A 57,129-nucleotide genomic window follows, 5' to 3' on the forward strand; every position below is an offset into this window, starting at 1 on the left:
CTGATGAATAAAGTCTTCCCGGAGGTTATTAACTAAAAACATTGAATAAAAAAATATTCACTTTTTTTAACAATAGTGCTGAATCTAAAAATAAAGATATTATTTTCGCCGAGTAACTCAAAATTTATAATTATGTCAGAAAATTTAGACGCAACAACATCAGCTCCTCAAGGAAAAGGAATGGCAGTAGCAGGATTTATCATTGCATTGGCTGCTTTATTGTTAAACAACGTAATGGCAGGTATTGCTATTCTAGCGATTATCGCTGGTGGAAGCGGATGGTTAATGTACCTTTGGTTGGTAGTTAACATTTTAGGTATGATTTTGTCAATTATGGCAATGTCTAAATTGAAAAAAACGGGAGGTAAAAGAGGTCTTGCTATCGCAGGGATGATTATCGGAATCGTTGGTACGGTTTGGGCTGTTATCCTTGTTATGGGGTTAAGCGTTGCTGCTGCAGCATCAGGAGACTTATCTAACGAAATGCGTGATGCATTCAAAGAAGGTATGCAAAAAGAATTGAATGACATGTAATAACATGTGATTCGGTTTTTTGAAACGAATATGTTTAAATCCCCGTCTCGGCTAATCCGAGACGGGGATTTTTTTTATTTTAGAGAAATTGATTCAGGATGGAAAGTTGGCGAACAGAAGAAGCGGTAGACAGTTTGGAAGTTTCCTTGAAAAACAGGAGGTCTATTGCTTTGACCGTTGTCTGTATATTAACCTGGGTGGGTTGCGGTATTCCTTTCACAATAAATACCCTGGCGTTTTTTAGTACAGACCTTACGAAAGCATTTATAGGTACCGATAAATATTCCGGTATTTGGTTTTTCCTGGATTGGTTCGTTTTTCCGGCAATGTGTGCGTTGGGAGCAATTTTCATGTTCCGTTTAAAGCGATGGGGATTCTGGATTTATTGCCTGGGACAAATACCACCGGTTGTTTATTCCGTGTTTCATATTATCGGAATGACCAAAAGCCTGGGGTCGGGGATGTTTTTCGGATTGCTTTGGAATTGCCTCTCCATTGCTTTTATCGTTGTTTACGCCGTGGAGATGAATAAATTGTCCCGCAAACCGATTTCAACTGATTTTTAATTTCTATTTTAGCTCGCTTAATTATTTAATACTAGTTTACTTATGAATGGAGGTATCATAATCATGATCGTTTTGTTGTATTTACTACTTCTTGGAGGAAGTATTACAGCAAGTATCCTTTATATCAAGAATTTACAGGATTTATTAAAGCAGGTTGATCCTAAAAACCGTTTGGTCCATCCGGGATTTGTCTGGATGCTTTATATTCCTTTTTATGGAGCGGTTATTTTCCCATTTATGCTTTATCCGCGAATCGCAGAAAGTTTGAGAAAAGAATTTGACGAGCGCAATAGTCCGCAGCCTGGAGATTACGGGAAATCATTGGGAATCGTTTTACCGATTTTAATTTGCTGTATGATCATCCCGTTTCTGAATATTCTTGCAATGTTAGGATTTATAGTAATAGGGATTATTTATTGGGTTAAAATGGCACAGTATAAAGGAATGCTGCGTTCGATCCCAAAAACTGACGGAGTTCGTATTTCAAGCAATTCTGATTTATTGGATTAAAAAAAAACAAAAATATGTACGGAGAAGTTCTTGCTGTAGTTATCATCGTCGCTTCAATTGTTCTTGCAGGAGTAATTGTTGTAGCAGTATTTTTTTTCAAAAATCTTCAGGATTTGTTAAAGGAGTGCGACCCTGCAAATCAGCAGCTGCCTCCGGCAAATGTTTGGCTGATGTTTATTCCTTTGTTCAATATCGTTTATCGTTTCATCATGTATCCGAAGGTTTCAGAGACGCTTAAACGTGAATTCGAATCGAGGGGAGCCCCTCAACAGGGCGATTATTTAAAAGGATTGGGGCTGGCTTTGTCGATTGCAAATGCTGTGAATATCCTTCTCCCTCAAAGTATCAGAGGACTTATTGGTCTTGGGTGTATTGCGGTGATGATCGTTTACTGGACGAAAGCTGCGGAAATGAAAAATAAACTGCGTTCGCTTCCTAAAGGGGATGGTGGAGTTAGGTTCTCCGATAACCCGGATTTACTGGATTAAAATTTACACGAATGGATGCTTTAGATCAACACATCGAATTGGATTCTGATCAGCTAAAGATCAATAATTCCATCAAAGAGAATTTAATGACAGCTGCGAAGTGGGCACGTTTCCTGGCGATTATAGGTTTTGTTTTTACCGGTTTCATGGGAATTGCATCCCTGTTTGTATTGGTAACAGCAATGGCCAGTGGAATTGGAATGCTCATGCTTATGGCGGTGGTATATATCGGTTTGACGCTTGTGATGATTTTCCCCGCTTTGTACTTAATCCGTTTTGCCGGCTCTACCGAGAAAGGGTTGAACTCCAACAAACAGGGAGAATTTGATTATGGAATCCAAAACCTCAAATCGCTGTTTAAATTCACAGGTATTTATACCATCGTCGTGATTGTGCTTTACATTGTTTACATTTTTGTACTTGCACAAGTCGGTTTCAACAGGGTTTTTTGAGTGAACTGACTTTATACTTATTGAGAGAGTCCTGATAGAATCGTCAGGACTCTTTTTTGTTGTACAAACTCTGAATTTAACCGCAGTTTTTCCGTCAGAATGTTATCTTTGTTTTCCTAAAAATTCAATATGTCTGACGATAAGAAAATCATATTTTCCATGGTGGGAGTTTCCAAAGTGACTCCACAGGGAAAGCAAATCATTAAAAATATTTACCTCTCGTTTTTCTACGGTGCGAAGATCGGGATCATCGGTTTGAACGGTTCCGGAAAATCCACCGTAATGAAGATTATTGCCGGTTTGGATAAATCTTACCAGGGAGATGTGGTGTTCTCACCGGGATATTCTGTTGGTTATTTGCCGCAGGAACCTGAACTGGACCTGAAAAAGACTGTAAAAGAAGTCGTTATGGAAGGGGTGCAGGATATCGTGGATATTCTAAAAGAGTACGAGGAAATCAATGCCGCTTTCATGGACGAAGAAGTCTTGAATGATCCGGATAAAATGGATAAACTGATTGCCCGTCAGGGAGTGGTACAAGATAAAATTGATGCAGTAGATGCATGGGAACTGGATAATAAGCTTGAACGTGCAATGGACGCTTTGCGCTGTCCGCCGGATGATCAGCTGATCGAAACGCTTTCCGGAGGTGAGAAACGCCGTGTTGCTTTGTGCCGTTTATTGCTTCAAAACCCGGATATCCTTTTACTGGATGAGCCTACCAACCACTTGGATGCAGAGTCTATTGACTGGTTGGAACAGCATTTACAGCAATACAAAGGAACGGTGATCGCTGTAACGCACGACCGTTACTTCCTGGACAATGTTGCGGGATGGATTCTTGAGCTAGATCGTGGAGAAGGTATTCCGTGGAAAGGAAACTACTCTTCCTGGTTAGAGCAAAAAGGAAATCGCCTGAAAGAAGAAGAAAAAACAGAATCCAAACGTCAGAAAATGCTTGCCCGCGAGTTAGAGTGGGTGCGTATGAATCCGAAGGGCCGCCATGCGAAGAATAAAGCGCGTATTCAGAACTACGACAAAATGATGTCGGAAGAAATGAAGGACAAGGAAGTGAAATTGGAAATCCCGATTCCAAATGGTCCGCGTCTTGGTAATAATGTGATCGATGCAGAGCATGTGATGAAAGCATTCGGTGACAAGGTACTTTACGAAGATTTGAACTTCAAATTACCGCCGGCAGGAATTGTTGGGATTATCGGGCCGAATGGTGCCGGTAAAACAACGATTTTCAAGATGATAATGGATGAATTGAAGCCGGACAAAGGAACATTTGCAATTGGTGAAACGGTGAAGATCGGTTACGTAGATCAGACACACAAAGATATCTCTCCTGAAAAGACGGTTTTTGAAGTGATTGGAGGAGGGAATGAGTTTATCGAGATCGGAAACCAGAAATTCAATGCGCGTGCTTATTTGTCGAAATTCAATTTTGCAGGTTCTGACCAAAGCAAGAAAGTAGGAGTGCTTTCCGGTGGTGAACGGAATCGCCTGCATCTGGCAATGACATTGATGACTGAGGCAAACGTGCTTTTGCTGGATGAGCCTACCAACGATATCGATGTGAACACATTGCGCGCTTTGGAAGAAGGAATTGAAAGCTTCGCAGGTTGTGCGGTGGTTATTTCCCACGACCGCTGGTTCCTGGACCGTATTTGTACGCATATCTTGGCTTTTGAAGGAGATTCACAGGTCGTTTGGTTCGAAGGGTCTTATTCGGAGTACGAAGAAAACAAGCGCAAACGCCTGGGAGATGCTGCTCCGAAACGGATTAAATACCGTAAACTGGTTTAAGAAGAGAATTATCAATTATGAATGGAGGAATTATCAAACTTGATAGTTGTAGAATTGATAATTGATAATTTTTTTCAAATTTTAATTTGAAAAAATGGACCCTCTACACGGAATAACATTGGAACGTATAGTAACCGAACTGGTTGAAGAGTTTGGCTTTGAACGTTTGGGAAAACTGATCCCGATCAATTGTTTCATGCATGAGCCGAGTATCAAATCCAGCCTGAAATTCCTGCGTAAAACACCGTGGGCAAGGGCTAAAGTGGAAGATTTATACATCAACAGGATCGTAAATATTCGAAATAGCTAATATGTAATTGTCAATTATGAATGGAGGAATTATCAAGCTTGATAATTGTAGAATTGATAATTCATAATTTTAAAAAATATGGAAGTAAGAGATTTAGAACCGAAAGCATTGTGGAACCATTTTGCTGATTTGAATGCAGTACCACGTCCGTCTAAAAAAGAAGAGCGTGTAATCGGATTCATGATGAACTTTGGAAAGTCGCTGGGTTTGGAGACTATTCAGGATCATATCGGTAACGTGATTATTAAAAAACCGGCAACATCCGGGATGGAAGGCAGACAAACCATTGTGATGCAATCGCATTTGGATATGGTGCACCAAAAAAATTCCGATACGATCTTTGATTTTGATTCCCAGGGAATTGAAATGCTGGTAGACGGAGATTGGGTGCGTGCAAACGGAACAACTCTTGGGGCCGACAATGGGATTGGTGTTGCGGCGATCATGGCGGTACTGAAATCAACAGATATTGCTCACCCGGCCATTGAAGCGTTATTTACCATTGATGAAGAAACGGGAATGACCGGAGCTTTACAGGTTGATGCTTCCAATATTTCCGGAACGGTCTTATTGAACCTGGATACGGAAGATGATGATGAGTTATCTATCGGGTGTGCCGGTGGAATCGATACCAATACAAGTACGGCAATTACCTATGAAGATCTTCCGAGCAACTATGTTTGTTTTGATATCAAGCTTCGGGGATTGCTCGGCGGACACTCCGGAATGGATATTCATTTGGGAAGAGGAAATGCCAATAAATGGATGAACCGCTTGTTTAAACATGTAAGATCAGTTGTGGACCTGAAATTATGCAGCCTTGACGGTGGAAGTCTGAGAAATGCTATTCCGCGCGAAAGCACAGCTGTTGTTGCTGTTGCAAAAGATGAAAGAACAAAATTCCACGAAGCAGTTGACGAAATTATTGCTCAAATCAAAACTGAATACCAGTCGATTGAGAAAGATGCTAGCTGGACTATTTCTGAAAGTGGAGATTTAAACCGGGTTGTAAAAGATTCTGATTTCGAACGGATTATAAATTCAATTTACGCGGTTCATAACGGGGTTTACCGCATGAGTCCGGCGATTGAAGGATTGGTAGAGGCTTCTTCCAGTTTGGCAAAAGTAACTGTCGGAGATGGTGTCTTTACAACGCAGTCTTTACAGCGTAGTTCGGTGGAATCATCCAAGGCAGATGTAGCGAATACGATTCGTGCGGCATTTGAAAGCGTGGGAGTGGAAGTTGTTCAGGGCGGAGAATATCCGGGCTGGGAACCAAATGCAGATTCTGCAATTTTGAAACTGATGGCAGACATGTACCGTCAGAAATTCAATGCGGAACCGAATATTAAAGCGTGTCACGCCGGTTTGGAATGTGGGATCTTAGGAAAACATTTCCCGGGAATGGACATGATCTCTTTCGGACCGAATATTCGCGGAGCGCATTCTCCGGATGAATGTGTACAAATTTCATCCGTTCAGAAATTCTGGGATTATTTGCTAGAGGTGCTAAAACGTATTCCTGAGTAATATATTGATGCAGTTTGTGTTAGTTGAGAGAATTGGAGGGATGACTCATACGGAGTTTTTCTTCTATTATTCTATTCCGATTGTTATTGTTTTGATAGCACTCTTTTTTACTGTAAGGAAATACAGTAAGCGGGATTCAGCTAATTATTCCGATGATTTTATCAGTGCCGCCGTTGTACTCGGGAGTTTGCTTATTTTTCGGGAAAATGAACATTTGGTAAGCCAAAAGTTACACTGGATGAATGCTTATTTAAGAAAGCGTTTCCCTGGTGCGGGCTTCGATATTTCACAGATCTACCAGGATGTAGTCGAAATGGGTGTGGATCTGGTTGAATATACAAATCTTGCAAATGAACGGCTGACGGTTCGTAAGAAGATACATTTAATGGAGTTTCTGGTTCGTTTGGGAAATACAAATGGCGGCATTAATCCGCGCGAATCGGAGCTTATCTTTTATCTTCTGAAGCGTTTAAATTTGCATTTGGGTGATTTAGATGCTGCAATCCGGGATATCTTGATTCCAAAGAAAACCAAATCTGAAGATAGCATTTTGAAAATGCAGTCGTATTATTTGAAGACGCTTGGTGTAGAAGGAAATGCAAGCTTGAAGGAGTTGAAAAGTGCTTACAGAAAATTGGCAAAAATTCATCATCCGGATAATCACCGTCATGCCAGTGAAACAGAGAAGAAAGAACATGTTGCAAAGTTTTTGGAAATTCAGAAAGCTTATGAAATGCTTACTTCTGAAATGAATGGTCAATAAGTTTTTTTGTCATGCAGGCTTAAAATCAAGAATTTGACGTTTATTTGTTATTGAAATCTAAATAATGGACAAACTGAACACGAACTGGTTAGAGTTTCATGAAAAAATGAAATTCCGGCTGGTATTGCATTTATTGTATTTTTTTGCCGGCCTGATGTCCATAGTTACGGTTGTCAATCTTTCTAACGAGCATTTTAGTGCAACCCCCAATTTCTTTGCGGTCGGGATGTGTGTGCTCGGACTTATTGTGATTTATTGGACCAAAAATTACCGCCTGGTCGGAGCTATTTGTTCCATCCTGACTTTTTTCATCGTTTCGGGCGCTTTTCTTTGGCTGCATGCAACGCATTATCTCACGCCGATGTGGATGATTGTCAATATCATGTTTACGTTTTTCGTGCTTGGGAAAAAATGGGGGGTCCCGATCCTGGTGGCGCATTTCCTGGTTTTGTTTTATTACCTGATCTACCTGCATGAAAGAAATATTGTTGCGGTGGAGTCTTTTTCAGGAAATGATGTGACGACCTTTATTTTGGAGTATTCCATCGTTGGATTTGCAATTGCTTATATTTTGAACCTTTACATATTGACAACCAATTACTCCCGGGTTGAGTTGATCGAGAACAATCAAAAGCTTTCCAATCAGAATAAGCTGATCTCCAAACAGAATTCGGAAATGGAGGTAATGCTGCGTGAAATTCATCACCGTGTGAAAAATAACCTGCAGATCATCACCAGCTTGCTTCGCCTGCAGTCAAATAACATGAACGGAGAAAATAGTAGTTCTTACCAGGAGGCTATTGATCGCGTCACGGCTATGGCTATCATTCACGAAAAAATGTACCAATCGGGTTCTTTGTCTAAGTTTGATCTTGAAAAATACCTTAAATCATTGGTAGATAGCCTTTTATTGAATTATTCGATTGATAAGAAGCCGGCTTTATTTATCCGGGTAGAAGTGGTCGATATGAAGTCGAAAAGTATTGTTCCGCTGGCACTTTTGATCAACGAATTGCTTTTGAACTCCTTGAAACATGCCTTTTCAGAACAGGAAAACCCGGAAATTTCGATCAGTCTGCTTGAGAATGAACAATATAAGTCTCACCGTTTTTTTCTGTATTACAGCGATAACGGATCCTGGATGGATAATTCGGTTGCTTCATTCGGAACGGAGATTATTCAGGCTATGTCGGAACAGCTGGAAGGAACGTTTGAACTTGATACGAGCGGTTTAGGGACGAAATATATCTTTGATTTGGCTAATTTGAGCTAAATTTACCTGGTGGAAAATCCGTTTAATCCTAAATCGATCAAAACGACATGAGTTTTTTCTTAATACTAGAAATTTCGTCTGCGGAAGCACAAAGATTAGCAGAGGAAGAATTTTACAGGCAGAAAATGATCGAGACGATTGTTGGTCTGTCAATCACTGCAATCATAGTGGCTGCACCAACATATTGGCTGTTCCGTTATGTGTTTTCCAAATTGCGAAAGGAGTTCCGTTTTAAGACAAAGTTCAATGCCTATAATCACATCGATGCATTGGTGCTCCTGAGCATGAATGTCCTGAGAACGAATCCGGATTGTTTTAAGGAAAAATGCATCTACCTGAAAGAATACATCATTTACCTGTACCCGGAAGAAAACAGTTCATTTCATGAATCCCTCAAAATGGCATATACGGATGTTTATCGCTCGGAATCGATTGTCAGATGGCTCAGTCGTTTTCAACAGGAAGAGCAGCGAAAGGACATCGTTCGTTTTCTGATTCATATGGCAGCCCGGGACGGAGTGATCGGATCTCGTGAAAAAGCCGAGTTGATCCGCATAATTGATGGCTTTGCTTTACTGCACCAGGAATGGCTGGTGTTGATGGAAGACATTAACCATGCTTTTAGAAGAAGGCATGAGCGTAGAAGTGAAACAGCCGGTTCTTCACGTTATCGCGAAAATCTGGTGGAAAGTGCCCTTGAATATTTTGAATTGCAGAAAGACACTTTGGATGAGGAAGAACTTCGTCTGAAGTACCGGAAACTGGTGAAAAAATACCATCCGGACCGACATCCGGAAGCCGATGCTGAAAAGCGAAAAGAATTGGAGGTGAAATTCCAGGAACTGCAATTGCATTACGAGGAATTGCTCAGGCTGTTGTAATGTAATTTCGTTAGGAATATGTTTTTGATCTGGTGAATTTGAACTAAATTCACTGCATGGATGAACATCAGTTAGTGGTACTGGCTAAGACCAAAATGCCTTTTGGGAAATACAAAGACCGGTATTTGATTCATTTGCCTGAAAATTACCTGGTTTGGTTCAAGCAAAACGGTTTTCCTCCCGGAAAATTGGGGCAGCAATTGGAATTGGTCTACGAAATCAAGATGAATGGGCTGGAGCACCTGATCTATCCGTTAATGCCTAAATCCAATTACTAACATGCTGCAGGTTCAATTGTTTCTTTTGTTTCCGAGAGTTCACGTGGGAAATACCCAGATGTCGGACCAGGAGCGTTTGTGGACAGCTGTTTTTGTAATTGCTTTGTTTGTCGGATGCTTTGGTTATGTGATCTATAAGAATCTTACCAATAAAGGTGAAAAAGGAGATTATGAAACCGGAACAGAATGGGATAGGGGCATTATTCCGTTAAACTTTCTTCCGACGACAGAGAATATATACGAAATTTTTATAGCCTCTGCGTGTGCAATCGTTGTTCGGGATTTGGATAATTACTACATGAAGTTTCCGTATATCGATAACTATCTGAAGAAGAATTTCAGACACGAATATTACTATGCAGAAGAATCGTATGCCTATTCCATGAGACATGTGGTGAGGATTAATTCACTTGCTGATTGGTCTAACAGAAACCTTAAGAAAGTTTGGAAAGTGAAATTGATCAACTTTCTGGCGGGAATTGCTTTGTATGACGGAGGCATCAATGATAATGAGCAGCGCTACTTATTAACTTTAATGAATAAGTTGAACCTTGAAATTACAGATTTTGAAACAATTTATCAGGAGAAGCTGACGCAGAAAAATGAACGCAGTTATCAGTCTTCGGCGACTTCTTATGATAGGGATTCACTTTATCGTGTTTTAGGACTTGAAAAAAGCGCTTCAATGGAAGAGGTGAAAGCTAGTTACCGCAGGTTGGTTAAACTGACCCATCCGGACCGCTTTATGAACGAATCTCCCGAAGTTCAAAAGCAGATGAGTGAAAAATTCCGTTCAATTCAGGAGGCATATGAATCTATTGTAAATTTGTGATATGTTAATACTAGGGATCATATTCGCAGTGGTTTTCAGCGTGCTTATTTTGGTGCTGATCAAACGTCAGGTGAAAGATTCCAGCGAGCGGAAAGTTAGTTCGGAATTGGTTCTTAAACGCAGTTTTCAGCCTCCTTCCGGTAAAAAAACAGAAAAAATGATCTTCCAGATCTATGTGCTTCTGGCTGCCTGGATGATGCGGAAGAATGCAATTAAATCTTTTGAAAAACAGTCTTTTATAGTTGTTTATATAAATAAAAAGTTCAATATAGAATCGCTTATAGTTGCGAACGAATTGGAGCTGGTTGAAGAAACATCCATTCACGTGCGGAGTGTAGCAAACTGGGTCGTTCAGAAAATGCACCAAGCCCAGGAACGTGCTGATTTGATTGATTTCCTTGTGGATCTTGTGTTTGTGGATGAAGACATGATTGATCGGGAATTTACAGCCTTGGTTCGATTGGGGGAGTTGATTGGGGTGCAGTCCAGGTATATTGAAAAGAGAGTTATTGAATATCGTAAACGGATTTTTGGTTCTTCGGCCGGAAATGAGCGTCTGCATACGATTGCCAATTCCCGTACCAGGAAGAATATGGCACTTGCAATCCTGGATTTGGGTCCGACAGCAACAGAGGAGGATATTAAAAAGAGTTACCGCAGGCTTGCAAAGAAGTACCATCCGGATAGTAATCCTGAGCTGGATGAGGCGGAAAGGGAAGCGCATGCTCAGCGTTTTTTGGAAATACAGGATGCTTATGAAGAATTAATTTCAAATTAATTTTCAAAAATTAGTACAAATGTGTTTTTGGGGTTAATTTTCTGATTTTAAGTTTTTTATAGAGTATAAATAAAATGCTTTGTTCAATCAATTTTAATTTTTTTTCATTTTTTTTGATTGGATTTGTAACCTAATATACAACTGTGGCGTAAATGGGTCAAAACAGCATCGCATTTAAAGTTTTATATAATATGGAAAGCACAATGATTAATAACGCAGTGAGCCTTGCAAAAACAAAATTAGAACGTCACAAGGCAATGGGAAAAAATAGTAACTTAAGTATTGTTGAAGTTGCTCAATTAATGGACTTGGTTACATTTGGACCGAATCTGCCACAGGTTACAAACAGCATGCTTTTCTTTGGATACGGTATAAATTAATACGTTCAAATATACATTGAAAAAGCCCTGACATTTATCGTCAGGGCTTTTTCTGTTTTTAATTGTTACAAATGTAAACTGATTTGAATTTAATTTTGTAATCATTTAATGGTACATTTGTATCATGGAAATAAAAGATCGTTTAAGAATGATCATGGAATCGCATAAATTGAATGCGGGATCTTTTGCGGATAAGATCGGTGTGCAGCGTTCGAATGTGAGTCATGTGTTGAGCGGACGAAACAAGCCCAGCTTCGACTTTGTAGAGAAGTTGCTACAGGCTTTTCCTCGTGTTTCTGCGGAATGGCTCTTTACTGGCAGGCAGTCGGAGAAGGCTGTTGTTTCCGATTTGCTGATTGATGCTGAACCAATGAAAATGTCGGGTGACGCGGAGAAAGAGCTTAAACCTTCAGGGACGGGTAAGAAAATAGTCAAAACCCTTGTGTTTTATGAGGACTTTACCTTTGATGTTTTTCTTCCTAATGAGAAATAATTCCGGAACCGATCAGTTCTTCCTGTAAGTAGAGTGCTGCAAATTGTCCTGGAGCAATTCCACGCTGTTTTTTATCGAATAGGATGTAGTATCCGTCTTCCAGGCGGGTTAGTATTCCTTTTTGCAATGCCTGACGGTATCTGATGCGGATATCGAATTCTTTGGCGTCTCCGATGTTCATGGCGAAATTCGGATTGATCCAGTGCATCTCTTTGGTTTCGATCTTTAATGCCCATTTATTGAGTCCCGGATGGTCGTCTTTCTGACCGGAGTAAACGGTATTTGTTTCGGTGTCTATGCCGATTACAAACGAAGGGTTGGGTCTCCCGCCGATGTGGAGTCCTTTTCGCTGCCCGATGGTATAGTAATGTGCTCCGATGTGTTTTTCAACTTCCAGTCCCATGGTAGGAGAGTAGATGAATTCTTTACTTAGTTCAACAACGTGTTCCAGGTTTACAGGAATGTTGGAGTATTCGGTAAACTGATTTTCTAATTCGTTGATTTCAATTATTTTACCGTGTTTTACCTGTAGTTTTTGTTGAAGAAATTCAGGCAGGGAGATTTTTCCTACGAAACACAATCCCTGTGAGTCTTTTTTCTCAGCAGTTACCAGTCCGATTTCCTTAGCAATGGCTCTTACTTCTGATTTTTGAAGGTTTCCGATCGGGAAGAGTGCTTTGGAAAGTTGTTCCTGCGATAACTGGCAAAGGAAGTAGGATTGATCTTTGTTCGGATCTAGTCCGGCTAATAAATGGTGAATTCCGTCTTCTGTAGTTGTTTTTCTGCAGTAATGTCCGGTTGCTACATAGTCTGCGCCCAGTTCCATAGCGGCTTTTAAGAATACGTCGAATTTGATTTCGCGGTTGCACAACACGTCCGGATTGGGTGTTCTGCCGGCTTCGTATTCGGCAAACATGTAGTCGACTATGCGTTCTTTGTATTCTTTGCTGAGATCCAATACCTGGAAAGGAATTCCAAGGTGTTCGGCTACTAAGAGGGCGTCGTTGCTGTCGTCGATCCACGGACAGTCGTTGGAAAGTGTAACGGTTTCATCGTGCCAGTTGCGCATGAATAATCCGATTACTTCATAACCTTCTTGTTGCAGTAAATGTGCTGTAACGCTTGAATCTACACCGCCGGACAGTCCGACAACCACTCTTTTCATGTTGCAAATTTACGAACTTTTAAAGAGTGTTTTTGAAATTTTGAGTTCTTTCGAAAAATTAACATGTTACAAAAGTGAATAGATGAATGTTACATTTGTTTCTTTTCCTATCTTCACCGCAAAGAATGGAAGATCGCAAAGTTTTGAATAAATATTCTTCGCGTTCTTTGTCTCTTTGTGGTTAATACTAAGAAAGATTCTTTGTTTGGAAGAATGTAAATATTAGTTAACAGAAAAGAAACCGTAGAAAAAAGCCCTATTTTCGTTTCATGAAACTGATTACTGGAATCTTATTGTTCTTATGTGGGACTGCTCTTGCCCAGGAACCTTGTACGAAGGTTTGGCTAACCGGAAAAGTGGAAGATACTTTGGTTAAACATGCCTTTTTAAATCTGATGGTGGTGAATACTTCCAATGGTAAAGGTGTTTTTGGTCAGCCCGACGGAACTTTCGGGGTTTATGTGAATAATAATGATTCGATCATCTTGTCTATTAAAGGATATGAACGTTATGGGTTTCGTGTAAAAGGCGATTCTTCCTGTCATTTTGAGGTATATGCGGCGGTTGAAAGAAAGGCTCGTCAAATTGATGAAGTGGTCATTAAGCCTCTGAAATCGATCCAGGAGATCAAGGAGGAGCGTGCGGCACTGGCTTTGAGGGAAACACGGACGATTACCGGTCTGGAGGCTTTCCAGAGCCCGATAACGGCTTTGTATCAGCGTTTTTCCAAGAAAGAGCAGTCCAAAGCTATTGTGGCTAAAAAACAATACGAAGATTCGAAAGAGGAAGTTGTGCAGGAGTTGCTGAGATTATACGTTTCTTACGATATCATCAAGTTAAATAATGAGGATTTTATCGATTTTATCCGTTTTATGAATATGGATGATAATTTTCTGAAGACTGCTACGGATATTGAACTGATTACGTTTATAAAGGATAAACTGGAGCATTATTTATTGCTGCACCCGGAGAAAGAGTAATTATAATTATCAATGTCACAATTATAAATTATCAAGAAAGTTTAAAAATGGATTTTCTTGATAATTCACACATTCATAATTGATAATTATTTCCGGTCTAGTCCTCAATAACCTTTGGTTCTTCCATCAATTGTTTGTCGTGTAATTCTCTGTATTGGCTATTGATTTGCAATAGATCGGCCGGTTTTCCTTCCTCTATGATTTTTCCCTCTTCCAGCACCAAAATGTAATCAGCATTCCGAAGACTGGAAATACGATGGCTGACGATAACCGATGTTGTTTGGTTTTCCTGGTTCAGCTGCTTCAGGTTTCGGAGGATAATTTCTTCGGTTTCCGTATCAACGGCTGATAAACAGTCGTCTAAAAGCAAAATATCCGGTTTCCGTATCAATGCACGTGCAATGCTTACGCGTTGTTTTTGTCCGCCTGAAAGGTTCACGCCGCGCTCACCGAGGATGGTTTCAAATTTATCCGGAAATGCTTCGATGTTGTGCAGTACGTGTGAATTCTTTGCTGCATTCGTGATTTCTTCTTTTGTTACGGCTTCAAAATTCAGTGCACCGAAAGCTATGTTGTTATAGATGGTGTCGGAAAATAAGAATACATCCTGGGGGACAACGGAAAGGTGTTTGCGGTATTCGGTGAGGTTGAGCGAATCCAGTTTTTGGTCATTATATCGGATTTCTCCCTGGGTCGGATCCAACTGACGAACAATCATCTGCAGCAAGGTCGATTTCCCGGAGCCTGTTTTCCCGATGATTCCCAGTGTTTCTCCACGTTTTAGCGTGAAATTGATGTCTGAAAGCACATCGGGTAAATCTGGTCTGTAACGAAACGACATGTTTTTGAACTGAAGTTCTTTGAATACTTCCAGTGGAGCTTCCGACTGGTTTTTGATTGCCGGTTCTGTTTTCAGGAATTCGTTGATGCGCTCCTGGGAAGCTGCTGCCCGTTGATTAATACTCGTTACCCAGCCGATGCTCGCAAAAGGCCAGGTTAGGTTGTAGATCAAAAGAATGATTGAAACAATATTCCCTGTTTTGATGCTTCCGTCAAAAGTGAGCAATCCGCCCATGTAAATACTTAACAGGGTGCTTGTCCCGATCAATAAGGAAATAGTCGGCATAAACAATGCATTCGTTCTTACCAGGCGCATGGTTTTCTTCAAATAGGACTTCGAGCTTGTTTCAAAGTTCGTTTTTGCATGTTTTTCCTGGATGTATGCTTTGATCACGCGGATGCCGGAAAAAGTTTCCTGTCCCAAAGTGCTCAGGCGCGATTGTTCCTGCTGCACCTCTTTGCTCAGCTTATTCATCCGGTTTGAAACCAAATAGATCAAAGTTGCCATCAAAGGAAGCGGGGCAAGTGCATAAAGTGCCAGTTCCGGATTAATTTTCAACATTTCATACAAGCTGAAAGGGAATAACGCAAACAGGTTGACGGTATACATGATTCCCGGTCCTAAATATTGTCTGACTTGCGAAACGTCTTCGGAAATGCGGTTCATTAGATCTCCGGTTGATTGTCTTTTGTAAAAGCCGTAATCCAGCTGCTGGTATTTTTCGAAGATTTCGTTTTTCAGGTCGAATTCGATATACCGCGACATCACGATCAGCGTTTGACGTGTCAGGAAGAGGAAGAATCCTTTAATTATGTTAAAAAGTATGATGAGCCCGGCAAGTCCAAGCACTGTCCAGAAAAGAGTCTGACCTTCACTTAATGGATTCTTTCCGGAAAGAAAGTTCATGGATTCACCTACAAAGACAGGGATTTTGGCTCCGAAGTAATTACCGGCAATAATAAACAGGATGCCAAGCAGCAATCGCCAGCGGTATTTGTATAAATATTTGTTTAAATAGCTTAGAGACTTCATTCGATAAATTTCCTATTTTTGCGAGCGCTAATGCGATTTTGTTCGAATTACAAAATTAGCCATTCGCATTGAAATAAAAGATTAAAAGTCGCGTATGTTTGAAGTAAAAGAAGTCAAAGATCTAAATCTGGCTGAAAACCCCGTTATTTCTCAAATGAGTATGTATAACCACGAGCAATTGTTATTCTGTAACGATACTGCAACTGGCCTGAAAGCAATTATTGCTGTACATAACACCGTTTTAGGACCTGCTTTGGGAGGAACCCGCATGTGGATGTACAACAATGAAATGGAGGCTTTGAATGACGTACTGCGTCTTTCAAGAGGGATGACATACAAGAATTCAATTTCAGGATTGAATTTGGGAGGTGGAAAAGCGGTGATCATTGGAGATTCTCGCTCCATGAAATCAGAAGCTTTGTTCCGTCGTTTCGGGAAGTTCGTAAACTCTTTGGCTGGAAAATATATTACTGCAGAAGATGTGGGTATTTCTCCGGTGGATATGGTTTGGGTTTCTATGGAAACAGATCACGTAGTAGGTTTGCCGGGAAAAAGCGGTGATCCTTCGCCTGTAACTGCTTACGGTGTTTACATGGGAATGAAAGCATGTGCAAGCCAGCAGTTCGGTTCTGATTCTTTGGCTGGTAAAAAAGTGGCTGTTCAGGGTGTTGGTCACGTAGGTGAATACCTGGTAAAACACCTGGTTTCTGAAGGTGCAGATGTTACAATCACGGATATTCACCAGGATACTTTGAAACGTGTAGCGAATGAATACGGAGTGAAAGTGGTTGGATTGGATGAAATCTACGACGTACCGATGGATATTTATGCCCCATGTGCTTTGGGAGCAACTATTAACGATGATACGATCAACCGTTTGAAGTGTTCTATCATTGCCGGAGCTGCAAACAACCAGTTGGCAAACGAGAAAATCCACGGTCAGCTGGTGAAAGACAAAGGAATTATTTATGCTCCTGATTTTGCATTAAATGCAGGTGGTGTGATCAATTGTTATTCGGAAGTGGCTGGCTTGACAGCGCAATGGTCGATGGCTAAAGCGGAAGAGATTTACACAACGATCGGAAACATCGTTTCCCGTTCAAGTGCTGAAGGCGTTCCGACTTACCAAATTGCAAACAAGATCGCTGAAGAGCGTATTGAGTCAATCGGTAAAGTAAAATTACCACTATAAAAAGATAGGAGAGTAGTTTATAATGCTGAATAGAAGACATTTACGAATTAAAGTTTTGCAGGCGCTTTACGCTTATTTCCAGGGAGATGAGGAAAGCATCAAGAAAACCGAGAACGAACTCATGCAGGCAGTGGATCGCATTTACGATCTTTACTTGTATTTATTGCTGAGTTTCGGTGAGTTGAAAGACATTGCAGAACATCGTATTGAAGAAAATAAAAAGAAAATCCGTCCTACGGAGGAAGATCTGAATCCGAACCGGAAGTTTGTGGATTCTTTGGTTATCCAGGCATTGCAGGACAGTTATTCCTTGCGGGAAGCTTCGGAAGACCGTTCGGTGAACTGGATTGGTGATGAGCACCACGAAATGTTCCGCAAGATCTATCTTCAAATGAGAGAAGGGGAAACCTGGTTTGCTCATATGAACAACGAGGCAAGGGATTTTGAAGAAGATAAAACCTTCATGATCAACCTGTTTAAAGCAGAGATCGCAAATTCCCCGTTGATTTATCACTTCTTTGAAGAGAAAAGCATTCACTGGCTGGATGATATTGATCTGGCTTGTCAAATGGCGATCAAATCGATCAAAGCGATGGAGGAAGGACAGAAATTCATTGCAATGCCTTTGTATAAAGACAAGGAAGATGAGCAGGAATTCATCCGTACTTTGTTGCGTAAGACCATTTCAATGGATTCGGAGAATTTGTCATTGATCGATGAATTAACGGATAACTGGGAGTTGGAGCGAATTGCCAAAATGGATATTCTCCTGTTGAAAATGGCAATTACGGAGCTTCAGGTTTTCAAAAGTATCCCGAAAAAAGTGACTTTGAACGAGTATATTGAAATCTCGAAATTCTACTCCACTCCAAAAAGTCACGGATTTATCAACGGAATCCTGGATAAGGCCGTTGATAGATTGGTAAAAGATGGAAAAATTTCTAAACTCGGAAGAGGTTTAATGGATTAATGTTATGAGAAAAGTTTTGTTTTTGGGCCTGGCCTTATCGTTTTTGAGTGCTTGTGGATCGGATTCTCCTTCGGAAATCGTTGGTTACAAGACAACGATGAAAGTGGCAAGTGTTTTTAATGCCGGGAAAATTGCAAGAGGTGAGGTAATTCACGCTAACTTTGTAGTTGAGAATACCGGTGAATACCCATTGGTATTGTCTGATGTTTCAGGATCTTGTTCCTGTACGGTTGCTGATTGGAGCAAAGAACCGATCGCACCGGGAGAAAAAGGATTTGTGAAGGCAAACGTTAAAACGGAATCTTTTTCGGAAGGGCCGGTTACCAGAAGTGTAACAATCCTTTCAAATACAACGCCTCCAAATACCAAAGTGGTGGTTGAGGCAACGATAATTAAGTAGGTTCAAAAGTTCAAATGTTGAACAGTTCAAACCATTGAACTTTTTTAACTCTTTGAACACATTGAACAATCAGTTAGTAATAGTTAAAATAAAAAATAGAGTTATGCAAATTATAATGCTCGTGTTGATGTTAGTGGTGTTTTACTTCTTTTTAATTCGACCGCAACAGAAAAAACAAAAAGAGCTTAAAGCGTTTCGTGAGAATTTGAAACAAGGAGATAAAGTGGTGACTATCGGTGGAATTCACGGTAAAATCCTGGAGATCACAGATACAACTGTTTTGATCAATTCCGAAGGTACTAAATTGCGTTTTGAAAAATCTGCAATTTCTACGGCAGTAGCTGATAACTTGGGAGTTCAGGCTTAATCATCCATTACCGGTTAAAAACATCAAAGCATCGTCGATTGGCGATGCTTTTTTGTTTCCCGCAGATTACGCAGAGGAGCGCAGAAGTTTGGATGTTTATTCACAATGTTTAAATTTATTTCCGAAATTAACAGAGTAATACTTAATCACTATAATGAATGCATTCGAAATTTTAAGATTCACAAAAAAGTATTTTCCTTTAGTTAGACCTAGTAATGAGGATTTTGAAGGTTACATAAATAATATTTTAGATGAATATCAAGTTTTAGTTAATGAGTCAATAGAGCTTTTTGATTCTGAAAAATTTATAGATAGTGGATATATTAAATTGGGAAGAGAAAAGTTTATTGATTCATTTAACTTTCTTACAGAAGCAATTTCTGCTGCGATAACACTTTATTTAAATGGTTTTCCGAATCGTGCTTTTGAGAAATTAAATCACGCAATGTCCAAAATTCAATATGAAGATAAAAGCATCGAATATCTCGGTGGAGCTACTATAGTAGGAAATGGGTCTTACAAGTTTTACCGAATAAGAGAAAGTGATTCAAAACATACATTATCTAGATCAGAATTATTTCATGTTCCATTTTCACAAAGACGAAAAATTCATACTAAAAGATATAGTATTCCAGGGTTACCATCGCTCTATTTGTCAGATTCGATATATGTTGCCTGGGAAGAATTGGGACGACCAAAATTTGATCAGATACAAGCTGCTCGTTTTGAACTTGATAAAAATTTTTCAATATTGAGTTTAACCACAGAAATATATTGTAAAGAAGATTTCTTGGATACTATAATTAATTCATCTACGATTAATTATGGTAATGAGAAAACTTTTAGTGCTTATGATAGAGCATTGCAGGCAGTATTCATGTTTCCATTAATTTTAGCATGTTCTATTAAGGTTAATGACAATTCCGATGTTTTTAGGCCGGAATATATAGTTCCACAAATACTGTTGCAATGGATTACAATGAATAGTCGTTATCAAGGAATTTGTTATACGACTTCACATATTAATTTTACCAATAATAATTTTGAAGGTAATTTTAGGAACTATGTTATTCCTTCAACTCAAAGAGATAGTGATTATTGTTCTAAAATTGGGCGACTGTTTAAAATGACAGAGCCTATTTCAGCAGAATTGGTGTCATTAAATGAAAAGACGAATATAATTCAGCATGCATCTTCTCAATATGAAAATGCAAAAGTCAAATCTGTCGAGATAATTAATGGGCAAAAATCAGTTTATACATATACCAAATTTGCCTCATTAGACGAAGCCTTAAGCCATTTACCAGCAACTAATATAGATTTTGTCTAACAATAGTGAATTCTAATAAATAACTTCTGCGCTCCTCTGCGTAATCTGCGGGAAATATGAAAACAAAAAATGCCACCCCGAAAAGGAATGGCATTCATTAGTGTATTTATCTCTTAAATATTCTCGATAATCATCGCAGAAGCACCACCGCCTCCGTTACAGATCCCTGCACCACCAATCTTTCCGCCGTTTTGTTTCAATACGTGGATCAATGTTACAATGACACGGGATCCGGAGTTTCCTAGCGGGTGGCCTAAAGCAACAGCTCCACCGTTCACGTCCACTTTTGCAGGATCCAATCCTAAAATTTGTGTATTTGCCAATCCAACCACAGCGAATGCCTGGTTCAACTCCCAGAAATCAACCTGGTCAGTTTTTAAACCCGCTTTTGCCAATGCTTTCGGAACTGCTTTTGAAGGTGCTGTTGTGAAGAATTCAGGCTCGTGAGCAGCATCTGCATAACTAACGATTTTTGCAATCGGCTTCAATCCGTGTTTTTCAACTGCTTCTTTGGAAGCAAGGATCAATGCGGAAGCTCCGTCGTTCAAAGTAGAAGCATTTGCTGCCGTAATTGTTCCTTCTTTATCGAAAGCTGGTTTCAGGGAAGGAATTTTATCTAAAAATACGTTTTTGTATTCTTCGTCTTCAACTACTAAGATCGGATCGCCTTTACGCTGCGGAACAGAAACTCCAACCACTTCGTCCTTGAATTTTCCGGATTCCCATGCTGCAGCTGCGCGCTTGTATGAAGTAATCGCAAAATTATCCTGGTCTTCACGAGTGATGTTGTATTTTTGAGCTGTTTTCTCAGCACATGTTCCCATAGGAACTTTGCTGTAAACATCCAGTAATCCGTCTTTGGTGATTCCATCCAGCATTTGGATGTTCCCGAACTTCATACCGTTTCTTCCGTCCAAATAATGAGGTGCCTGGCTCATGTTTTCCATTCCACCTGCAACAACGATCTCGTTGTCACCTGCTAAAATCGTTTGAGCACCCAACATGATGGACTTCATTCCGGAAGCACACACTTTATTTACAGTAGTACAAGGAACCGTATTTGGTAATCCTGCACCCAAAGCAGCCTGACGGGCAGGAGCTTGTCCGACACCGGCTTGCAATACATTTCCCATGAAAACTTCATCAACCAATTCAGGCTTCAATCCTGATTTGTCCAATGCACCTTTGATCGCAACTGATCCTAACTGGGTAGCAGGGATAGAGGATAATCCACCCATAAACGCTCCCATCGGAGTGCGGACGGCGGCAATAATGTATACTTCTTTCGACATAGCAATTTTAAATTTCGAACCCAAATTTACTCATTTTCTTGGTTTATTCACTTTCCGAAGTTGGAATCTAAGAGAAGGATTGTTAATTTACGATACGGATTTCACTAATTTTACACCTTAAAAATAAATTGTGTATGAAGATCAGTATTCTTATTGTAACATTATTGGCCGGATCTATTGCTTTTTCTCAAACCGATGCAGAAAAACTACGGGATGATATCAAAAAACTCGACGCACTTCATGATTCGTTGATGCCAAAGAGATGGACAGTAACCAGTTTGTTCGGGTTGTCAGGATCACAAACAGCTTTTGTGAATTGGGCTGCCGGTGGTAGAAATAACGTTGCAGTTCTGGGATTCATTGATTTCTCTGCAATTTATCAACATAGAAGAATCAAATGGTCAAACGATGTGAAACTGGCTTTGGGGGGAATGTATTACACGGATTCACTGGGGAAAGTTCAGGGACTTCAGAAAACCGATGATCGCATTGACCTGGCAACTTCCATAGGTTATGAATTCAAAAAGCATTGGTTTGCAACGGCAATCGGCGGATTCCGGACACAATTCCTGGATGGTTTCAATTTCCCGAATGATTCTGTGCCGATATCGCGTTTTATGGCTCCCGGGTATGCTAGTTTTTCATTGGGTATCGAATATGCGCCGGTAGAATATTTCAATGTTTACTTGTCCCCGATAGCTGCTAAAATGACTTTTGTAAACGATCAGCGCCTTGCCGATGCAGGAGCATTTGGAGTGCAGGCCGCAGAACTGGATACCAGCGGAAATGTGTTGAAAAGAGGTCTGCGTTTCAGAAACGAGATCGGAGCTTATTTCAGACTGCGGTTCCAAAAGGAATTGTTCAAGAATATTGAAATGAAAACGCGTTTGGAATTGTTTAGCAATTATGCTGAAAATCCGCAGAATATTGATGTAAACTTTGAAAACATCTTCACTTTTAAAGTCAATAAGTGGTTCCAGGCATCTTTACAGTGGAACCTGATCTATGATGACGATATTGATATTCGCGATTCAAAAGGCAAGACCGGACCGAGAACCCAGTTTAAATCTGTTTTGGGAATAGGAATTTCGTACACTTTAACGAATACGAAAAAGTAAAAAGCGTATTTTCGTTCCATGAATTATTTTTCCGATCATTCTTTATGGTGGTTGCTGCCTATATCCATACTTGCTGTAGGCTTCTCGTTTTATTATTATTTCCGGACGGAACAAAAATCGATCTGGCAGAAGAACCAGTTGCGCGTATTGTTTTCACTGCGTACTCTGAGCCTTTTCCTAATTGGATTGCTGCTCCTGGGTTTAGTTTGGGAAACGATCACTTACCGTCCTGAAAAACCGTTGATCATTACGATGGTAGATTCGTCTTCTTCCATGATGAATTACAAGGACAGCAGTAATGTAAAGAAGCAGATCGGAAATTTCAGGCAAGAGCTTCCTAAGGTATTGGGCGACGGATATGAGTACCTGGAGCTTGCTGTGGGAACGAATGTCCGCGATTTGGATAAATTGTCCTTGAAAGATAAATCCAGTGACCTGGCAGCCGGGTTCAAACAGATCAAAGATCGTTTCTTCAACCGGAATATCGGAGCTATTATTTTAGTGTCGGATGGAAATTACAATCAGGGTGTTCACCCGATGTATGAAGCGGAACGAATTGAATTGACACCGGTTTTTTCGCTTGCAGTGGGTGATACAACACTAAAACGCGATATTATCGTAAGATCGGTTAATTCCAATGAGGTAGCTTTTTTGAACAATGAATTCCCGATCCAGGCATTGGTTGATTTCCAGCGTGTTCCTCCTGGTTCTTACCAGGTGAATTTACTGCAGAATGGAAAAGTGGTTCAGTCGCAGCGGGCAGTGGTGAGTAATTCCAGCCTGGACCAAAAAGAGTTTTTGTTTACGGTATTGGCTAAATCCAAAGGTTACCAGCGTTTTACGGTTTCTGTTCAAAGCATAAACGGGGAATTTACCAAAGACAACAACCAGCAGACTTGTTTTGTAGAAGTCATTGACTCGAAAAGCAATGTTTTGTTGCTGGCAAGTGCACCGCACCCGGATATCCAGGCTTTGCGCTCGGTTTTTGAACTGGACCAGGAAGCGGTAATTACTTCGGAATTAATAAGCAATTATTCGCTGGGAGCAAAAATTCCGGATTTTGTGGTTTGGTATGAGAATGGTTTACGACCGAATGCTTCTTTGTTCAAACAATTGCAGGAAAAGGGAATCCCGGTTTTAATGATCTTAGGTCCGGGTGTATCGACCAGCTTGCTTCAAACATACGGACTAGCCATGAAATCTCCGAACGGGAACCAGTTTGAGGATGTTTATCCTTCGGTTGCCAAAGGGTTTAATTCATTTGGCTTATCGGCCGATTTTACATCGATTGTTCCTGTTTTGACGCCTTTGCGTACAAAATTCGGGATGTATAAACTTCCTGCAAACAGCGTGGTCATTCTGAATCAGCGTATCGGGAATATTTCGAAAGATAATCCATTGATTGCGGTTTCACAGACACAGAAGTCCAAAATAGGTTTTATCCTGGGAGAAGGTCTTTGGCGCTGGAAAATGAAGGAATTTATGCAGAAGAAAACAACTGCAGGTTTTGAAGAGTTTGTTCAGAAATTGACTCAGTATATTTCGGTGAAGCAAAACCGCGAACCTCTGCGTGTAACACTTCCAAAGCGATTCAACACGATCGAAGATATCATTTTTAAAGCCGAATTTTACAATGAGTCCATGGAGTTAATTACGACTCCAAACCTGGAGATGACCATTACAAAACGTGGCGAAAAACCATTCAGGCAGTTATTTTCACCGACAGCCAATTTTTACCAGTTGAATGTGGGGCAATTAGAGTCCGGGACTTACGATTGGAAAGTGATTGCAGATAACAACGGGAAAAAATATGCGAAATCAGGATCTTTTGCGGTTGATGAAATTTCGCTGGAAGACCAGGATACGCGTGCCAATTTCTCCACTTTAAATCAGTTGGCAGTGCAGTCGAATGGTTCCTACAAGACTTTGAGTCAGTACAAAGCATTGATCAGTGAAATTAAAACCCGCGGAGATATTACAACCATTCAATATGAAGATACCGGTTACCAGGAACTGATTGACTGGAAATGGATCTTTGCACTGATTATAGCGCTGCTTTCAGCAGAGTGGTTCCTGAGAAGGTGGTGGGGATCGTATTAATTAAAAACGTAGGGGCGTCCTGGATAAGCCGGGACGCCCCTACGTTTTTTAACGATTAATTATTTTTTCTGGGGGGTCATATTCGCAGCCATCATCTGCTTTACGGTTTTTTCCATCCCGTCAACAGAACCATCTAAGAAAATGACGTTTCCTTTTCCTTTCTCGGCGAATTCCTTCACGGCTTCTGTCCACATGGAGAACAAGATCAGGGAAGTGTCCAGGTCTGCAGCTTTCATTTTTTCTGCAGCTTCTGTCATACCTTGTGCAACTTCCTCGCGGAATAAGGCAATCCCTTGTCCTTTCAACTGAGCCGCTTCTTTTTCTGCCTGTGCAGCAATTTTGATTGCGTTTCCGTCTGCTTCGGCGGCTTTTGTTTTGGTGATCAATAAAGCCTGACCTTCGTTTTCTGCAGCAGCCTTTAAGTTGTTGGAAGCCACTACTTTTGCCATGGAAGTCGTGATCTCAGCATCAAATGTGATGTCATTCAACTGTAGATCGATCAGGTGGAATCCCCATGTTTCAAGGGTGTGGTCCAGGCTTTCCTTAACATCTGCAACGATTTCACCACGCAGCAACAGGATTTCTGCCTGTTTTTTAGTTGCAACGAATCCGCGCACGGAACCTTCAATGGTGCGGATCAAAGCCTGAATGAAACTTCTTTGATCGACAAATTTAAAGGCTACGTTCTTGATGGTTTCTTCCTGGCTGTCCAGTACCGAATAAACAAGCATTGCTTTGAAGTAAACATTTGCCTGGTCTTGCGTAATTGCCTGGAATTCCATTTCGATAGCGCGGTTTTGGATAGACACGCGGTTATTCAGGCGCTCGAAGAACGGAATGCGGAAGTTTAACCCCGGGTGCATGATTCTGCGGTACTTACCGAACATAGTTACAACAGCAATGGTTCCCTGCTGAACGGTTACAAAGCTGAAGAAGAGAAGGAGCACAGCAACTCCGATTAGAATGTATTTGATTTCTACTACCATAAAAAGTGATTTGAAACAAACATAACTATAATTCAAAAGGTAAAATTCAAAATTTAAAATTTGAACACTTGAACTTTTGAACATTTCTGCTTGTTTCATTTTTTTCGAAAAAAGTTTTTCCTTGTTATAAAATAAACTGAAAAGAAATGCGTTAGAGTAAAAAACGCCCCTTTAATAAGCCTATGGTAAATAAATACTTGACAAACATGCAAACACAGGAAGTTACTGAGATTGCGAATCCATCCGCAGCTGTTATCAGTCAGATTCTGAACTACAGCAAATCATTGGAAGTAAAGAAATTAAAGCGCAAAAAAGTGCTTTTAAATTTAAACTAGAAAAGAAGGGTCCTTAAACGGACCTTTTTTTGTTTACCACCAAGCACACAAGGCACACGAAGATTTATTTGCCCAACCCGTCAATCTCGCAAACAATATTTTTAAAACAACCTCGTGAGCTTTGTGCGCCTCGTGTTAAAACAAAAAGCACCACCCATTTCTGAATGATGCTTCCATTATTTTTTATTCCGGATTACCAGATTTTCGCAACTTTCTCATCCGGGTTACGCATTCTATCTCCCGGTTTTACGTTGAATGCCGCAAAGAATTCGGGGCAGTTCATCAATGGTCCGTTCACGCGGTACATGCCCGGTGAATGCGGATCCGTTGCAATTCTTTTCTTCAATTCCGCTTCCGTGTAATTGATCTTCCACAATTGGGCGTAGGAAATAAAGAAACGCTGAGCCGGAGTGTATCCGTCGATCATCACATTTTTCTTGAAATCATCGGTCATCGTGTAGGCGTAGTAAGCCATTGTCAAACCTCCAAGGTCAGCAATGTTCTCTCCCATGGTCAATTCCGGATTCACACAGTTGTCCGAAATAGGGCAGAACGAACTGAATGTTTTTCCTAAGATTTCTGTTTTGGAAACAAATTTTTGCTTGTCGGTATCCTGCCACCAGTCGTTGAAACTTCCGTCAGCTGCGAATTTGGAACCGTTGTCATCGAATCCGTGTGTGAACTCATGTCCGATTACCATTCCGATCCTTCCGTAGTTTACCGCATCTTCTGCATTTTCATCGAAGAAAGGAGGCTGCATGATTCCGGCTGGGAAAGCAATCTCGTTCAAAAGCGGATGATAATAAGCATTCACTAAGTGTGCGGGCATTTCCCATTCTTTACGGTTGACAGGTTTGTGTAATTTTTCCAGGTTTTCTTTGAAAGCGAAATTTCGGCTGTTATCCGTGTTTGCAACATAATCAACCGGACTGATCACCAATCCTTTGTAGCTTTTCCATTCATCCGGGAAACCTAGTTTTCTTCCGATTGCATTTAATTTTGCCAAAGCTTCCTTTTTGGTATTGTCAGACATCCAGTCTAAACCGTTGATACGCATTCTGAAGCTTGCCAACAGATTATCCACCATCGTGTTTACCCTGTTTTTTGCATTTACGGAAAAACTTTTTTCTACAAATGCTTTTCCAAGTAATTCAGATAAAGTTGAACCTGTGATTTCTTCAATGCATCGCTCTTCGATAGGTTTCATAGTGCCTGTACCGCTCAAAACCCCACTGTAGAACTCAAAGTTGTGTTGTACCCACTCCTCATCCAGTTTGCCCGCGTATGCATTAATCGTACACCAGGACAAGTAATTACTCCAGGATTGGAAAGAGACTTTGTCCATCATGGTATTAATCTGTTTCATGAAGTCAGGCTGTCCAACGATCAGTGAATCAAAATGTTCGCATCCGATTTTTGTGAGGTAAGCTTCAAAGTCGAACTTAGGCATTGCTTTCACAACCTGGTCCAGCGACATTTTGTTGTAAGTCTTTTCCGGAAGGCGGGATTCAGCCGGGGTCATCATGGCAGCAGCCAATTCTTTCTCAAAATTAAAGATGTCGTTTGCTTTCTTTTTCGCAGCCTCTTCCGATTCACCCAATAGTTGAAACGATTTTTGAATGTGCATGATGTAAGCATCACGAATTGCCTGCTTGTTATCCTGGAAATAGTAATCGCGGTTCGGTAGTCCGATTCCGCCTTGTCCCCAGTAAGCAACGTTTTTGTTAACGTCTTTGAGATCTTGTCCGACCCCGAAACCGAAAACGGATTCAATTCCGTACTGGTGCTGCTGAGCTATTACTCCAACAAATTCGTCTTTTGATTTCATTTCGGAGATCTTTGCCAAACGATCTGTCAAAGGTTTTGAACCCGCTGCATTGCGGACAGTCATATTGGTGTAAGAGGTGTAATAATCCCCCAACAACTGGTCCTGGCTTCCGGAAGTTTTTGCAGTGGAAGCTGTAGCAGATTGAAGGATCTCCTTCAGGGTAGCTTTATTTCTCTTGTCCAGTTCGTTGAAGCTTCCCCAACGGGATTCGGTATTTGGTACCGGGTTGTTCTTACACCATGTTCCGTTCGCAAATTGGAAGAAATCATCCTGCGGTTTCACGGAAAGATCCATGTAAGAAACATCAATGCTTGTAGGTTTTGAAGAAACTTCTGTAGCGGTAGCAGCCACTTTTTCAGGAGCTTCGGTATGCGTTTTAGGCGAGCAGGCAACCAGTGAAGTTGCGACAACCGCCAGCGGTAAAATTTTGTTAACCATTGTTTTCAGGATTTAAAAGCATTTCAACATGTGGGATTTCATCTTCAAAGTATTCTTTACCTGTAGATACAAATCCGGATTTATTATAGAACTTTTCCAGGTGTTTTTGGGCCGAGATACGAATCGGAACTTTTCCGAATTCTTCATGGACAAACTGGATACATTTTTCCATCAATTCATATCCGATACCATTTCCACGGCATTCGTTGGTTAGAACCACACGACCGATGGCAACTTCCGGGTAGGAAATTCCGGGGTGGAGGATACGCGCAGTGGCAATCACATCTCCTTTTCCGTCGCGCAGAAGCAGGTGATAGGCTTTCTTATCTTTTCCGTCCAGATCCAGGTAAGAACAGTTTTGTTCCACTACAAAAGCTTTCAGTCTCAAGGCAATAATGTCGTGAAACTCATTCAGTGTTAGTTCTTTGTAAGGTTTGAATTGCCAGTCTAAATGCATACTATTAATTATTAATGGGTTAATTATCAATTATCAAACTTGATAATTCTGAAATTGATAATTGATAATTACGTCTGGATTACTCCAACATTATACGGTTTTTCTGCTTTTTTATGGTTTGCCATTTCAATCCCGATAGACAAGAATTCTCTTGTTTTCGCAGGATCGATGATTGCATCCAACCATAAGCGTGAAGCTGCGTAGTAAGGTGAAATCTGTTCGTCGTAACGCGCTTTGATCGTATTGTAAAGTTCGGATTCTCTTTCCGGTGTAATTTCTTCACCACGTGCTTTCAAAGAAGCAACTTCGATCTGAAGCAAGGTCTTAGCAGCTGAAGCACCGCTCATCACAGCAACTTCGGCAGTCGGCCAGCCAACGATTAATCGCGGATCATAAGCTTTCCCGCACATGGCATAGTTCCCGGCTCCGTAGGAGTTTCCTACTACAACAGTGAACTTCGGAACTACCGAATTTGCCATTGCATTTACCATTTTAGCCCCGTCTTTGATGATTCCGGCGTGTTCTGATTTGGATCCGACCATGAACCCGGAAACATCCTGGAAGAAGATCAGCGGAATATTCTTTTGATTGCAGTTCATGATGAAACGTGCGGCTTTGTCGGCAGAATCGTTGTAGATTACACCACCGAACTGCATTTCACCTTTCGCGTTTTTGGAAAGCTCGCGCTGATTGGCTACAATTCCCACGCTCCAGCCATCCAGGCGGGCATAAGCACAAACGATTGTTTTTCCGTAATCGCTCTTATATTCTGTGATACTTCCTTCGTCAAAAATGCAATCCAGGATATCGTGGACATTGTATGGTTTTGCTCTTTCTGAAGGCAGGATTCCATATACTTTTTTAGCATCTTCCTTCGGTGCAACCGGCTCAATGCGGTCAAATCCTGCAGATTCAGGAGCTCCGATCTGGCTCATCATTTTTCGGATCGTTTTCAGGCATTCTTCGTCATTTGCAACTTTGTAATCACAAACTCCGGAGATTTCAGTGTGCGTGGTTGCTCCGCCAAGTGTTTCGTTATCGATGTTTTCACCGATAGCTGCTTTTACCAGGTAAGATCCGGCCAGGAAGATAGTTCCCGTTTTGTCAACGATCAAAGATTCATCCGACATGATAGGAAGGTATGCACCACCGGCAACACAGCTTCCCATTACGGCTGCAATTTGGGTGATTCCCATGGAACTCATTACGGCGTTATTTCTGAAAATACGTCCGAAATGCTCTTTATCCGGGAAAATCTCGTCCTGCATCGGAAGATAAACTCCAGCTGAGTCCACCAGGTAGATAATCGGAAGTTTATTTTCCATGGCAATTTCCTGGGCGCGCAGGTTTTTCTTCCCGGTAATCGGGAACCAGGCTCCGGCTTTTACTGTTGCATCATTGGCAACCACAATACATTGTTTCCCGGAAACTTTTCCGATCACCATCACAACTCCGGCAGAAGGGCATCCGCCGTGTTCTTTATACATTCCCATTCCGGCAAAAGCACCTACCTCAAAGCGCGGGGTATTCGCATCAAGCAGCATGTCAATTCGCTCACGGGCTGTCATTTTTCCTTTTTCGTGATGTGCAGCGATGCGTTTTTCACCACCGCCTTTCATAATAGAAGCTAGTTCCGACTCCATGCGGGAGATTTTCAGCCTCATTTCATCGTCGTTCTTATTGAATTCCAATTCTTTTGAATCAATTGCCATGTTTCTTCGTTTATTAGCGTTCCAAATATACACAATTCACTGTAGAAACTTTCCTGGGCAATCGGAAAGAATGACCGATTTCTAAATTACTTTTGTTGGATGCAAGATACTTACAAGCACAAGGGAATGAGAAAGCAGTTGATTGATCAATTGCGTCAAAAAGGAATTACGGATGAACGGGTGTTAACAGCTTTTGATGCGGTTCCGAGGCATTTTTTCCTGGATTTGGTGTTCGAACAGCAGGCTTATTCGAATGTGGCTTTCCAGATCGGTGCAGGACAAACGATTTCTCATCCGTACACGGTTGCTTTCCAGACTTCGATCCTGGAATTGAAAAAAGGGGAGAAGGTACTTGAAATTGGTACGGGATCCGGATTCCAAACCTGTATTTTGTGCTCCATGGGAATGAAAGTATTTTCGATAGAACGTCAGAAAGAACTGCACATCAAAGCGAAGAAGATCATCGATCACTTCCGGTTTACGCCCAAATTGTTTTTCGGAGATGGTTACGAAGGGAAAGAAACATTTGCACCTTTCGATAAGATTTTGGTGACGTGCGGAGCACCCTTCATTCCCGAAAAATTGGTGAAACAGCTGAAAGTAGGAGGGATGATGGTGATTCCTGTAGGTGATTTGGATTCCCAGGAAATGCACCGGATTACGAAAATCTCAGAAACAGAATACAAAGAAGAAGTGTTCGGAAACTTTAGTTTCGTGCCAATGCTGGAGAAAACCGTTCGATAATTCAAAATTCAAAATGTAAAATGCAAAAGGTTTTGAATTTTGTTTCATCCTTTTGAATCACAATAAGCGTTGAGCTCATACGTTTTAAAGTCATGAGTAAACTGCCTTTTATTGTTTCGGTATTCTTTTCATTTTTAGGGTTTTCCCAACAGCGTGTCGGTTTGGAACTATTCAGTCATTTGGATGATTTGTCCCTGGGGGCGCATTTCCAGAAGGTAGTAAAAACCAAATTCATTCTGGGCGGTGGTTTCGTGTGGATCAACAGAAGATTGGGAGAAGCTTTTTCGGAAGAGCAATCTTCATCTCTAAGTACTGCAATCCGCAGCGTACCGGTTTCATTTGACCGGAATGGTGAAAAATATGTGGTTCAGGGTTACCGGACAAAGTCCAAAGCCTTCATGCTTACTTTAAATACAGGTTTTTTTCATGAATTTGGTACTGTTCACGGAATCCGGGTGAATTTAAACGGACGTATCGGTGTGGCAGAAAATAAAGGAACATATCACTATTCCGGACAGATAAATGATACGATTGTCCCCGTTAAGTATACCCGGAACCATTTAGTAACGGCTGTTAGCCCGGAAATTTACCATACGCTGCGTCAGCGGCAAAAACTGACCTTTTATTACGGCCTGCGTTTTCCTGTTTATTTCTCTCTGGATAAGCGGTATTTCGATCCCGTTTACAGGAAGGACGGGTTTTACGGATTCGAACCTGAAATTGCTATTGGGATTACATATTTCGTAGGAAAGAAGCTTTAAATTATCAATTATCAAGGGGTAATTATTAAGAATGAGCTTGATTCATTGATAATTAGCCGATCAGGCTTTCGTAAGCATTCTGTATCTCCACAAACTTCTCAGCTGCCATTTTTTGCTGTGATTCCGTTCCGGTAGCGAATCTGTCGGGATGATGGAGTTTTACCAGTTTCCGGTAGGCTTTCTTGATTTCTTCCTGGCTTGCATTTTTCGGAACTCCCAAAATTTCGTGTGCGTATTTTTTAGAAGGAGCTGTTTTTTGCGTTTCTTTCTCCTTGCGGTGCTCGCTGTATGCGGCATAAATAGCAATGATTTTGGTGAGATTATCCGGAGTTAAATCTAAATCGGTATTGATCTTTTTCAGGAAATTGAGTTCGGAGGAATTCATTTTTCCATTGATCAATGCCAAACCTGTCAGGAAATAGATGATCTGTGAGCGGGAACCTTCGTCTTTCAGATGCATTTTCATCCAATCCGTAATGGTTTCTGTGCGAATAGGGTATTTTAGTGAGAACAGGAGTGAATCGCCAAAGTTGTAAGTTGCTTTCGGAAAATACCGGTTGAAATAGTGGTTGATGAACTGGATTTTCTCTTTGGATTCCTGGTAATTGTACAGCATGAGTTTCGCTCCCAATGCCAAATATGCTTCGAGGTAATTGTCTTCCGTGGGTTTCAGGCTTTGCGGGAAAATCCCCTTTCTCCAGGAGCGTGCATGTCTTGTTTTGTAAACATACAAAGTAATTCCGCCTACAAATGGAATTCCGAATAACAAGATCACCAGCCAATCCGGTAAATCGGCTACGGGTTCGAAGGAGAGCGGAAGAAATAGCATCATAAAGAGGTGTTCTAATCTATAAGGCTTAAAAATCCCAAAGTAACAAATATTGGTGAATGAAACTGTGGTAGAAATCTTACTTTTGCTCAGATGGAAAAAAGTGTGGCTGGAGAAGTTAAACCTTATGAGTAGTGACATAAGCGATAATCAATTATTGGATGACCGGGTGGTAATTACGGATTTGTAAGCCTTTTAGTTAATTTCCCTATTAAATATAATATATTGTAAATCAATTATTTAACACGTGTTTTTTACATCGTTTTACACTTTCTTTAAATTAATTTCCACTTCCGTGTCACTTTTCCGCTGCACCTTACACTAACTTTATCAAGAGACCAATTTAGCAAGATGACGGCCACGAAGAAAAAGCGTTTTATGGAGCTTTATGAACCTATACATGTGAGGTTTGAAAAGTTTTGTAAGGCAAGAGCGTACGGGAATTTCAATTTCAAGGATTTGATGCATGATGCGTTGGTGGTCGCGTACGAACGTTTCGATACTTTGAAGCATGAAGAAGCATTTTTGCATTTTCTGTTTGGAATTGCCATCCGCTTATTAGCGAATGAAAACCGAAAGATCAGTACAGAACGTTTCTCCGATCATTCACAAGTCTACAATTATTCGGTAGAGAGTGACCGGACGGAAAGATTATTGGAGATCAATTCCCTGTATGAAGCGATTTCTCAATTACCGGACCTGCAAAAAGAAAGCATTATCCTGTTTGAGATTTCCGGATTTTCTATCAGGGAAATTGCAGCACTGCAGCAGTCTTCGGAAGATGCCGTAAAACAACGATTGGTCAGAAGCAGAAAAAAATTGGTTGAATTGATGACCGAAAAAAAAGAAGTAGCATTAAATAATTTGAGTTATGACAGAAGATAAACTTTCAGGTTTGTTTGATGAGATTCGGAATGAATCGGCTCAGACTTCTATTTCGGAGGTGGATCAGTGGATTGATGCCGCGGTAGCTGCCGGTGCAACAGTTGGACTCTTAGCAACATTGAAATTAATACTCATTAAAAAACCTTTGATTATGTGGACAACATTATTAACTGTAACGGGTGGTGCTTCACTGGGTGCAGTACTGATTTTCAGCAAGCCGGAAGTAAAAGAGAAACCGGTAAAGAAAGAAATCGTTTCTTATACCGCAGCTCCGGCCAGGGATTTGAAAGAAGAAAAAATAGAGACTTCTGTTGAAATAGAGTCTCCCAGGCTGGACGAACCCATCGGAGAGACGAACTCCGAAACATCCAATTTGCCCGAGGATATGGGAGCTCCTGTTCCTGTAAAATACCCGAGATACGATACCCGTTATGAAATCCCGGCTTACAGAAAACCGCAAACAACGGAATCATTTACAAAGGTTCATGTTTCCGGTGCCTTGTATGTAGAATTATCCCAGGGAAAAGCCTGCAGCATACTCGTTGAACCGGAAAGTGCGAAGGACCTGGTGCAGATCGAAATTCAGGATGGAACCCTTTACCTGAAAAATACACCGAATAAAAAAGACCGCAGGGAAAAAATGGTCATCAAAGTCTCTGTGGAAGATTTGAAAGAACTGCACATGAGCGGAGCTACAGCTTTAATGACCATGCACCAGTTCGGACTGGGAACTTTGTCCCTGGAAATGGACGGAGCGAGTAATGCCAATTTGAACCTGAAAACAACGAAACTAAAAGGAGAATTTTCTGGAGCGAGTAATGTAACAATTGAAGGAACTTGCGAAAATGCGGATTTGGATATTTCGGGAGCTGCTCAGGTTAATTTGACAGATCTGCCGGTTAAACATGCAAAAGTTGTTAACAGCGGAGCGGGGCATGCGGAAATTTCTATATCAGAAACTCTGAAAGCTGATGCCTCAGGGGCAAGTGAAACTTACTACAAAGTAGCTTCGGGTTCCACTTCAATCCGTGTAGATGTAAACAGTAGCGGAAGTGCTGTTATCAAGGACGTGAAAAAATAAGAGCCCGCCGCGGCGGACGAAGACGCAGCAATGATCCGTCAACTGACGGATTAGCGCGAAAATTGCCAGGATAAACAAATCGAATTAAGACGCTGTAACAAAGCAAGTTAGTTTATAACCTAAGTAGAGTAAAGAGTCGGCAACGGCTGACGAAAAAGCCCCCGAAGGAGAGTCGGGGGCTTTTTTACGTATGTAATTTTGAAAGGCAACTCAGCCGAGTCTCAAAGGTGACTGAGCGAAGTCGAAGTTACCTTTGTTTGAGAGCGCACCGAAATTTAATGCTCTAAACTTGCCAAATAGCGCTCCGCATCCAAAGCTGCCATACAGCCAGTTCCAGCAGCGGTAATTGCCTGACGGTATGTTTTGTCAGCAGCATCACCTGCAACGAATACTCCCGGAACATTCGTTAAGGAAGTTCCCGGTTTTTCGTATTTGATATATCCCGTTTCATCCAGGTTGATCCAATCCTTGAAAACATCGGTGTTTGGTTTATGTCCGATTGCTACGAAGAAACCTGTAGCCGGAATTTCTTTTTCTTCTCCTGAAACGTTGTTTTTTACTTTTACTGCCGTAACTCCGTTTCCGTCACCCAATACTTCAACGGTTTCCGTATTGTGAAGGATCTCAATGTTCGGTGTATTGCGAACACGGTCTGCCATGATTTTGGAAGCGCGGAATTTATCCGTACGAACCAGCATGGTAACTTTTTTACATAACTTTGAAAGGTAATGTGCCTCTTCACATGCAGAATCTCCGGCACCGACAATCACAGTCTCTTGTCCGCGGTAGAAGAATCCGTCACAAACTGCACATGCAGAAACTCCACCACCGATTGAAAGGTAATGCTGCTCGGAAGGTAATCCCAAATATTTTGCAGCTGCTCCGGTAGAAATGATTACTGTGTCAGCATGAATTTCATGTCCGTCTTCAGTCCAGCACTTATGAATCGGTCCTGAAAAATCTACTTTTGTGATAAAACCAAAACGCACATCTGTTTCAAAACGCTTAGCCTGAGCCTCCAATTGAACCATCATTTCAGGACCTGAAATTCCGTCAGGATATCCCGGGAAGTTCTCCACTTCGTTGGTTGTTGTTAACTGTCCGCCCGGTTGCATTCCCTGGTACATGACAGGTTTCATTTCTGCTCTTGCAGCGTAGATTGCAGCAGTATATCCGGCAGGACCTGAACCGATGATCAGGCATTTTATTCTTTCAGCGCTCATGTTTTGTTTTATGTTTAATTTATGTTTGATCCGTTGTGGCGGATAATTTGTCAAAGCAGTGCTTCTTTTTAATCTATAAAATTAGAATTTTCTTTCCTTCCGGTAACACCTGGGGAAGCAAGCAGATTTTAATAGGAATCCAAGTTTATTTTCGACAGTAATAAATAAAAGCAGGAGGGAAGTTGGCAGGAGTAAATGCAATTTCCATATGCTTAAAGAACTGCTTGATGTTTTTCCTGGCGTTCAGGGAATATTGGAACTGGACATACAGGGAGTTGGCATGCATCACGCGATGACTTTCTTTTAAAATATTGTTCTTCAATTCACTCGGAAAATTGGCAAGCGGAAGTGATGAAACAACTGCATCTGCCTGCGAATAACCATTTTTTTCGAGGTATTCACCAATTTTTTCAGCAGAGTCGTGGATCAGGATCACACGCGGGTCTTTGAACTCTTTCTTCAATTGGTTCATGAAACTGTCATTCAGTTCAAATACCAGTAAAATGCCGTCAGGGCTCAGTTTTTGTAAAATTTTCCGGGTGAACACACCGGTTCCGGGACCTAGTTCCACAATCACTTTAGCAGTTGAGAAATCAATTTTCTGCAACATTTTTTTTGCTAAATACTTGGAGCTTGGAGCCATTGCTCCAACCATTTTACGTTCTTTCCAGAAATTACGTATAAACGAACGCTTATCAGACATTTTCTCTTGTTTCTTTCAGTGCGAATTTACCATTATTGATAATTCCATATACAAATCCGCTCAATTCTTTATTCAATGCAGGTGTGTTGGTGCAGGGGATCACTAAATCCTCCCGGGTGAATGTCCAAGGTTTTCCGGGGATAAACAACGATAAATCAGCTATTGACTGGTCTTCAATCGGCGCAGTATTCAGCGACAATAGCGCTCTGGATTTTTCAGTCAGTCCATTCACAACCAATTCCAGGTCAAAGTCCGGACAGGCTCCCAATTCGCCGAATAGCGTTTGGATAGTGCTGTTCCCGAAGTTCGCATGGTCAAATTCCAAATCGGTTTCTTCCGTGTCATTCGGACGGTGATCGGAAACAATGCAGTCGATTGTACCGTCTTTTAATCCGGCCCAAAGTGCTTTGCGGTCTGTCTCCGGTCGAAGTGGCGGCATTAACTTGAAGTTCACGTCGAAATCCAGTACTGCAGTTTCGTTATAAATCAAATGCTGAGCATGAACGTCTGCCGTGATATTCAATCCTTTTGCTTTCGCTTTCCGGATCAGGTCAACGGATTCTGCTGTTGAAATACCTGTTGCATGCAGGTTTCCGCCGGTGTATTCGAGTAATCTTAAATTTCGTTCCAATTGAATGATCTCACTGATTGCCGGGTCTGCTTTCAAGCCTGTTTTTGTGGAAGCTTCACCTTCGTTGACCATTCCGCCTCCTGAAATGGATTTGTCATGTGCAAATCCAACTACGATTCCGTCAAAATTCTTCGAATAGAGCAGGGCACGGTACATGATTCCGCCGTTTACAGGAACCAGGTCATCTGAGAATAAGCGCACTCCGGATTGGAACATGTCGTACATTTCTGCCAAAGCTTCTCCCTGGTTCTTTTTGGTGATACAGCCCATCGGGTGCAGGGAAGTCACGGCATTCTCACTTCTTCTCAATACATATTCCACGCTCGTCTTGTTGTCCAGAACGGGCTGAGTGGAAGGTAAAACGGCAACGTGTGTAAATCCGCCGAATGCAGCAGCGTCTAATCCGCTTTGAATAGTTGATTTATGTTCTTCTCCCGGGTCTGCAAAATGTGCTTTCAGATCGACCCAGCCTTTTGAAATGTGCAGGTTTTCTTCCCGGATCTCCAATTCACAAGAACGCTCGATTTTAGCCGAAATCTCATGAATTTTACCGTCTTCCAGGTAAATATCAACCTTTTTGCCATTCCATTTGGAGCTTTTGTCTATAACCGTTGCTTGCCGGATCAATAATTTCATATGTCTATTTCTTGTAGAAAATTAGTAAAGCCATTTCGCACAGGACGAATATTCCTGCAAAGAAAACAAACCAAAGCCAACTATCATAACTCTCTCCGATTTCTAAGAGTGAAGCACTGTTCCAGTTGGATCCGTCCTGCATGGAATTAACACGTATTCCGGCCTGTTCGAACGATTTTTTGATTTCTTCCGGGGAAGATTCCTGTGTTTGTGATCCCAGTCGGTTGTAGTTGGTTGAAAGCGTTCCTTTTACTTTTCCATCCTGGGAAATACTGTAGTTTCCTGCTTCCAGTATTCGGATAGCTTCCAGTCCCTGAATGGAAAGGTACGGACGTTTGTTCTTGGTAAAAGTTACCGGGATAAAATCGATAGTTCCCTGTTTCAGATGAACCGGATTTTCACTTGAAGTATTCATTGTGAGCGGATAACTTGCGTCCGAACCGATAATCAGGTAATACGGATTTTGGCGTTGGCTCAGGTTTCCGGCATGCAGTAAAAGGGTTGAAAACAATTGGTTACTGGTAAATGTGCTGAATTCCGGCTTTAGGGAAGTGGAAAACAGGTATGCATTGTTCTTTCCGATGCTCTTTACGAAGAAAGGTGTTCCGTTTTGGTAGTTGATCAAACTGCTGGAAAGTGTTTTGGAATTGTTCAATAAACGGTAAGCTTTGGCAACTGCAGGCAAAGAGATGTTTTCCGGTTTTCCCTCAAAAACTCCCCGGAAGAAAGGGTCTTTGATGTTCAGTTTTTGAATTCCGAGCCCCACGGTTTGTGTTCCGCTGATTGCCGGCAGGTTTAATTTATTCAGCAAAGCATTCCATCCGGAAGGAGAAACGTTTGTTCCCGGAATGAGTAAAATGGCTCCCTGTTCGTCGTAATAAGCGGCTAATTCGTTGCTTAAGCTGCTTGGTATCTGGTTTAAACCGTTCAATACGATTAAATCAACGGCTTCCAGGTTTTCCTGGGATGCCTGGTTGGTGGAAACTTCTTTGATCCGGTAAAAATCATCCAGTCTGTATACAACACCAACGTTCTCAACGGCATCTTCACCGTTAACTATCAGAACAGAACTGCTTTTCTTGACCTCGTAGTTGAAGAAGAAAGAGTCGTCTTGTGTCATCTGCTTATCGTTGATCGCAATTTTTCCTTTAGCAATTCCGGCATCCTGGTTGAAATAATTTAAATGCAAAGTGTCTGCTCCGTTGGCAGGTAATTCCGCAAACAGGTCGCGCTTCAGTTTCCCGATCCGTACACTTACTACTGCCGACTCAACGGCCTCTTTCCCGGTGTTCACCACACGAATGGAAAGCGTTTGTGCAGATCCGAGTTTTTGGATCGGAGTTTCAAACCAAATGGTGTCTACGTAAAGATTGCCGGTGTTTTGAGGAGCCAGGATGAGTGGTGAAACACTCGTGATTGACTTAAATTTTTTATTTAGAATGGTTGAATTATCTTTTTGAAAATCAGAAACATAAATCAGCGAAGGTTTTGATTGGATATTTCCTTCTTTTTGTGCGTCTTCTACCCATTGATTCCAATAGGAAAGGATTTCTTCCCGGGAGCGATAAATAGGAGAGTAGTTGACTTTCCCAACCTGGTCCACGAATTTTACTTTCGTTAAGGTTTGTTTTTCGTTTCCGCTCAACTCGTTGGTGAAAAGAACATATTGGGTGTTTCGGGGTGCTTTATCAACAATTGAACCTGCCAATTCTTTGGCTTGTGCCAATAGTTCGCCTTGTCCGCCAATGCGCGACATGGAAAAGGAATTGTCGATATAAACTCCGATTAATTGAACGTCCTTTTTAGTAGAATCCGAATTTGGGAAATAGGGCTGGGCGAAAGCGATAACCAAACAGGTGAAAGCCAGAACACGGGAAATCAAGATCAGTAAATGCTTGATCTTGCGCGGATTTTTCTGTTGCTGTTCAACCGATTTAACGAATGCAATGCTGGAAAAATAGACGGTTTTGTATTTGCGGAAATGGAACAGGTGAATCAGTATTGGGATCACCAAAACCAGTAGGGCAAATAAAAATTCAGGATAGACCCATTTCATAATGCTAAGTTAATTATGAATTACTAATTACAAATTACTAATTCCAAGAGTTTTTCCTGATTTTTGAACAATCCTGACTAATTACGAATGCCGAATGGAAATATGTTTCAGGTTTGATGATTTGAACGTTTAGAACTTGTTAAGCATTTGCCTTGGCTCAGATCCAATAATTAGGAATTAGGCATTCGTAATTATTATTTGATTCCCTCAAAAACACCCAGTCCAAAAAGAGCAAAATCGTATTTGCAAGGGTCTTCAGGATCGAATTGGACCAATTGCTCCTGGATTTCAGCTACGCTTTTCCAATCGTTTTGTGTGCGGGTGAGAATTCCCAGTTTGCGGGCCACATTTCCGGTGTGAACATCCAAAGGCAGGTGCAGTTCCGACATCGGGATGTTGTTCCAGATTCCGAAATCCACTCCGAATTCGTCTTTTCGCACCATCCAGCGCAAAAACATGTTGATCCGCTTGGCAGAAGATCCTTTTTGCGGATTTGCCAGGTGCTTGTGCGTTCTGTCCGGGAAAGGTTCCTGTGTAAAGGCTTCCCTGAATGAAATGATTCTTCCCTTTACCCCTGGAATTTCCGGGTGAAGTTTGAAAGCCTGTTCCAATCCGCCCTGGCGGTAGATACGCTGCAGAGATACAAAAAATGCATTCAGGTCGTCGCTGTTGAAAGTGCGGTGAACGAATTGATGTTTCTGCTCTTCGTAGTTCAATACGTATTCATAGGGCTTGAAATCCATGATCTCCAGCAAACGTTGTCCGCTTTTAATAATTGCTGTTCTGTTTCCCCATGCTAAAGTGGAAATCAGGAATGCGCTGATCTCAATATCTTCTTTCCGGGTGAATTGCCTGGGAATCTGGATCGGGTCCGACTGAACAAAATCGGGTTTGTTGTATTCAACGACTTTTTTATCGAGGTATTCAATCAACTGCTGTTGGTTCATAGCCAAAAGTGCGACTTATTGCAAGGATCCGTCAGACATAACAATGCTTCTGTCGGCCATTTCTGCCAGCAGGTTATTGTGTGTAACGATCACGAATGTTTGACCGAATTCTTTGCGAAGATCAAAAAACAGCTGGTGTAATTCTGCCGCATTCTTAGAATCCAGGTTCCCGGAAGGCTCATCGGCAAAAATGATATCCGGCTCGTTCATCAATGCTCTTGCAACTGCTACACGCTGTTGTTCTCCGCCTGACAGGGCAGAAGGCTGGTGATTCTCGCGCTGGCCAAGACCCAATTTATCCAGTAACTGTTTTGCACGTTCTTTGGATTCCGACATTCCCTTTCCGCCGATCAGAGCCGGCATCACTACGTTTTCCAAAGCCGTAAATTCAGGCAGCAACTGGTGGAACTGGAAGATGAAACCGATCTTTTGATTGCGGAATTCAGCCAAACCTTTTGAATTCAAAGAAAACGGATTGACTCCGTTCAGTGTTAAACTCCCGGAGTCGGGTTTGTCAAGAGTTCCCAAAATTTGAAGCAGCGTCGTTTTTCCGGCCCCTGAAGAGCCTACGATGGAAACGATTTCCCCGGATTGGATTTCCAGGTCAATACCTTTCAATACATCTAATTGACCGTACTTTTTTCGGATTCCCTTTGCCGTGAGCATACTTTTTGTATTAAATATATTCTAAATCTGTTTCTAAATCTGCGCTCGCTCGATATGAAAAAAAGCTACGCTGTTCCCAAATTATTTCCGCACTAAGGTTTGAATAATTTAGTCTTCCAAATCTGCGCTGCCGCTTGATACGAAAAAAAGCTACGCTGTTCCCAAATTATTTCCGCACTAAAGTCTGAATAATTTAGTCTTCCAAATCTGCACTACCGTTTGATACGAAAAAAAGCTACGCTTTTTTATCCAGTTTTAGAGAATGTCCCATTTTAGTTGCTTTTGTCATCAGGTAGCTCTCATTGTGAGCATTGCGGCCCACTTCAATGGCAACGTTTTCCACGATTTCCAACCCGTAACCTACTAAACCGGTACGTTTTTTCGGGTTGTTCGACATCAGGCGGATTTTGGAAACTCCCAAATCGTGCAGGATCTGAGCCCCGATTCCGTATTCACGCTCGTCGGATTTGAATCCTAACTTCAGGTTCGCTTCAACCGTATCGTAACCTTCTTCCTGCAATTTATAAGCTTTCAATTTGTTCAAAAGACCAATTCCGCGTCCTTCCTGGTTCAAATAAACAATCACGCCTTTTCCTTCAGCTTCGATCATTTTCATTGAATGGTGTAATTGCGGACCGCAGTCACAGCGGCAAGAGCCGAAAATATCACCTGTCAGACAAGAGGAGTGCATGCGTACAAGCACAGGTTCATTGGGTTCCCAGGTTCCTTTGATCAATGCCAAATGTTCCTGTCCGTTTGATTTTACAGAGAAAGCAACCAATTTAAAATCACCGGACTCCGTAGGCATTTCTACTTCAACTTCACGGGAGATCAGGGATTCGTGCTTCATACGGTAAGCAATCAGATCGGCAATAGAGATCAGTTTCAGATCAAATTTCTTGGCAATCTCAAATAACTGTGGCAAGCGCGACATGGAGCCGTCTTCGTTCAGGATTTCCACTAAAATCCCAGCAGGCTTAAATCCGGCCAAGCGAGCCAAATCGACTGCTGCTTCCGTGTGACCTGTACGTTGCAGTACACCGCCTTTTTTTGCGCGCAAAGGGAAAATGTGCCCCGGACGGCCTAAATCTTCCGGTCGGGTGTCGTCCGAAACCAATGCTTTGATGGTTTTTGCCCTGTCAAAAACAGAGATCCCGGTTGTACAACCATGACCAATTAAGTCTACGGATACCGTAAATTGTGTTTCGTGCAGTACCGTGTTATTCGTAACCATGAGGTTTAATTCCAATTCGTTACATCTGGATTCGGTTAGGGGAGTACAGATCAATCCTCTTCCGTGTGTTGCCATGAAGTTGATCATTTCGGGAGTAACCATTTCAGCAGCTGCTATAAAGTCTCCTTCATTTTCGCGGTCTTCATCATCAACAACAATAATAACTTTTCCGGCTTTTATATCTTCAATCGCTTCTTCGATTGTATTTAACTTTCCTGACATACCTGTTTAATAAAGTACCGCAAATTTACTCTGAATTCTGCAATGGCGAACTACTATTTAACTTTTTTAAAGGTAAACAAGATCCCGTTCGGATCGTTTTTCACATTTTCAATCCAAACCGACATTTTATTGTCTTTCGGCTTTGCATAATTAATGCGTTTGGGGAATGGGTTTTGGTTATTTACAAATGTTAATGTATCGGCTTCCTCGTAGTTTTCACATTTGAAAACAAGGGTGTCTTTTTCAATCACAATTTCGTAGTACAGTATATGGTTCTTTTCAAAGATCCGGAGGAATTCCTTCTGGAATTTGTTCTCGTAATGCATGTAATTTTCTCCCGAAATACAGCTTTTTTCCAGCTTCCAGTTTTCATGAATGGTTTCGTTGTCGAGGGAAGTAATCCATCTGCCGTGGATCCATTGTGGTAAGTTGTTTCTGTGGGAACAGGAAGGAAGTGTCAAAAGTATTAACAGGGTGCATGCAAGACTTGCAATAGTATTGACGTTTGTTTTTCCCATGAATAGAGTAGTTCAATGTAGTATTTGCCATGCGCGGCAATTGAACTAAAATTACCTTGTATAACTAAACCTTCGGTTATTTTTTCGACAAAGGTATCGATATCTTCTGCCAACAGGATGTTTTTTCCGTCCATGCCGCCCAAAGCATTGTTAGACAGCGGAGTAGTGATGCATGGGAGTCCGCTTGCCATGGCTTCCAAAAGCTTGTTCTGAAGACCCGTTCCGATGAAAAGAGGAGCTACAAAAATACGCGAACGCTGATAACTTTCCCGGATATCATCGACCCAACCGGTCACGGTAATGAACTCGGATTGAAGTTCAAGTACACGTTTAGCAGGACTTGCTCCCGAAAGAAGCAGTTTGCAGGGAATGCCCTTTTTGTGGATGCGTGGAAGGATCTCTTCAGCCAGGCAGACGGCAGCTTCAATATTTGGGGCATAGGAGAAGTTTCCGGTGAAAACCAGCTCGTAATCCTTTTCAACGGGCAGTATCTCGAAGAAAGACGCATCAATTCCATTGGGAACGATGAGTATTTTGTGATTTTCAGGGTGCAGGATCAGTTTCCGGTCTTGTTCGGAAATAATGGTTTTGTGCTCGAAGTAATCGAAAACACGGCGTTCGTATTCTTTCAAACGTTTGCTTTCCAGGCGGTAAAACCATTTTTTGAACCAGGCTTCTGTCCGGATCCTGCGTTCCATTCCTTTGGAAAGAGCATCCATGTAATCGAGGGTTTTCGGCACCAGATGCTCATTTTTTACGTATTCCGAAACACGTATCAGCTGGCAGTAAATGTGACTCGGTTTCGTCCGGGCGATGATTGTACTGATTTTCCGGTGAATGGATTTCCGGTAGAAATAATGAACCTGGAGCGGTTTTGATCCGAATACCGTTTTTAGAAGCTGGAAAGCTAATCCCCATTTGGTAAGTTGAAAAATGTGAATGCTGCTACAAAACTCACTCACGATTGCTTCGTGCTCTTTCGGAACAGGAATATCTGTCGTACAGATAAGAGTGATATTGAATTCTTTGGAAAGTTCTTTCAGTTGGTAGAAAGCCCTGAGTTTATCGCCTTTTTCCAACGGATAGGGAAAACGGGAAAGGATAACCAGGATGTTTTCTTTAGACTCCAAAAGTGTTTTTCATTATAACGATACAATTGTCAAAACTATGAACTTTTGAGATATAATCGCGCGATTTTTTCCCGACTTCTTCCCGCAAAGTTTCGTTTGAGTGTAATTTTAGGATCAGATCAACAAAATCCTGTTGGGTATCAGCAATTTGGACTCCGGATAAGGCGGGGTCGATTCCTGAAGCTCCCAATTTGGTTGTGATGCACGGAATACCTAGTGCCATTGCTTCCAGTAATTTGATGCGTATACCGCTTCCGGACTGAATAGGAGTGACCAGTGTTCCGGATTTTGCCATAAATGCATTGCTGTCTTTTACCCATCCTTTAACTTCAATGGAATTGGTCGCCAGGAACCGGAAATGCTCGCTTTTGGAACCCGCAATTTTTAAAGGAAGTCCGGATACTTCCGGATAGCTCCAAATTTTCTTCACCAGGTAGTTAACCGCTTCCTGGTTGGGTTTCCAGTCCATGGATCCCAAATGAAAAAATCCTTTGTTGGTATAATCTGCCTCAATTTTCGGGTCTATGGTTACAGATACGGGGAGTAAAACCGCGTTTTTCTGTTTGGTACGTGTGCTGATCCATTCCTGGTCTTCCCTGGAAATGGCCCAAATAGTTGCGGCTTTGTCCAGGATTTCTATCTCTTCCTTGCGAAGGGTCTTTTCCAGGTTGCGCAGGTAAAATCGCTTTAAAACTGAAGATTCGAGGTCTGCGTGCAGTTTCCAGATCTCGGATTCAATGTTGTGTGAACGAATGATCACAGGTGCTAATTCGCTGAAATCGAAATGACTCAATTGTGCCGCCGCGAATAAACTGTCACAGACAATATAGTCGTAGTTTTCACTGAGCTGCTTTGCCAGTTCATGGTACAGCTTCTCCGATTTGAAGCGGGAAAGGTTGTAATTCCTGCGGCGCAGGAAATTGACCAGTGCATTGGTGGCTTTTAGTTCCGTATCTATCGGAACAACGGTTTGTTTTTGCAGGTATTGTCCTAAAATCTGTTCGGATTCTTTGGTATACGGATGTTTGTGTGTTGCGAAGATGATCCCGTCAACAGCTGCAACCCGGCTCAGTCCCTTCAGGCATTCCATCATGGCAAAACAGCCTCCGTCTATAATCGGAGCGGGCGATTTGGGTGCGATGTAGAGAATTCTCATCGCTTTCTGCCCAGGGTTAGGATGTAGCGCCACAGTTTTTTATCGAAAACACGCAGGTCATTTGCTGCGGCTATCATCAGGATGCAGGCAATCGGGGTGAGAACGGCAGTTGGGAGCCACATGCCCCAAAAAGGAGAGAGTACACTTTCTGCCGCCAGGTTTTGCCCGATACTGAACAACACAAAGTAAACCATGAAGAGCAGGGCTGCAATAACCACCGGAGCTCCGAATCCGCCCTTCCGGACAATGGCGCCAAGCGGTGCTCCTACGAAGAACAGAACGATAATTGCCCCGGAAAGGGCAAATTTGCGGTGGAATTCAATTTGGAACTGATCGTAATTCGTATGGAAAGCATCCACAAATTGCTCCTGGTCGTTCGTACTTCCGATCATGCTTCGCGCACTTACGATTGCGGCATTTACGGCAGCTATCCGTTCTTGTTTTGTAAGGTCGGAAAGTTTAATGGTTTTGGAAGGAATGGCCTGAAGCTGTTCGATTTCTTTAGTGCCTTTCAATTGCTTTGCAGGACCTGTTTTGGGTAGTTTGGCAAAACTTACGGATTGACTGAACGGCCTGTTGTTCAGGTTTGTTTTCCCGAAATCAGATAGGATTTTATCCTGCTTTCGCTGCAGGGAATCTTTGGCTTCGTTGATCTGGAATACGTTGAGCATTTCATAATCGTTTTTGAAGAGCTCTTCGTCGGATTTGTTCATGTCGAAGCCCAGCAATTCCATTTTGTAGGTTGCGGCTTTGAACTGGGTGGTACGGCTCGGCCTGAAATCTCCGTTGTGGAAAGGTTGTCCCTGGTTGGTAAAAACCGGCGCCTGGGCCTGTAATTCTTCGTGTACGATTCCGTTCGACAAATGGAACAGCAGGTATTTCCCGTTTTCGCCCCTGTAAACCGTTCCGGAATCGGCTTTGACTGTTTTTAGTACATTCGGATCGGTGTAATCGTGGATCGTAATGCCATAAAAGGTATTGTCTTTCCCGGATTTCACTTTGATAGCGTAACCGTCAATTTCTTTGGAGTAGGAGCCGGGGGTGAGGAGCATCCCCACTTTTGTTTCCTGGATATCAAAAATAATGGTGTGCCATTTCAGGTTGGCAACCGGGATCACGTAATTCGCGAAAAAGAAGGTCGCAATGGCAATCAGTGCTACTGTCTGCGTCAATGGCCTTAGGATCCGGAAAAGCGATAAACCGGAAGATTTTAAAGCTGTAAGCTCGTTGTTTTCGGCCAGGTTCCCCAAAGTCATGATCGAACTTAAAAGAATGGCCAATGGAAGAGCTAGTGGAATTAGTCCGGCGGAAACGTAAAACATCAGTTCTATAATCACTCCGACACTCAACCCTTTCCCCATCAAATCATCGATGTAAACCCAGGTAAACTGCATGATCAGCATCACCATGGAGATGAAGAAGGTCACTACAAACGGACCGGCAAAGGATTTTATGCTAAAAACAGTGAGTCTTTTCAAAGTGTATACAGTTTGTTAGCGGACTAAATGCTCGGTTTAGATCTTCTGGACGCGTTTGGTAATCACTTGTCCGTTGTTGGTAGTCATGCGCACCAAATACATTCCGCGGTCAAGCGTTTCCAAAGAGATCGGAGTTGATTTTTCCTGGGAATAGATCAAAGCTCCGGCAGTATTGTAAACAGCAACATTTTTCAGGTTATTTGCAGAAAAATAGATTGTTTCGCTTGTTGGGTTCGGGTAGATCGTCACATCCGGCTGAAGTGCCTGTTCTTCCAATGCCAGCGGATCGTCCTTACGAATGTTGATGCTGTCCAGGAAAAGTTTGAATCCGCCGATTGTTTCCAATACAAACGCAATGTGCACTGTTTCGTTGTTACTGTAACCCATTTCGCTCAGGTTTACTTCGTGCTCGGTCCATTCTTCCCATTCGAATTCTACGCGCAAAAGCGTATCGTTAAAACTGGAGATCTGTGTATCTGTGGTTGAGATCAAAACCTGGTAAGTATCCGGATAACTCGGATCATAAGATTTAGCCTTCCATTTCAGGTAATTCCCGAATGTTCCGATGGTAACGGGAGGGGAGATCAACCAGCGGCTGGCCTTATCATTCGTGGTGAAGTAAGAAGTAGCACCTGCAACGGTGTCCAGCAAACTATCCGGATTCGCAAGGGCAATCCAGCCCGGAGAAAATTCGGATACAGAAATATCTTCTGTGTAAGGGTCGTTCTTAATAACCGTCCAGGATGCAGGAATTCCCTGTTGGAAATCTTCGTCCAAAATGGTTGTTTGAGCATTGGCAGAAAGCGCTGAAATCAAAACGCTTGAAAGAAAGGCTATTTGTTTTAACATAAGGCAAAAATACAAAGACTTTGGCTACATTGCCAGATTTATCAGAATATCCTTGAATTCCTGGTAAAAGGCATCGAAATGTACTAAACGGTCTGACAGGAAATTTAGTATCTCGGGGTGGTCTTCGGGCTTGTAAAAATTCAGGTCGGAACGTTCCCAAATAATGCGGTTGAACACCGGAACGACAGCCGTACTGGCATTTTCAATCCAGACACCATCAGTTCCCATTTCACTTTCCAGTACGATTTTCAGTTCGTACAATTGTTCCCACAGGATCTGACGCACTCCTTCATCTTTTGCCTGGATATCAAAGGTCAAACGTGCACCGTTCTCATCAGCATCCACACGGATATAGATGTCTTTTACTTCGGAAGGATAAGCCAGCCAGTTCATCCTGCGCCCGTTCGATGAGCGGACTTTCTGCATGCGGACCTTGAATTGGTTCCAGAAATCGATTCTGAGCTGCTTTTTTTCTTCCTTCGTGTACATGTATGGTAAACTTTGTTACGAAGGTAATTATCAATTATGAATTGACGAATTATCAAGGAAGTGTTGGAGCGAAAAAATACCGCAAAGAAACAAAGAGCGCAAAGTGAGTCTGTAAAAAACGCTGAGATTTCCTTTTTTTTGCGGTTCAATAAACAAGTGTGGTTGTGTAGAATAGGGGTAAAGATCAAAAAAATACCGCAAAGAGTGAATGCATGCAAAGGATATGGATCAAACTTTGCGCACTTCAACTCTTTGCGGTTCAAATAAACGAGTTTTACTTATTCAAATAATAACTTACGAGTTCCAACTTGCCCAGTTTTAGACTGTACTTTCAGAACCGCCATTCCTTTGTAATCAGCATCAAGGGTGATGGTCGTTGTTCCTACCGGAATTTCGTTTTCAAAAAGCACTCTTCCGTCCAGTGAAACCAACTGTATTGCCGCGGATTCTTCCAGCTCAACCTGGAAATTGCCGTTTGTAACCGGGTTCGGGTAAGCAGAAAATACAGATTCCGTAGAAAATTCGTCGACCGCCAGGTTGCTTCCCGCACCGAAAGTCAGTTTCAGGATGTAAATACTTCCTTTGGTACCTCCGGCATTCGGGTTTCGGTATCCTGTCAGAATAATGTCGTTGTTGCTGGTCAAATCCACATCCAGGAAATTCGCCAGTTTCCCCTGCCAGCCGCTTGGACCGACCATTCCGTGGTCAAATTGCATATAGCCGTTCCCGTTGAAAGCGGTGTTTAACTGTCCCTGGTTGTTCATGCTCACGATCAGTCCTTTTTGCTGGAAATTCCCGCTGACATAATCGGTTGTGAATCCGCAGATCAGGAACTCATTAGGACTTCTTTCAATGATCTTATTGAAGAAAGTTGCGCTGTCCTGCGTGAAATCGAAGTTGGAGAACCCGTTCGGGATGCTCATATCCAAAGAGCCGTTTGTATTCACAAATGCCACAAACCCTTTGTTGGCGCGGCCGTAGGAATAAACGTAATAGTTGTTGACCGGCATGTTGTATCCGGCAACCAATAATTTACCGGCGCTCGACAATAGAATGGAGGCAGCTTCGTCTGTATTGTCTGTTCCGAAGGTGAAAACTCCGTTCGTTCCGAATGCCAGGTCGGGATTTCCGTTCGGGTCCAGTTTGAAAATGATGTTATCGGTATAATTTGCCGAGTCGTAACTCGTAGTGGCCGGATCCCAGCTGCTTGTGCGCAATAGTCCGTAAGTTTCACCGTTCGGCCCTATTTCCATATCGATAAATTGGGTTCTGGGAACTGCGGTGAATGAAAAAACACCGTTTGTTCCGTAGGAATTGTCCGGGAAACCATCCGGCTTCAAGCGCACAATAGCTGGTTTTCCGCCAGGACCTATACCGCCGACCATGAATTTTCCGTTTGGAAGGATCTCAAATCTTTTCGGGATGGAATACGTTCCTGTAGTTCCGGTGAACACATCGTTTGTGAGTAAGTGTCCGTCGTTCCCGAAAGTGGAATCCAGGTCTCCGTTGGTTTTGAAGCGCATCATAATAAACTGGCTTGCCCCGCAGATACCGTTGATGCAGTATTCGGACTCACCGATAATGACAATTTTTCCGTCTTGTTGAATTTCAACATCATATCCGATGCTTTCCGCTCCGCAAAACGTATTGACAGCTCCGTTCGTCCCAAAACCGGGATCAGGCATTCCGTTTGGCAGATACCGATAAAGGTGCATGGCTAAATCCGGTATATTCGGATCTCTTTTCAGGATCGTTACAATTTTCCCGTCGGCCTGCAGCGCAGAGCCCATGCCAGATCCGAGATTTCCTTCACTATTGGAATTTGGTCCGAGGTAGGGGAGGTAGCCGTTCGTATTGAACGTAGAATCAATGTACTGAGCTGCTGCATCCATCGCGAAAACAGATAAACAGCCTGTGACTAATAGTAAAATTTTCTTCATAAAGCGTATTTAGTAATTGGGTTTTGAAGAAAGACGCGTTTTTGAAGGAATGGTTTGCCCGGAAGGGATTGTTTTTTTAGTTGATTTATCAATGAAAATCAAGGTTTTAAGTGCTTAAGAAGCTGGTCTTGAAACCGATTGACGGGAACGGGTTTGGCTAAAAAAAAAGGAGGATTTGACTAAAAAATACCGCGGAAAAACAAAACCTATCGAGCCGATTGCATAAACGCGATGGTAATTGGTTTTCCCGCGGTTCAAATAAACATATATGGAATAATTGCAGAAAAGACGAAGTTTTGGTCCGAAAGGTTCGATGAAGGGGAAAAATTGGCTGGAATTTTTCTATTTAACATAATTCGGGGTAATTACGAATTTCCAATTGCTAATTACGAATGAGTTATTGAAAACCGATTTCACAGTTGTATGTTCATGCAATGAAAAATAAGTACTTCGTGAGAATTGAATATTCCGGGCAATTTCCCGGAGAAAAAATTCTACGCGATTCTCATGATAAACTTTTTTGAAGCTCATTTCTAAAAGAATCCCGGAATTTGAAATTTGGAGATTTTGAGAATTGAATATTTCCGGACGATTGTACTGGTGAGAAATTTTGTGCGATTCTCAGGAAGAACTTTTGCAGGTAATTTTGCGGTCAATATAAACAACCGGGTGCGAGCATTTGAAAATTTCCGGATGATTGTCCGGATGAAATTTTTTGTGCGATTCTAGTGAAGCAGATTTTACACCAGGAATGGAATTAGTTTAAGAGAACTATAAAATCAGAGAAATCCAGGATTGCAGGAATCGATTATTGTGAGCAGTGGTGCAGTAGCAAAATTCTACGCGATTCTCGAGAAGAGGAAATGGAAGTGATGTTTGGATCAAAAGCCTGTAAGATGGTGAATCGTTTGTTTTAGATATTCTATTTAACATAATGTTAATTATAAGACGAATTGGATTTTTGATATATTTGCTTCGCAGTGCTGTGTTCTGTCGCCATATGTGGTGGTTAATTTAAAATGTGGAATCCGGTTATTTTAAATTGTGGAATTCATTGTTCTATTCGTTCAGTTATTTTTGGAAACATAGTTTTAAAGCTTCGAGGTAAATCACCAACTTTTTTATGTCGTAATTCTAATTCGCGCATAATAAAACGTGAAAATGATAGAAATTGATCATGTGGATTACGAGTCATATTAATGTATTCCAAATACCAATTAAAACAATCTTGAATGGGAACTTGTCGATCATGAATAATATCCTGAATTTCGATAAATGTATCTATATGAATAACGATCAAACCTTTGGACCGATGCTTTGCAGAACCCTCTAGTAAAGTTTGATATTCCGAATTCAATAAATAATTAATTCCGTAGGAGTTATATAATTCATCAGTAACGATTAGTATTGGGAATATTTGTATTTCCTTTTGGTTGAAATTATCAAAATCAATACCTTCATTCGCCAATTTATTCGAAAGGATTGCTAGTTGAGATATTCCCTTTTGTTTTCCTTTTTTATTCGACTTCAGCTTTGCGAAAATTTCATTTTTTATGGTTTCGTAGTCGCGAGATAATTTTGCTGACGCTTGAAAAATGGCATCTTTAAATTCAATAATGAATATCTTAGTACCACACCGCACATAAAAATCTGGCCCCTTCTCGCCTGCATTCTTTTCCCATTCTAGACCGTCCAGTGAAAAACATTTTTTTCGTTTACCGACCATATACTTGCCTAATCGATATAACAGATATTGTTCATAAAAGTGCTCTGAAAAATACCTGGACTTAAAATCGGGTATATCCTTTACCGCTCCTGATTCCATTAATGTGCTTCCAAAATCAAAAACAATCGTCTGGAATAATTTATCAATAAGAAAAGAATAATTGTATGCAATATAGGTGTTGGCTTCTGATTTGTAAAGAGGTTTTTCTCTTAAAGAGATAAAATCCGGCTTCTGTTTAAATGAGGTAGGATCAATAATCGACAATGAACCAAAGAAAGCATTAATTGGATCGTCTGGTGGAGTAATAAGTTTTGCTGCATTTTGATCAATATCTCCAGGCTTGTATAAAGTTAAAAAGCAATTCAGTATCTGGTAAATATAGTCTTGCCAGCTTTTAGTGGAATATTTTTGATTAAATGCAGGTAAAAATTCCTTTAACTCATCGTGTTGCTCTACATAAGTAAAAAACTCAACTGATTTATATATCTGCCAACGAAAGTCTCTGTATTTTTTTAGATCTTCAAACGGAAGGAAATGTGGAAGTAAAAATTCTAATAATTCTTGTGGGGTCTTAAATTTTTCAACCGGTTTTTTAATTAGAGAATCTTGGTCTACCCATTCTTGGGTTGCTAGTAAATATGCTTTAATAAATCGTTCTTCTTCCTCTATTGTTAAATTTCTGGCATTTCCTGGATTATAGAATTCTAATGCCCTTTCGATTAAAACAACTGAACTTTGGTTAGAGACAAATGAGAATTGATTCTTTTCAAAAAGGGCTTTTGCCATTTGGTCAGCAAATCGCTTTTTTAATTGAGGTGATTGTCTTTGAAGAACAAACGCAATTAATTCACGTTGAGTATCTAAGTCTCTTTCATTTACAAAAATTCGTGCATTTAATCCTCCAATAATTTCAATGATTGTTGCTGTTGGAATTCCGTTAAATAGTGATTCCCATGTTGGTCTAGGCTGGTCATAAATTGCATCATATTCAATGCTAACGATGGTGGAAAAACTTGTCTGAGTAGTCATTGGCTATAGATTATAGTGAATAGAAGATTTGTTTTCATAGTGGAAAAATTATTTAACTCAAATAAAAGGATTTTTTCTTTGAGTTGATTTTATCTCACTCTAAATAGACAGAAGTATTTACATAATATATATATTAGGGGCTTAACCATTATATAATTATCATGACTGATAACAAAAAAAACACTGGATCACCGGACAATAAACGCATTGACGTTAAAGATCCCAACGAGCTTAGGAATTGGGCCAAATCACTAAATACAACTCAAACTGCAATTAAAAATGCTGTTGCCAAGGTTGGAACAAGTGCAGCGGCAGTTAAAAAAGAACTAGGTAAAAATTAGGATATGCATGTTTTTTTAGATTCGTGTATACTTTTCAAAGATTATTTTCTAGAAAAATCATCTAAACGGCTGCTTGAATTTGCAGAAAAAGGATTGATAGATCTATATATGTCTGATATCGTAAAGCTGGAGTTAAGGAGGCAATTTGAAAAGGAACTTATTGAGCGAAATACGATTCTGAGCAAGTTAAATAAAAATGTTAGAAGACTGAGGCTTGGAGACCCCCTACTATTAACTGACGTCGAAAAACAACTTCGAGTTTTTGATCAATATTATTTAGGTTTATCCCGTTTAAATCACTTCATTTTTTTACCAGTCAAAGATGAGTTTCTTCCTGATATAGTAGATCGTGCAATTAATAAGAAGAAGCCATTTACTGAGAATAAATCAGAGTTGAAAGATGCTTTAATTTGGAAAACTTATTCAAGCTACGTCGAGAGTAAAAAACTAGACGAATGCATATTGCTGACTAACAACACTTCCGATTTTTGTGGTAAGGATAAGGATAAAGTTCATAACGACTTATTAGTTGACACAGAACGATTTAAAGTTGTCAATTCTGCATTAGATTTCATAAAGATTTTTGGGCCAGAATTAGATAAACCAGAAAGAAAAATATTGGCATTTGTTGAGAATACAGAATTTGACAGTGAATTTATCTTAGAGAATATTGACAAGTTCTTTATAGACGAAATTCTATCTAAGATTGACTCTGCAGTAGAAAGATTGGAACCATCTGATGTTTTTGATGAAATTTGGATGGGTGGATATGTTTCGGGGAATTATTCTGAAATTTTAGAATGTAAAAATATTGAAGTTGAAACAATAGGATCTAAAGCCTCTGTTTACGCCAATTTATCGATATCTTATGATTCAGAAGTTTATGAATATAATGCTGCAAGAGATCCAGGAGAAGATCACTTTCATTATATCGGTGAAGCAACTTTAATTTTTACTATGAATATTAGTTTTGATCTTGATTCAGAGGGAGAAGGAGATAATTTAGAAATAACTGATATTCACTTGGATGAAGTTTGTTAAACTTTTATTCTAATTAATTGTCGATATGAACATCTTGAAACTATTATAACTCAATTTCTCCTCCAACTGATTATTCACAATCTTCATAATACTGGCAACCGGTAATCCCAGTTGCTGGTATTCCATGATCTGTTCCCGGAAAGGATCGAGTGCCCTCCCCTTTCGGTTCTGACTTCCTTTTGGCCGGCCGAGTTTCTTTCCCTGGGCTTTTGCTGCGATCAATCCTTGTTTGGTTCGAATGGAAATGAATTCACGTTCCGATTCGGCAAAGTAACTGTAAATAGCCAGGAGCAGTTTTACATGATGTGAGTTCTTATAGGTAGAAAGCTCTGGTTGTCGAATAAAGACGATCTCTACTCCCCTTTCCAGTAATGTATTGATGATGTTGAGGGTTTCGATCATATTTCGCCCTAGCCTACTTAATTCTGCTACCAGGAGAAGATCTCCGGATTCCAGTTTGGAAGTGAGCTCATCGATCTTGCGTTCTCGGACCGATTTGGTACTGGAGATTTCGATTTCAATGAATTCTGTAATGACGATCTGGATCCGTTGCGCATGTTCCAGAAGTAAGTGTCGTTGTTTGTTTAGGTCCTGCTTATCGGTACTTACCCGAATGTATCCTATAGTTTTCATTTTCTTTGATTGAATTAATAATCAGCTTTTCGATTATTTGTGCAATGATTTTGCAGTTAAAACCGACCTATTTCGGTTCAAAATAGATCGGCTGTTTAACGGTCGTTATTTGTTCACTTTTTTTCGTTTCTGTTGGTGATATGCTTCAATGTAATCCATGATCTCCGAGAAGTTTTTACAACTGTTAATCATTTCCTGAATGGCTTCTTCAGAGGTGACATTGTAATATTCACCAAAACCGCGGATTTCTTCTTTTGTTGGCTCGCTTAAGAATTCCCAATGATTAATTCGTCTGTAAAATTCAGGTATACCAGGAATTCCGCGAGTCTTCCATTTTTTCATGTACTCATGGAAGTATTCCGGACCTGCAATGATAATTCCTGTTGTATCCTTTGTGTTATCCCTCAGTTCATGTAGGTATTCAAAGAATTTTGGTTTAGACTTTCCAGCTTCATCAAAGATGAGTAACTTCTTTGTGCCACCATAATTCAGTTTGTGAGAAGCTTGGTTGATCAAAGAATGTAATGTAGAGCCCATGACACGTCCTTCAATTCCCAAAGTATTTAAAAGACTTGAGTAAAATTCTTTCATCGTCATACTTGTTTTAATAACCATGTAATACACATCTTCATTATTTTCTAGGTATTCTTCAAAAGCTGTTGTTTTCCCTGCTCCGGTATATCCAATTATTGCTATCATTTTGGTATTGGAACGAGTATAGTCGCACAGGTTTTGAATAGTGTTGTAATTACTGGTAGCTAATATTTTTTTATTCATCTGTTCCTTTGTTTTTAATTAGAAATTTGTCCATCGATGCTGGAACTTTGTACAATTGATTTTTAGAAGGAATCCGTTTGGGACGAATCCGGTCCTTTTTTGGTTTAGGTTCAATTGAATCCGCTTTTGATTTTTCGGGAGATTTGGTCGTTGCACGTGAGGCTGATTCTAATTTATGAGATCTCGATAGTTCAAGAAGGAACTTTTCATTTTTATCAAATAATTTAATTCGACTTCGATCTTCCTTTTGATAGCAGACCAGAGCAGTTGTTCCGTTTAAGCGGTATCTCCAATCCATTTCATGGATGATATATTGAAATTGGTTGTTTCTTGAACTTCCTTCAGATAATAATATCATGGAGTTTCTGATACGGTATTCCTGAACACGATCCCAGAACATCAAAGCAAATTGACTTTCAGATATTTTCACAATACTCCGATCCATTTTTGCTAACAAAAAGCAGATATCAGGAGATTCTCTCTTAGTATTCGTCTTCTTCGCATTGTACTCCTTTATTAGTTCATCAACCAATAATTCAAGTTCTTTCTTGGGTCGCAGGTTATTTGAGTTCAATGCTTGTCTGATCATTTCTTTTGCAGGTCTCCCCTCTTCCCGTTTGCTTTTAATTCCTTCCCCGATGTATCCATCTTTTCCTTTGCATATAACAGTTTGAAAAGTGGAGAAAAATCGTTCTACATGAGCTTTCTCTCTGGGGGAGTCTGGGCTACACCTGCGAAAATTTGTTCCATAAATAGAGATGTATTCTTCCAGTCGTTTGAATCGTTCGTGTTTGAAGCATGAACTGTTATCTGTCACCATTTCAAAAGGCAGATATCCAGTGTTTTTTACTGCCATTTTGATCGCACTAATTACGAGCGTATGATTCTCAGTTTTTCCGGTGGAATACCCAACAATCTTACGGGAATGAACATCCATTATAACAAATAATTGCAGAAAAGCCGGACGGTTATCATTTTCTA

The 57,129-nt window shown here is 41.1% G+C and carries 57 protein-coding genes (1 of these 57 cut by a window edge); 31 read left to right on the plus strand and 26 right to left on the minus strand.

Annotation, left to right across the window (positions count from 1 at the left end; all coding sequences use genetic code 11):
* Nucleotides 1-132: 132 nt before the first annotated feature.
* The 16 genes from QZT69_RS01770 to QZT69_RS01845 all read left to right on the plus strand — a co-directional run bounded on the left by QZT69_RS01770 (nt 133) and on the right by QZT69_RS01845 (nt 11,880).
* Nucleotides 133-534: a hypothetical protein gene (locus QZT69_RS01770; protein ID WP_294669947.1), complete on the plus strand. Its 402-nt coding sequence runs from the start codon at nt 133-135 to the stop codon at nt 532-534.
* Between the two features lie 98 nt (nt 535-632).
* Complete coding sequence (locus QZT69_RS01775) at nt 633-1,100, plus strand: hypothetical protein (RefSeq protein WP_294669948.1); 468 nt, start codon at nt 633-635, stop codon at nt 1,098-1,100.
* 42 nt (nt 1,101-1,142) lie between these two features.
* Nucleotides 1,143-1,610, plus strand: a complete 468-nt coding sequence (locus QZT69_RS01780) for a hypothetical protein (RefSeq protein WP_294669949.1) — start codon at nt 1,143-1,145, stop codon at nt 1,608-1,610.
* A gap of 14 nt (nt 1,611-1,624) precedes the next feature.
* Nucleotides 1,625-2,098: a hypothetical protein gene (locus tag QZT69_RS01785; RefSeq protein WP_294669951.1), complete on the plus strand. Its 474-nt coding sequence runs from the start codon at nt 1,625-1,627 to the stop codon at nt 2,096-2,098.
* A gap of 11 nt (nt 2,099-2,109) precedes the next feature.
* Nucleotides 2,110-2,550: a DUF5362 family protein gene (locus QZT69_RS01790; RefSeq protein WP_294669952.1), complete on the plus strand. Its 441-nt coding sequence runs from the start codon at nt 2,110-2,112 to the stop codon at nt 2,548-2,550.
* 129 nt (nt 2,551-2,679) lie between these two features.
* A complete protein-coding gene (ettA, locus tag QZT69_RS01795; RefSeq protein ID WP_294669954.1) occupies nt 2,680-4,362 on the plus strand; it encodes an energy-dependent translational throttle protein EttA in 1,683 nt (560 codons plus the stop codon).
* Between the two features lie 94 nt (nt 4,363-4,456).
* A complete protein-coding gene (locus tag QZT69_RS01800; RefSeq protein WP_294669956.1) occupies nt 4,457-4,672 on the plus strand; it encodes a VF530 family protein in 216 nt (71 codons plus the stop codon).
* A 78-nt stretch (nt 4,673-4,750) separates the two neighbouring features.
* On the plus strand, nt 4,751-6,202 hold the full coding sequence (locus tag QZT69_RS01805; RefSeq protein WP_294669958.1) for an aminoacyl-histidine dipeptidase: 1,452 nt from the start codon (nt 4,751-4,753) through the stop codon (nt 6,200-6,202).
* Nucleotides 6,203-6,242: 40 nt separating this feature from the next.
* A complete protein-coding gene (locus QZT69_RS01810; protein WP_294669960.1) occupies nt 6,243-6,965 on the plus strand; it encodes a DnaJ domain-containing protein in 723 nt (240 codons plus the stop codon).
* A 64-nt stretch (nt 6,966-7,029) separates the two neighbouring features.
* Complete coding sequence (locus tag QZT69_RS01815; RefSeq protein WP_294669962.1) at nt 7,030-8,238, plus strand: histidine kinase dimerization/phosphoacceptor domain -containing protein; 1,209 nt, start codon at nt 7,030-7,032, stop codon at nt 8,236-8,238.
* Nucleotides 8,239-8,285: 47 nt separating this feature from the next.
* Nucleotides 8,286-9,119 carry a DnaJ domain-containing protein gene (locus QZT69_RS01820; protein ID WP_294669964.1) on the plus strand — a complete coding sequence of 278 codons (834 nt, stop codon included), beginning with the start codon at nt 8,286-8,288 and terminating at the stop codon, nt 9,117-9,119.
* A gap of 56 nt (nt 9,120-9,175) precedes the next feature.
* Entirely contained in the window at nt 9,176-9,397 is a 222-nt protein-coding gene (locus QZT69_RS01825; RefSeq protein ID WP_294669966.1) for a DUF3820 family protein, read from the plus strand.
* Between the two features lies 1 nt (nt 9,398).
* The gene (locus tag QZT69_RS01830) at nt 9,399-10,229 is read left to right on the plus strand and encodes a J domain-containing protein (RefSeq protein ID WP_294669968.1); all 831 of its coding nucleotides are present in this window, start codon (nt 9,399-9,401) and stop codon (nt 10,227-10,229) included.
* 1 nt (nt 10,230) lies between these two features.
* Nucleotides 10,231-11,007 (plus strand): DnaJ domain-containing protein, encoded by a 777-nt coding sequence (locus QZT69_RS01835; protein WP_294669969.1) that lies wholly within the window; start codon nt 10,231-10,233, stop codon nt 11,005-11,007.
* Between the two features lie 152 nt (nt 11,008-11,159).
* Nucleotides 11,160-11,387 (plus strand): hypothetical protein, encoded by a 228-nt coding sequence (locus QZT69_RS01840; protein WP_294669971.1) that lies wholly within the window; start codon nt 11,160-11,162, stop codon nt 11,385-11,387.
* A gap of 124 nt (nt 11,388-11,511) precedes the next feature.
* A complete protein-coding gene (locus QZT69_RS01845) occupies nt 11,512-11,880 on the plus strand; it encodes a helix-turn-helix transcriptional regulator (protein ID WP_294669972.1) in 369 nt (122 codons plus the stop codon).
* Here the strand turns inward: QZT69_RS01845 and mnmA are convergent.
* Nucleotides 11,867-13,045 carry a tRNA 2-thiouridine(34) synthase MnmA gene (gene mnmA, locus QZT69_RS01850; RefSeq protein WP_294669973.1) on the minus strand — a complete coding sequence of 393 codons (1,179 nt, stop codon included), beginning with the start codon at nt 13,043-13,045 and terminating at the stop codon, nt 11,867-11,869. The genes QZT69_RS01845 and mnmA overlap by 14 nt on opposite strands.
* Before the next feature lie 269 nt (nt 13,046-13,314).
* On the opposite strand from mnmA, the gene QZT69_RS01855 reads away from it, so the two are divergent.
* Nucleotides 13,315-14,025, plus strand: coding sequence for a hypothetical protein (locus tag QZT69_RS01855; protein WP_294669975.1), 711 nt, complete (start codon nt 13,315-13,317; stop codon nt 14,023-14,025).
* Nucleotides 14,026-14,122: 97 nt separating this feature from the next.
* Here QZT69_RS01855 and QZT69_RS01860 read toward each other — a convergent pair whose 3' ends face one another.
* Complete coding sequence (locus QZT69_RS01860; RefSeq protein ID WP_294669977.1) at nt 14,123-15,898, minus strand: ABC transporter ATP-binding protein; 1,776 nt, start codon at nt 15,896-15,898, stop codon at nt 14,123-14,125.
* Between the two features lie 94 nt (nt 15,899-15,992).
* Between QZT69_RS01860 and QZT69_RS01865 the strand changes: the two genes are divergently transcribed.
* From QZT69_RS01865 to QZT69_RS01885, 5 genes are all read left to right on the plus strand, one after another.
* On the plus strand, nt 15,993-17,090 hold the full coding sequence (locus tag QZT69_RS01865) for a Glu/Leu/Phe/Val dehydrogenase dimerization domain-containing protein (protein WP_294669978.1): 1,098 nt from the start codon (nt 15,993-15,995) through the stop codon (nt 17,088-17,090).
* Nucleotides 17,091-17,112: 22 nt separating this feature from the next.
* Entirely contained in the window at nt 17,113-18,060 is a 948-nt protein-coding gene (gene nusB / locus QZT69_RS01870) for a transcription antitermination factor NusB (RefSeq protein ID WP_294669980.1), read from the plus strand.
* 4 nt (nt 18,061-18,064) lie between these two features.
* Nucleotides 18,065-18,460 carry a DUF1573 domain-containing protein gene (locus tag QZT69_RS01875; RefSeq protein WP_294669982.1) on the plus strand — a complete coding sequence of 132 codons (396 nt, stop codon included), beginning with the start codon at nt 18,065-18,067 and terminating at the stop codon, nt 18,458-18,460.
* A 103-nt stretch (nt 18,461-18,563) separates the two neighbouring features.
* Nucleotides 18,564-18,827, plus strand: coding sequence for a preprotein translocase subunit YajC (yajC, locus tag QZT69_RS01880; protein WP_294669984.1), 264 nt, complete (start codon nt 18,564-18,566; stop codon nt 18,825-18,827).
* Between the two features lie 154 nt (nt 18,828-18,981).
* Entirely contained in the window at nt 18,982-20,157 is a 1,176-nt protein-coding gene (locus tag QZT69_RS01885; protein ID WP_294669986.1) for a hypothetical protein, read from the plus strand.
* Between the two features lie 113 nt (nt 20,158-20,270).
* Here QZT69_RS01885 and QZT69_RS01890 read toward each other — a convergent pair whose 3' ends face one another.
* On the minus strand, nt 20,271-21,449 hold the full coding sequence (locus QZT69_RS01890; protein ID WP_294669987.1) for an acetyl-CoA C-acyltransferase: 1,179 nt from the start codon (nt 21,447-21,449) through the stop codon (nt 20,271-20,273).
* Between the two features lie 134 nt (nt 21,450-21,583).
* Between QZT69_RS01890 and QZT69_RS01895 the strand changes: the two genes are divergently transcribed.
* Both QZT69_RS01895 and QZT69_RS01900 read left to right on the plus strand, forming a co-directional pair.
* Nucleotides 21,584-22,567, plus strand: a complete 984-nt coding sequence (locus QZT69_RS01895) for a DUF3078 domain-containing protein (RefSeq protein ID WP_294669989.1) — start codon at nt 21,584-21,586, stop codon at nt 22,565-22,567.
* Between the two features lie 18 nt (nt 22,568-22,585).
* On the plus strand, nt 22,586-24,667 hold the full coding sequence (locus QZT69_RS01900) for a hypothetical protein (RefSeq protein ID WP_294669991.1): 2,082 nt from the start codon (nt 22,586-22,588) through the stop codon (nt 24,665-24,667).
* Nucleotides 24,668-24,726: 59 nt separating this feature from the next.
* On the opposite strand, the gene QZT69_RS01905 is transcribed toward QZT69_RS01900, so the two are convergent.
* Complete coding sequence (locus QZT69_RS01905; protein ID WP_294669993.1) at nt 24,727-25,653, minus strand: SPFH domain-containing protein; 927 nt, start codon at nt 25,651-25,653, stop codon at nt 24,727-24,729.
* A 206-nt stretch (nt 25,654-25,859) separates the two neighbouring features.
* Between QZT69_RS01905 and QZT69_RS01910 the strand changes: the two genes are divergently transcribed.
* On the plus strand, nt 25,860-25,988 hold the full coding sequence (locus QZT69_RS01910; RefSeq protein WP_281281538.1) for a hypothetical protein: 129 nt from the start codon (nt 25,860-25,862) through the stop codon (nt 25,986-25,988).
* 193 nt (nt 25,989-26,181) lie between these two features.
* On the opposite strand, the gene QZT69_RS01915 is transcribed toward QZT69_RS01910, so the two are convergent.
* The 3 genes from QZT69_RS01915 to QZT69_RS01925 all read right to left on the minus strand — a co-directional run bounded on the left by QZT69_RS01915 (nt 26,182) and on the right by QZT69_RS01925 (nt 30,423).
* Nucleotides 26,182-28,254 carry a M13 family metallopeptidase gene (locus QZT69_RS01915; protein WP_294669995.1) on the minus strand — a complete coding sequence of 691 codons (2,073 nt, stop codon included), beginning with the start codon at nt 28,252-28,254 and terminating at the stop codon, nt 26,182-26,184.
* A complete protein-coding gene (locus QZT69_RS01920; protein WP_294669998.1) occupies nt 28,247-28,711 on the minus strand; it encodes a GNAT family N-acetyltransferase in 465 nt (154 codons plus the stop codon). Before QZT69_RS01920 ends, QZT69_RS01915 begins: the two co-directional genes overlap by 8 nt.
* A 68-nt stretch (nt 28,712-28,779) precedes the next feature.
* Nucleotides 28,780-30,423 carry an acyl-CoA carboxylase subunit beta gene (locus tag QZT69_RS01925; protein ID WP_294670000.1) on the minus strand — a complete coding sequence of 548 codons (1,644 nt, stop codon included), beginning with the start codon at nt 30,421-30,423 and terminating at the stop codon, nt 28,780-28,782.
* A 99-nt stretch (nt 30,424-30,522) separates the two neighbouring features.
* Here QZT69_RS01925 and QZT69_RS01930 point away from each other — a divergent pair, with 99 nt between their 5' ends.
* Together QZT69_RS01930 and QZT69_RS01935 are read left to right on the plus strand one after the other, a co-directional pair.
* Entirely contained in the window at nt 30,523-31,167 is a 645-nt protein-coding gene (locus QZT69_RS01930) for a protein-L-isoaspartate(D-aspartate) O-methyltransferase (protein ID WP_294670001.1), read from the plus strand.
* A 92-nt stretch (nt 31,168-31,259) separates the two neighbouring features.
* Nucleotides 31,260-31,928 (plus strand): hypothetical protein, encoded by a 669-nt coding sequence (locus QZT69_RS01935; protein ID WP_294670003.1) that lies wholly within the window; start codon nt 31,260-31,262, stop codon nt 31,926-31,928.
* Nucleotides 31,929-31,980: 52 nt separating this feature from the next.
* Here the strand turns inward: QZT69_RS01935 and QZT69_RS01940 are convergent, their stop codons facing one another.
* Nucleotides 31,981-32,760, minus strand: coding sequence for a DnaJ domain-containing protein (locus tag QZT69_RS01940; RefSeq protein WP_294670004.1), 780 nt, complete (start codon nt 32,758-32,760; stop codon nt 31,981-31,983).
* A gap of 348 nt (nt 32,761-33,108) precedes the next feature.
* Here QZT69_RS01940 and QZT69_RS01945 point away from each other — a divergent pair, with 348 nt between their 5' ends.
* Complete coding sequence (locus QZT69_RS01945) at nt 33,109-33,642, plus strand: RNA polymerase sigma factor (RefSeq protein WP_294670006.1); 534 nt, start codon at nt 33,109-33,111, stop codon at nt 33,640-33,642.
* Nucleotides 33,629-34,723 (plus strand): head GIN domain-containing protein, encoded by a 1,095-nt coding sequence (locus QZT69_RS01950; protein ID WP_294670008.1) that lies wholly within the window; start codon nt 33,629-33,631, stop codon nt 34,721-34,723. The genes QZT69_RS01945 and QZT69_RS01950 overlap by 14 nt, the downstream gene beginning before the upstream one ends.
* 275 nt (nt 34,724-34,998) lie before the next feature.
* Here the strand turns inward: QZT69_RS01950 and trxB are convergent, their stop codons facing one another.
* From trxB to QZT69_RS02025, 15 genes are all read right to left on the minus strand, one after another.
* Entirely contained in the window at nt 34,999-35,946 is a 948-nt protein-coding gene (trxB, locus tag QZT69_RS01955; RefSeq protein WP_294670009.1) for a thioredoxin-disulfide reductase, read from the minus strand.
* A 145-nt stretch (nt 35,947-36,091) separates the two neighbouring features.
* Complete coding sequence (locus QZT69_RS01960) at nt 36,092-36,649, minus strand: rRNA adenine N-6-methyltransferase family protein (RefSeq protein WP_294670011.1); 558 nt, start codon at nt 36,647-36,649, stop codon at nt 36,092-36,094.
* Entirely contained in the window at nt 36,642-37,916 is a 1,275-nt protein-coding gene (locus tag QZT69_RS01965) for a dihydroorotase family protein (RefSeq protein ID WP_294670014.1), read from the minus strand. Before QZT69_RS01965 ends, QZT69_RS01960 begins: the two co-directional genes overlap by 8 nt.
* Before the next feature lie 4 nt (nt 37,917-37,920).
* On the minus strand, nt 37,921-39,972 hold the full coding sequence (locus QZT69_RS01970) for a BatA domain-containing protein (RefSeq protein ID WP_294670015.1): 2,052 nt from the start codon (nt 39,970-39,972) through the stop codon (nt 37,921-37,923).
* 194 nt (nt 39,973-40,166) lie between these two features.
* Nucleotides 40,167-40,919: a TIGR02757 family protein gene (locus QZT69_RS01975; RefSeq protein ID WP_294670017.1), complete on the minus strand. Its 753-nt coding sequence runs from the start codon at nt 40,917-40,919 to the stop codon at nt 40,167-40,169.
* Between the two features lie 15 nt (nt 40,920-40,934).
* Entirely contained in the window at nt 40,935-41,585 is a 651-nt protein-coding gene (locus QZT69_RS01980; RefSeq protein ID WP_294670019.1) for an ABC transporter ATP-binding protein, read from the minus strand.
* A 235-nt stretch (nt 41,586-41,820) separates the two neighbouring features.
* Nucleotides 41,821-43,041, minus strand: a complete 1,221-nt coding sequence (locus tag QZT69_RS01985) for a bifunctional 3,4-dihydroxy-2-butanone-4-phosphate synthase/GTP cyclohydrolase II (RefSeq protein ID WP_294670020.1) — start codon at nt 43,039-43,041, stop codon at nt 41,821-41,823.
* A gap of 53 nt (nt 43,042-43,094) precedes the next feature.
* Nucleotides 43,095-43,559 (minus strand): DUF6265 family protein, encoded by a 465-nt coding sequence (locus tag QZT69_RS01990; protein WP_294670022.1) that lies wholly within the window; start codon nt 43,557-43,559, stop codon nt 43,095-43,097.
* Nucleotides 43,508-44,689, minus strand: coding sequence for a glycosyltransferase (locus QZT69_RS01995; RefSeq protein WP_294670024.1), 1,182 nt, complete (start codon nt 44,687-44,689; stop codon nt 43,508-43,510). Before QZT69_RS01995 ends, QZT69_RS01990 begins: the two co-directional genes overlap by 52 nt.
* A complete protein-coding gene (locus QZT69_RS02000) occupies nt 44,679-45,845 on the minus strand; it encodes a glycosyltransferase (protein ID WP_294670026.1) in 1,167 nt (388 codons plus the stop codon). Before QZT69_RS02000 ends, QZT69_RS01995 begins: the two co-directional genes overlap by 11 nt.
* Nucleotides 45,842-47,323, minus strand: a complete 1,482-nt coding sequence (locus QZT69_RS02005; protein ID WP_294670028.1) for an LptF/LptG family permease — start codon at nt 47,321-47,323, stop codon at nt 45,842-45,844. The genes QZT69_RS02000 and QZT69_RS02005 overlap by 4 nt, the downstream gene beginning before the upstream one ends.
* Before the next feature lie 36 nt (nt 47,324-47,359).
* Entirely contained in the window at nt 47,360-48,172 is an 813-nt protein-coding gene (locus QZT69_RS02010; RefSeq protein ID WP_294670030.1) for a choice-of-anchor J domain-containing protein, read from the minus strand.
* Between the two features lie 24 nt (nt 48,173-48,196).
* Nucleotides 48,197-48,661 (minus strand): DUF4268 domain-containing protein, encoded by a 465-nt coding sequence (locus QZT69_RS02015; protein WP_294670032.1) that lies wholly within the window; start codon nt 48,659-48,661, stop codon nt 48,197-48,199.
* Between the two features lie 278 nt (nt 48,662-48,939).
* Entirely contained in the window at nt 48,940-50,601 is a 1,662-nt protein-coding gene (locus QZT69_RS02020; RefSeq protein WP_294670034.1) for a T9SS type A sorting domain-containing protein, read from the minus strand.
* Nucleotides 50,602-51,652: 1,051 nt separating this feature from the next.
* Complete coding sequence (locus tag QZT69_RS02025; RefSeq protein WP_294670036.1) at nt 51,653-53,356, minus strand: hypothetical protein; 1,704 nt, start codon at nt 53,354-53,356, stop codon at nt 51,653-51,655.
* Between the two features lie 161 nt (nt 53,357-53,517).
* On the opposite strand from QZT69_RS02025, the gene QZT69_RS02030 reads away from it, so the two are divergent.
* Together QZT69_RS02030 and QZT69_RS02035 are read left to right on the plus strand one after the other, a co-directional pair.
* A complete protein-coding gene (locus QZT69_RS02030) occupies nt 53,518-53,697 on the plus strand; it encodes a DUF3606 domain-containing protein (RefSeq protein WP_294670038.1) in 180 nt (59 codons plus the stop codon).
* Between the two features lie 3 nt (nt 53,698-53,700).
* Nucleotides 53,701-54,738, plus strand: coding sequence for a PIN domain-containing protein (locus QZT69_RS02035; RefSeq protein ID WP_294670040.1), 1,038 nt, complete (start codon nt 53,701-53,703; stop codon nt 54,736-54,738).
* Nucleotides 54,739-54,747: 9 nt separating this feature from the next.
* On the opposite strand, the gene QZT69_RS02040 is transcribed toward QZT69_RS02035, so the two are convergent.
* The 3 genes from QZT69_RS02040 to QZT69_RS02050 all read right to left on the minus strand — a co-directional run.
* The gene (locus QZT69_RS02040) at nt 54,748-55,371 is read right to left on the minus strand and encodes a recombinase family protein (RefSeq protein ID WP_294670041.1); all 624 of its coding nucleotides are present in this window, start codon (nt 55,369-55,371) and stop codon (nt 54,748-54,750) included.
* 105 nt (nt 55,372-55,476) lie between these two features.
* A complete protein-coding gene (locus QZT69_RS02045) occupies nt 55,477-56,148 on the minus strand; it encodes an ATP-binding protein (RefSeq protein ID WP_294670042.1) in 672 nt (223 codons plus the stop codon).
* Nucleotides 56,141-57,129: the 3' portion of a DDE-type integrase/transposase/recombinase gene (locus QZT69_RS02050; protein ID WP_294670044.1), read on the minus strand. The gene runs 886 nt beyond the window's last position; only the last 989 of its 1,875 coding nucleotides appear in the window; the start codon falls outside the window, past its right edge — the gene reads right to left on this strand; it ends in the stop codon at nt 56,141-56,143. Before QZT69_RS02050 ends, QZT69_RS02045 begins: the two co-directional genes overlap by 8 nt.

It is taken from the genome of uncultured Fluviicola sp. (assembly GCF_902168135.1).
Classification (GTDB): domain Bacteria; phylum Bacteroidota; class Bacteroidia; order Flavobacteriales_D; family Crocinitomicaceae; genus Fluviicola.

What these genes read in the sequence shown, in the direction of transcription:
- QZT69_RS01770 (WP_294669947.1), top strand. Translation starts at nt 133, where the DNA reads ATGTCAGAAAATTTAGACGCAACAACATCAGCTCCTCAAGGAAAAGGA.
- QZT69_RS01775 (WP_294669948.1), top strand. Translation starts at nt 633, where the DNA reads ATGGAAAGTTGGCGAACAGAAGAAGCGGTAGACAGTTTGGAAGTTTCC.
- QZT69_RS01780 (WP_294669949.1), top strand. Translation starts at nt 1,143, where the DNA reads ATGAATGGAGGTATCATAATCATGATCGTTTTGTTGTATTTACTACTT.
- QZT69_RS01785 (WP_294669951.1), top strand. Translation starts at nt 1,625, where the DNA reads ATGTACGGAGAAGTTCTTGCTGTAGTTATCATCGTCGCTTCAATTGTT.
- QZT69_RS01790 (WP_294669952.1), top strand. Translation starts at nt 2,110, where the DNA reads ATGGATGCTTTAGATCAACACATCGAATTGGATTCTGATCAGCTAAAG.
- ettA (WP_294669954.1), top strand. Translation starts at nt 2,680, where the DNA reads ATGTCTGACGATAAGAAAATCATATTTTCCATGGTGGGAGTTTCCAAA.
- QZT69_RS01800 (WP_294669956.1), top strand. Translation starts at nt 4,457, where the DNA reads ATGGACCCTCTACACGGAATAACATTGGAACGTATAGTAACCGAACTG.
- QZT69_RS01805 (WP_294669958.1), top strand. Translation starts at nt 4,751, where the DNA reads ATGGAAGTAAGAGATTTAGAACCGAAAGCATTGTGGAACCATTTTGCT.
- QZT69_RS01810 (WP_294669960.1), top strand. Translation starts at nt 6,243, where the DNA reads ATGACTCATACGGAGTTTTTCTTCTATTATTCTATTCCGATTGTTATT.
- QZT69_RS01815 (WP_294669962.1), top strand. Translation starts at nt 7,030, where the DNA reads ATGGACAAACTGAACACGAACTGGTTAGAGTTTCATGAAAAAATGAAA.
- QZT69_RS01820 (WP_294669964.1), top strand. Translation starts at nt 8,286, where the DNA reads ATGAGTTTTTTCTTAATACTAGAAATTTCGTCTGCGGAAGCACAAAGA.
- QZT69_RS01825 (WP_294669966.1), top strand. Translation starts at nt 9,176, where the DNA reads ATGGATGAACATCAGTTAGTGGTACTGGCTAAGACCAAAATGCCTTTT.
- QZT69_RS01830 (WP_294669968.1), top strand. Translation starts at nt 9,399, where the DNA reads ATGCTGCAGGTTCAATTGTTTCTTTTGTTTCCGAGAGTTCACGTGGGA.
- QZT69_RS01835 (WP_294669969.1), top strand. Translation starts at nt 10,231, where the DNA reads ATGTTAATACTAGGGATCATATTCGCAGTGGTTTTCAGCGTGCTTATT.
- QZT69_RS01840 (WP_294669971.1), top strand. Translation starts at nt 11,160, where the DNA reads ATGGGTCAAAACAGCATCGCATTTAAAGTTTTATATAATATGGAAAGC.
- QZT69_RS01845 (WP_294669972.1), top strand. Translation starts at nt 11,512, where the DNA reads ATGGAAATAAAAGATCGTTTAAGAATGATCATGGAATCGCATAAATTG.
- mnmA (WP_294669973.1), bottom strand. Translation starts at nt 13,045, where the DNA reads ATGAAAAGAGTGGTTGTCGGACTGTCCGGCGGTGTAGATTCAAGCGTT.
- QZT69_RS01855 (WP_294669975.1), top strand. Translation starts at nt 13,315, where the DNA reads ATGAAACTGATTACTGGAATCTTATTGTTCTTATGTGGGACTGCTCTT.
- QZT69_RS01860 (WP_294669977.1), bottom strand. Translation starts at nt 15,898, where the DNA reads ATGAAGTCTCTAAGCTATTTAAACAAATATTTATACAAATACCGCTGG.
- QZT69_RS01865 (WP_294669978.1), top strand. Translation starts at nt 15,993, where the DNA reads ATGTTTGAAGTAAAAGAAGTCAAAGATCTAAATCTGGCTGAAAACCCC.
- nusB (WP_294669980.1), top strand. Translation starts at nt 17,113, where the DNA reads ATGCTGAATAGAAGACATTTACGAATTAAAGTTTTGCAGGCGCTTTAC.
- QZT69_RS01875 (WP_294669982.1), top strand. Translation starts at nt 18,065, where the DNA reads ATGAGAAAAGTTTTGTTTTTGGGCCTGGCCTTATCGTTTTTGAGTGCT.
- yajC (WP_294669984.1), top strand. Translation starts at nt 18,564, where the DNA reads ATGCAAATTATAATGCTCGTGTTGATGTTAGTGGTGTTTTACTTCTTT.
- QZT69_RS01885 (WP_294669986.1), top strand. Translation starts at nt 18,982, where the DNA reads ATGAATGCATTCGAAATTTTAAGATTCACAAAAAAGTATTTTCCTTTA.
- QZT69_RS01890 (WP_294669987.1), bottom strand. Translation starts at nt 21,449, where the DNA reads ATGTCGAAAGAAGTATACATTATTGCCGCCGTCCGCACTCCGATGGGA.
- QZT69_RS01895 (WP_294669989.1), top strand. Translation starts at nt 21,584, where the DNA reads ATGAAGATCAGTATTCTTATTGTAACATTATTGGCCGGATCTATTGCT.
- QZT69_RS01900 (WP_294669991.1), top strand. Translation starts at nt 22,586, where the DNA reads ATGAATTATTTTTCCGATCATTCTTTATGGTGGTTGCTGCCTATATCC.
- QZT69_RS01905 (WP_294669993.1), bottom strand. Translation starts at nt 25,653, where the DNA reads ATGGTAGTAGAAATCAAATACATTCTAATCGGAGTTGCTGTGCTCCTT.
- QZT69_RS01910 (WP_281281538.1), top strand. Translation starts at nt 25,860, where the DNA reads ATGCAAACACAGGAAGTTACTGAGATTGCGAATCCATCCGCAGCTGTT.
- QZT69_RS01915 (WP_294669995.1), bottom strand. Translation starts at nt 28,254, where the DNA reads ATGGTTAACAAAATTTTACCGCTGGCGGTTGTCGCAACTTCACTGGTT.
- QZT69_RS01920 (WP_294669998.1), bottom strand. Translation starts at nt 28,711, where the DNA reads ATGCATTTAGACTGGCAATTCAAACCTTACAAAGAACTAACACTGAAT.
- QZT69_RS01925 (WP_294670000.1), bottom strand. Translation starts at nt 30,423, where the DNA reads ATGGCAATTGATTCAAAAGAATTGGAATTCAATAAGAACGACGATGAA.
- QZT69_RS01930 (WP_294670001.1), top strand. Translation starts at nt 30,523, where the DNA reads ATGCAAGATACTTACAAGCACAAGGGAATGAGAAAGCAGTTGATTGAT.
- QZT69_RS01935 (WP_294670003.1), top strand. Translation starts at nt 31,260, where the DNA reads ATGAGTAAACTGCCTTTTATTGTTTCGGTATTCTTTTCATTTTTAGGG.
- QZT69_RS01940 (WP_294670004.1), bottom strand. Translation starts at nt 32,760, where the DNA reads ATGATGCTATTTCTTCCGCTCTCCTTCGAACCCGTAGCCGATTTACCG.
- QZT69_RS01945 (WP_294670006.1), top strand. Translation starts at nt 33,109, where the DNA reads ATGACGGCCACGAAGAAAAAGCGTTTTATGGAGCTTTATGAACCTATA.
- QZT69_RS01950 (WP_294670008.1), top strand. Translation starts at nt 33,629, where the DNA reads ATGACAGAAGATAAACTTTCAGGTTTGTTTGATGAGATTCGGAATGAA.
- trxB (WP_294670009.1), bottom strand. Translation starts at nt 35,946, where the DNA reads ATGAGCGCTGAAAGAATAAAATGCCTGATCATCGGTTCAGGTCCTGCC.
- QZT69_RS01960 (WP_294670011.1), bottom strand. Translation starts at nt 36,649, where the DNA reads ATGTCTGATAAGCGTTCGTTTATACGTAATTTCTGGAAAGAACGTAAA.
- QZT69_RS01965 (WP_294670014.1), bottom strand. Translation starts at nt 37,916, where the DNA reads ATGAAATTATTGATCCGGCAAGCAACGGTTATAGACAAAAGCTCCAAA.
- QZT69_RS01970 (WP_294670015.1), bottom strand. Translation starts at nt 39,972, where the DNA reads ATGAAATGGGTCTATCCTGAATTTTTATTTGCCCTACTGGTTTTGGTG.
- QZT69_RS01975 (WP_294670017.1), bottom strand. Translation starts at nt 40,919, where the DNA reads ATGAACCAACAGCAGTTGATTGAATACCTCGATAAAAAAGTCGTTGAA.
- QZT69_RS01980 (WP_294670019.1), bottom strand. Translation starts at nt 41,585, where the DNA reads ATGCTCACGGCAAAGGGAATCCGAAAAAAGTACGGTCAATTAGATGTA.
- QZT69_RS01985 (WP_294670020.1), bottom strand. Translation starts at nt 43,041, where the DNA reads ATGTCAGGAAAGTTAAATACAATCGAAGAAGCGATTGAAGATATAAAA.
- QZT69_RS01990 (WP_294670022.1), bottom strand. Translation starts at nt 43,559, where the DNA reads ATGGGAAAAACAAACGTCAATACTATTGCAAGTCTTGCATGCACCCTG.
- QZT69_RS02000 (WP_294670026.1), bottom strand. Translation starts at nt 45,845, where the DNA reads ATGAGAATTCTCTACATCGCACCCAAATCGCCCGCTCCGATTATAGAC.
- QZT69_RS02010 (WP_294670030.1), bottom strand. Translation starts at nt 48,172, where the DNA reads ATGTTAAAACAAATAGCCTTTCTTTCAAGCGTTTTGATTTCAGCGCTT.
- QZT69_RS02015 (WP_294670032.1), bottom strand. Translation starts at nt 48,661, where the DNA reads ATGTACACGAAGGAAGAAAAAAAGCAGCTCAGAATCGATTTCTGGAAC.
- QZT69_RS02020 (WP_294670034.1), bottom strand. Translation starts at nt 50,601, where the DNA reads ATGAAGAAAATTTTACTATTAGTCACAGGCTGTTTATCTGTTTTCGCG.
- QZT69_RS02025 (WP_294670036.1), bottom strand. Translation starts at nt 53,356, where the DNA reads ATGACTACTCAGACAAGTTTTTCCACCATCGTTAGCATTGAATATGAT.
- QZT69_RS02030 (WP_294670038.1), top strand. Translation starts at nt 53,518, where the DNA reads ATGACTGATAACAAAAAAAACACTGGATCACCGGACAATAAACGCATT.
- QZT69_RS02035 (WP_294670040.1), top strand. Translation starts at nt 53,701, where the DNA reads ATGCATGTTTTTTTAGATTCGTGTATACTTTTCAAAGATTATTTTCTA.
- QZT69_RS02040 (WP_294670041.1), bottom strand. Translation starts at nt 55,371, where the DNA reads ATGAAAACTATAGGATACATTCGGGTAAGTACCGATAAGCAGGACCTA.
- QZT69_RS02045 (WP_294670042.1), bottom strand. Translation starts at nt 56,148, where the DNA reads ATGAATAAAAAAATATTAGCTACCAGTAATTACAACACTATTCAAAAC.